A 56,168-nucleotide genomic window follows, 5' to 3' on the forward strand; every position below is an offset into this window, starting at 1 on the left:
ATGCTCGTGGCTGTTCTGTTGTGATCCTGCGTCGACAACAGGAATGATCAACAACAGCCACGAGCCCCACCAACCCACCCCCACCAGCCACTCACCCACAGCCACTGAGAGGCGTCACACCCCGATCAAGTTCGAAGAGCCAGTATGGGCTGCTTTCTCAAGAGCTTGCCAAGGAGCTGATCCCATCGATCGGTACGCGGAACATACTTGTGCACGAGTACTTGGAGATCGATATCGATCGGGTCGCTGCCGCTGTAAAGCTGGCGCTCGATGGATATGGGCGCCATGCGACGACCATTGCACGGTTTTTGTTACGTGAGGTGGGTGCCGAGGAAGCGCATGATGTCGGGGAGGACGCGTAGCCAGTAGGCGGAGTTGTGGGCGCCTTTGGAGATCGCGGGGAGCTCGGGGCGCGACAGGGTGATGAACTCGCGGGCGGCGTCGGCGAAGGCGTCCTCGGTGCCGCACCAGAGGCCGATGGGGGTGCCGGTGAGCTCGTCGGTGTGGTGGAGGGGTTCGAACTCGAGCCATTGTTCTTCGTCGCGGAAGGAGTTGCGTTTCTTGGCGTCGGACCAGTACTGGAACATGGCCGGGCTGGCCAGGGCGACGGCGCGGAGGTCCTTGCGCTGGCGGGCGTAGTTCAGCGCGGCGAAGCCGCCCATGGAGAAGCCGAGGGTGCCCTGCGGAGCGCTGAGGCCGCGGGTGGTGAGCCAGCCGGGGAGGTCTTCGAGGAGCATCCGCATGGGGTTGTCGCCGTCGCGGTCCATGAGGTAGGTCCGGCCGCAGTCGACGGCGACCGCGGCGAACGGGGGGACGCCGGAGCGGGTCGCGGCGGTGAGGAACTGGGGCAGGCCGAAGTCGAGGTAGCCGCGGGCGTCGCCGCCGCGGCCGTGCAGCACCAGGCAGACCGGGAGCTTCTGGTCGGGAAGGCCGGCCGGGCGCATGATCACGAGGTTGATCGCGCGGCCCCGGGCCGGTGAATACACCCGATCGACGGTAACCCGGCCGGGCGGGACGTTGGGTACGGTCGCCGCCTGCGAGCCCGCCCTGCCGGTAGCGAGCTCGCCCTGCGCCGCCTCAGTGGTCGCGCTGGCGCCGGCGACACCGGTGCCGACCAGGGCGAGTCCGAGGCCACCCAGCAGGAGCTGACGCCGGGTGACCGGCGGTCTTCCCATCTGGACCCCCCTCCCTCACCCAGCGTGTCGCGAACTCCATCGGCTGATCATGGTGATGGGTTACGCCGCCGCCGGCAATAGTTCACGGTCACAGTTGCCAGTAGGTCGAAACCGGGCAGGAGTGCCGGGCCATGGACAATGGTCGAATGAGCAGCGAGCAGGACGCCGGAACGACGGTCGAGCCCGACACCCCGCCCCTTCCGCCGCGGCGCGGGCTGCTGCTGGTCCTGGTGGCGCTCGTGGTGGTCACCGCCGACATCATCACCAAGATCATCGTGGTGGCCACGCTCGAGGGCGAGCGGCCGGTCCGGGTGCTCGGCGGCCTGGCCTACCTGCAGCTCGTGCGCAACCCGGGCGCGGCGTTCTCCATGGCCACCGGGATGACCTGGGTGCTCAGCCTGATCGCGCTGGCGGTCGCCGGCGCCATCGTGTGGATCCTGCCGCGGCTGCGTTCGGCCGGCTGGGCGGTCGGCCTCGGCCTGGTGCTGGCCGGCGCGCTGGGCAACCTCTCCGACCGGATCTTCCGCGCGCCCGGCCCGCTGCGCGGCCATGTGATCGACTTCGTGTCGGTGTTCGCGCCGAACGCCGAGAAGTTCCCGGTGTTCAACGTGGCCGACTCGGCGATCACCATCGGCGGCGCGCTGATCGTGCTGATGGCGCTGCTCGGCCGGGACTACGACGGGCGCTCGACGAGGGCCGCCACATGACCGGTCTCCGCACGTTGCCGGTGCCGGAGGGACTCGACGGCATGCGGGTCGACGCGGGACTCGCCAAGCTGCTCGGGCTGTCCCGGACCGCGGTGGCGGAGCTCGCCGAGTCCGGTGACGTCCGGCTGGACGGCCGGGTCGCCGGCAAGTCCGACCGGCTGGTGGCCGGCACGATGCTCGAGGTGAGCCTGCCCGCGCCGGCGGCGCCGGTCCAGGTCATGGCCGTGCCGGTCGAGGGTCTGATCGTGCTGCACCAGGACGACGACATCGTGGTGGTGGACAAGCCCGTTGGCGTCGCGGCACATCCGAGCCCGGGCTGGACCGGGCCCACGGTGATCGGCGGCCTGGCCGCGGCCGGCATCCGCATCTCCACCTCCGGCGCCGCCGAGCGCCAGGGCGTCGTGCACCGCCTGGACGTCGGCACCACCGGCGTCATGGTGGTGGCCAAGAGCGAGCACGCCTACACCGCGCTCAAGCGCGCCTTCAAGGAGCGCACCGTGGAGAAGCGCTACCACGCGCTGGTGCAAGGCCACCCCGACCCGTCCGCCGGCACCATCGACGCTCCGGTGGACCGCCATCCCAAGCACGACTACAAGTTCGCCGTGATCGCCGGCGGCAAGCCCGCGATCACGCACTACGAGACCCTCGAGGCGTTCCGCGCGGCGTCGCTGGTCGACATCACGCTGGAAACCGGGCGCACACACCAGATCCGGGTGCACTTCGCGGCGCTGCGGCACCCGTGCGTGGGTGACCTGACCTACGGGGCCGACCCGGTTCTGGCGCGGCGGCTGGGGCTAGCCCGGCAGTGGTTGCACGCGCGCACGCTGGCTTTTGAGCACCCGGCGGATGGGCGGTCGGTGGAGTTTGTGAGTGAGTACGCGGTCGATCTGCAGGAAGCACTGGAGCGGCTTCGGGGGGAGAGTTGACGCGCAACGTGACGTTGCTTCCCTAGAAGGGAAGCAACGTCACGTTGCGCACCTGTAGGGAGCTGTAGGGAGCTATCCACAAGCGACCCAGTTGTCCACAACTTCGCCCGCCCCGCTACCGAACCCCCGTCGGCGTCGGCACCGTAAACGCATGCCCCGCAGAAATAAGGTCAACTGGCAGGCAGTCGAAGCCGCCGCACAACCTCACTCAGTAATCGCCAGATGGCAGCTCAACCAGCTCGATGTCTCCGATCGGATGATCTGGGAACGCACCCGCCCTGGCGGCATATGGAAGCGTCTCCTCCCCGGCGTCATCAGCCTTCACAATGGTGATCCAAGCTGGCTGCAGCAAGTCGAGGCCGCTCTGCGGTACGCCCGCCGAGGCGCGATGGTTACCGGGCTCGCCGCTGCCCGCCTTTACGGCCTACGCCGGGTGCCCCCGACCGATCGTGTGCACCTGCTGGTACCCATTGACAAGCAACCGGCGACCTATGGCTTCGTGGTCGTAGAGCGCACCACACGCCCGCCTCGGCCCGAACTCAAGGGCGGGTTCCCGGTGGCACCGCTCACCCGCGCGGTGCTCGATGGCAGCAGACGCCTGCTTCGCCAGGACGATGTCGATGCGCTCATTGCCGAGGCTGTGCAGAAGGGCCTGACCACGCCACGCAAGCTGGCCGACGAGCTGGACACGGGATCCCGGCGGGGTGCCGGGCGCCCGCGCGTCACGATTGAGGCGATGTTCGCCGGCGCCCGATCGAAAGCCGAAGCCGATGCCTATCGTCTCGTAGACGCGAGCTGCCTCCCCCGGCCCGTGTGGAATCCGACGCTGATTGCGCCGGATGGAAGCAGGTTGCCGACCCCTGACGGCTGGTTCGATGATGTCGCACTGGCGTGGGAGATCGATTCGCTGGAGTTTCATCTGTCTCCGAAAGACTACGAACGCACGCTTCGGCGACACGCGATCATGACCGCGGCCGGCATCGTCGTGCTGCACACGTTGCCGTCACAACTCGTGCGTGAACCGGCGGCTGTGCTGAACGAACTCAGTGCCGCGTACAGGCAGGCTGCGCTTCGCCCGCGGCCCCCGATCGAACGCGCAACGTGACGTTGCTACCGCTCTAAGGAAGCAACGTCACGTTGCGCACTAGCTGTCCACCGTCCAGTTCAACGCCCGTGATTCCTCGTCGGGCCGGGGGCTCCACCGCACCGAGCCGATCACCGTCGCCTCCGGCACCACGTAGACCGTGTGGCCGCCGGCGGTCTCCCCGGGGGCGACGCCGATGCGGTGCGGCGGGCGGGAGGAGAGCGAGACCGGCGCCTTGGAGATCGTTTTGCCGTCCGGGGTGACGAGCACCAGGTAGAGGTCGGGCAGCGTCTGGAATGGGACGGAGCCGCGGTTGGTGAGCTCGGTGTGCACGACGACCGAGCGCTCGCCCTCCTGCAGGCGGTAGCCGGCGGCGGTGAACAGGTAGTCGGCCGGGTCGACCACCTCGACGAGCTGGATGGCCAGGCGCTCGCCCTCCAGGCCCTCGGTGAGCAGGGTGGCGCCGACGCCTCCGGTACGCGGGGCGGTGCGGGTGGTGGGTTGGGTGCGCTCCTGCGGGGGTGGGGCGGCGGTGGGCGGGCGGTCGCCGCGGGCCCAGGACGAGCTCTGCGGCGGGCCCCAGGTGCTCATCGGCGTGGCCGCCGCGGGCTGCGGGAACGGGTTGGACGGGGGTCCGGTTTGCAGCGGGAAAGGGTTGCTCGGCGGGGGCGGACCCGGCTGTGCCGGGTAGGGGTAGCCGGGCTGAGGGTAGGGCGGCGGGTAGCCCTGCACGTTGTAGGGGCCGGAGGGAGTGGCGTAGCCGCCGGCCGGAGTCACGGGTCGGGTCGCGAGTGCTGCGCGCAGACGGTTCTGGTCGCATTCCACGCCCACCAGCAGCGGCAGGCCGGTGGCGGAGAGCGCCACCAGCCGGGAGGCCACCTCACGGGGATCCATGCCCAGCCGCGCGGCGACGTCGTGCACGGCTGCTCTGCCCAGCTCGGCGACGACGCTCAGCAGGCGGGCGTCCACAGGATCGGGTGCGACCACGGCTCGAACGCTACCCGGTCGCACGGGCGGTCGCGGGCCCAGCCGCGCCGGGCCAGGCGCAATCATTCCGGCCGTTCGCCGAGGTGGATCATGGCAGGATCGGCCGGGTGAGGCCGGCGACGATCGTGCACCGCGGCCGGTGGACCCGGGCCGACCGCGCCCACGACAGCTGGCCGCGGCTGCCGTTCGAGGTGCCCGCCGGCTGCCGGGCACTGACCGTCGCCTTGGACTACGACGCCTCGGCCGGTGCGGTGATCGACCTGGGCTGCGAGGGGCCGGACGGCTGGCGCGGCTGGTCGGGCGCGGCGCGGCACCGGTACGTGATCACTCGGGACGCCGCCACACCGGGGTATGTGGCCGGCGAGCTGGAGGCCGGGCTGTGGCAGGTGGTGCTCGGGCTGCACCGGCTGCCGGAGGCCGGGGTCGACTACCGGGTCACGGTCTTCACCGGTGGTGCGGGGCTGCTCGGGTTGCCGCACCCGCGCCCGCCGGTACCGCAGCGGCCGCCCGCCCGCGCCCTGCCCGCGTCGGCGGGGATGCGCTGGGTGGCCACCGACCTGCACGCGCACACGGTGCACTCGGACGGGCAGCTCACCGTGGACGAGCTGGCGGCGCTCGCGGTGTCGCGCGGGCTGGACGCGCTGGCGGTCACCGACCACAACACGGTCAGCCACCACGCGGAGCTGGCCGCGGCCGCGCGCCGGTACGGGATCGCGCTGATCCCCGGCCAGGAGATCACCACCGAGCAGGGGCACGCCAACGCGTTCGGCGACATCGGCTGGGTGGACTTCCGGCAGCCGGCCGCGGCGTGGATGTCCACTGTGGACGATCGGGGTGGGCTGCTCTCGGTCAACCACCCGCTGGCCGCGGACTGCGGCTGGCGGCACCCGCTGCCGGCCCGGCCTCCGCTGGCCGAGGTGTGGCACTCGAGCTGGCTGGCCCGGCGCTGGAGTGGGCCGCTGGCCTGGTGGCAGGCCTGGGGCACCGAGGTCACCCCGGTCGGCGGCAGCGACTGGCACGGGCACGCGGAGAACCACGAGCTGGGCTCGCCGACGACCTGGGTGGCGGTGCCCGCCTCCGCGCACGGGCCGGATGAGCTGGTCGCGGCCGTGCTGGACGGGCTGCGCGCCGGGCGCACGGCGGTGTCGGTCGACCTGTCGGCGCCGGTGCTGCTGCCGGTGGACGGTGACGTGATCGCCCTTGGCGCGGCCGGGTTGCTGCTGGTCGGGCCGGATGGGCGGCGGCCCGTGCAGGCCGACCGGGAGGCGTTCGCCGCGACCGGTCAGGTGCTGATGGGGCACGACGGCGAGGTCGTGGCCCTGGCGGGAGTTCCGCGCGATCTTGTGTGAGGTTGTCATACCTCGCTTATCGTTAGAAGATTTCTGGCACCACTCGACGGCGAGAGAGGTGCCCACATGCGACAGAGGCTGATACTGGCGGGGGCGCTGTCCGCGTCGCTCGTCCTCTCCGGGTGCCTGGGGCAGCAGCAGAACGGTGGCCAGCAGGGCGCGGAGAATCGGAACGCCGACGCCAAGGACGTGACGTTGACGATCACGTCCAACTCGGTGGCGGGTGGGAAGAACGCGCTCGGGGCCGCCTGGATCGCTGACTGGGTCATCCCGCGGTTCACCGAGGCGCAGAAGGCCAAGGGGGTCAACGCCACGGTCAAGTTCGACGGCATCGGGTCGGACGACAAGGACTACAAGACCAAGATCGCGCTGGACTTCAACACCGGTGGCGGGGGTGACGTGGTCGAGCTCGACGGGATCTGGCTCGGCGAGTTCGCCCAGGCCGGTCAGGTCAAACCGCTCGACGAGGTGGTGGGCAGGGAGAAGGCCGACGCCTGGGACGGCTGGGGTCAGGTGCCCGACGCGGTCGAGGCCCTCGGGAAGTTCGAGAACAAGCGGTACGGGATCCCGGTCGGCACCGACGGCCGCGTGCTGTTCTTCAACAAGAAGCTGTTCGCCCAGGCCGGGTTGCCGGCCGACTGGCAGCCGAAGAGCTGGGACGACATCATCACGGCCGGGCAGAAGCTCAAGGCGCTGCCCGGGGTGATCCCGATCCAGCTCAACGGCGGCACGGCGATGACCGAGGCGACCACCATGCAGGGCGTGCTGCCGCTGCTGGTCGGCACCGGCAAGCAGATCTACCAGGACGGCAAATGGCTGGGTGCCAGCCAGAACCTGCGCGACGTTCTCGGTCTGTACCAGAGGATCTACGGCGGCGGCCTCGGCGACCCGTTGATGCAGCAGGAGGCCAAGGGCCGGGACCGGTCGTTCGCCCAGTTCGCCGAGAACAAGATCGGAATCCTGATGGAGAGCGACTACTTCTGGCGCTCGGTGGTGGAGCCGACCAAGGGCGTGGCCAAGATGGCCGACCGGAACACCGCGGTCGGCTGGGCGCTGGTGCCGGCGAAGACGTCCGGTGCCGGCGTCGGCGGGCAGGACTTCGTGAGCATGTCCGGCGGGGCGATCCGGGTGGTCAACCCGAACACCAAGTACCCGCAGCAGGCCTGGGAGCTGCTGCAGTTCATGAACTCGTTCGAGGCCACCAAGGCGCGGCTGGCCGGCAGCGCGCAGCTGACCCAGCGCGACGACGTGAACAAGGAGGTGCTCGCCGGCGACCCGATGCTGAACTTCATCGCCACCAAGGTGCTGCCGATCACCCGGTTCCGGCCGGGGCTGGCGGACTACCCGGCGGTGTCCTCGGCGCTGCAGCAGGCCACCGCGGACGTGATCAGCGGCAAGAGCCCGGACGACGTGGCGGCCGCGTATCAGGCGGCGCTGGTGAAGGTGGTCGGCCAGGACAAGGTGGCCGGTGGCTGATCCCGGCGTCGGCGCGACCACCCTGCTCGAGGCCCCGGTCGCGCGCCGGGCCTCGGGCAGCCGGGTGGACACCGCGGGCCTGGGAGTCGTGCGGGCGCTCGGGTTCGTGGCGCCCGCGCTGGTGCTGATCGGGGTTTTCCTGATCTTTCCGGCGTTGTGGACGCTCTACATCGGAATCACCAACTACCGGCTGACCGGGCCGGCGTCGGTCTCGCCGCAAGTGGTGGGGTTTTCGAACTTCGTCGAGGCGCTGAACGACGCGCTGTTCGGCAACGCGGTGTGGCTCAGCCTGCTGTTCGTGGTCGGCTCGGCGGTGATCGGGCAGAACCTGCTCGGCTTCGCGCTGGCCTGGACGCTGCGCTCGGTCCGGCCGGGGTTGCGCCGGCTGGTCGAGGGACTGGTGCTGCTGGCCTGGATCCTGCCCGGCGTGGTGGTGGCCTACCTGTGGATCGCGGTGCTCGACCGGTCCGGCGGCACGCTCAACGCCTTGCTGAGCACACCGGGGACCGCGTGGCTGCTGCAGTACCCGATGGCGTCGCTGATCGTGTTCAACACCTGGCGGGGCACCGCGTTCTCGATGATGCTGTACGGCTCGGCGCTGGCCGCGGTGCCGCCGTCGCAGCTGGAGACCGCGCGGCTGGCCGGCGCGGGGAGCGTCGGGATCGTGCGGGACGTGGTGTTCCCGCACATCCGCGGGCACGTGCTGACCAACACGCTGCTGATCAGCCTGTGGACGTTCAACGACTTCACCCCGTTCCTGCTCACCGCGGGCGGGCCGAACCATCGCTCGGAGACCCTGCCGGTGTTCATCTACCAGCAGGCGATCGGCGGCGAGGGCAACGGGCGCCTGGGCTACGCCTCCGCCATCTCGCTGCTGCTGCTCCTGGTGAACCTGGTGATGGCGTTGGTGTACCTGGGTTTGCTGCGCCGGCGGCAATCATGAACGGGCTCGTGTTGCGGCGGGTGGGTTACACGGTGTTCCTGGCCGTGGTGCTGGCGTTCTTCGCGATCCCCATGCTGTGGCTGGCCAGCGCGCCGTTCGACAGCCGGCCGGGGATCGGGTTGCGCTGGCCGGACTGGACGCTGCACAACGTCCGGGCCACGGTCGACCACCCGTACGCGCTGGGCTCGCTGGTGAACTCGCTGATCCTGTGCGTGGTCGCCACGGCGGTGACCACGGTGCTCGCCACGTTGGCCGCGTACGCGCTGTCCCGGGTGCGCATCCCGGGCCGGGACGCCCTGCTGTACCTGCTGTTGCTGCTGTCCAGTGTGGTCACCGGAACCGCGGCGATGGTGCCGGTCTTCGTGCTGATGACGCAGCTGGGGCTGATCAACTCGCACTACGGCACGGCGCTGGTGATGGCCGGCGGGATGCTGCCCGCGGCGATCTTCATCCTCAAGGACTTCGTGGACGCGGTGCCGCGCTCCTACGAGGAGTCCGCGCGGGTGTTCGGCGCCTCCGCCGGCCAGGTGCTGCGGCACGTGGTGCTTCCGGTGGCCCGGCCCGGCATCGCCACGATCTTGGTCTGGTCGTTCGTGCAGGCCTGGGGGAACTTCCTGCTGCCGTTCCTGCTGCTGCGCGACGTGGACAAGCAGCCGGGCGCGGTGCTGCTGCAGACCCTGCGCGACGAGGGCGGCACCGCGAACCTGACCGTGATCCCGGTGTTCTCGCTGCTGTACTCGATCCCGGTGGTCGTGCTGTACCTGTTCGTCAGCAAGCGGTACGGGTTCCGCTTCCACGGAGGGATCAAGGCGTGAGCTCAGGGGCCAACATTCCCGAGATGGAGGACACGGCATAGTGGCGGGTATCGAGCTTGGTGGTCTGTCCACCGTGTATCCGAACGGGGTGCGCGCGGTGGACGCCCTGGACGTGTCGATCTCTGATGGTGAGTTCTTCGCGCTGCTCGGGCCGTCGGGGTGTGGCAAGACCACGCTGTTGCGCACGATCGCCGGGCTGGAACCGGCTTCGTCGGGCACGGTCGAGATCGGCGGCCGGGACGTGACCCGGGTCGAGCCCGGCCGGCGCCGGGTGGCCATGGTGTTCCAGGACTACGCGCTGTTCCCGCACATGACCGTGGCGCAGAACATCGCCTACCCGTTGCGGGTCCGCCGCGAGCCGCGCTCCCGGCAGCGTTCGGTGGCCGAGGAGACCTCGGCGAGCCTCGGCCTCGCCGGGTTGCTGGAACGCCGTCCTGGCCAGCTCTCCGGCGGCCAGCAGCAACGGGTCGCCCTGGCCCGCGCCATCGCCATGGAGGCCGACGTCCTGCTGCTCGACGAACCACTGTCCAATCTGGACGCCCGGCTCCGGCTCGAGGCCCGCACGTTCCTCAAACGCCTGCAACGCGACCTGGGCCTGACCACGGTCTTCGTCACCCACGACCAGGCCGAGGCGCTGGCGCTGGCCGACCGGATCGCGGTGATGGACTCCGGCCGCATCCGTCAGCTCGGCAGCCCCAAGGAGGTGTTCCAACGGCCCAACAGCACGTTCGTCGCCAACTTCATCGGCTCCACGCCCATGAACCTGCTCGACGGCGTCGTCCGGGCCGGCGCCGTCGAGGTAGCCGGCGCACGCCTGGCCACTCCGGCCGCGGCCGGTCTGCCGGATGGCACTCCGGTCGTCGCCGGCATCCGCCCTGAATACCTGTCTCTGTCGCCGAACGGTGACGGTATCCCCGGCGCCGTGTCCATTGTGGAGAACCTCGGCATCAGCTCCCTGGTCACCCTCGAGTGCGCGGACGGCACCTTGGTCGGAGCCACTGTGCTGGAGCACGACGAACCCGAGATCGGCTCCAAGCTCATTGCCGCCCCGCACCCGGGCCGGTTTCTCCTTTACGGTGCGGACGGTCTCCTGTTGGGAGCGACTGGCGCGCTATCTCAGGCCTGATTTCCACTCGTTGCCGTCCGCCACCAGTAGATCCGGCACGATCGTGATGGGAAACGGCCGCGTAGCGTGGAACGCCTCGTCCCCGGTGACCTGGGCGACCTGCCGGTATTTGCTCCTATTGAGTTCGAATACGGTGAGGTTCGGGCGCTGGTAGTCCGGATCGACGATCCAGTAGGACCTGATGCCGAACTTCTCGTACTCCCGTTTCTTTGTGATCGTGTCCCGAAATCGGGTACTCCGCGACGTGACCTCGATTGCGAGCGGTGGTGGCTGCTCGATGAAGACCGTCCGTCGGACCCACTCGGAGTGAACGACCATGACGTCCGGGATGCGGTGGTGGTCCCGGGCGAAGTTGACACCATTGCCAGCCAATACCTCAAGGTGGTCGGGGCACCGCACGCCGAGCATGATGGCCAGCCGGGTGGCGGCCCGGTTGTGGCTGCTACGTGGTGCCGGCGTCACGTCGAGCACCCCGTGCACCAACTCGTAGCGGTTGCCGTCGTCCGGCTGGTCCAGAAGATCGTCGACCGTCAGAAGTCGATCCGGTGGCCAGACGTCGCTCAGCGCCATGACACCCATCGTGCCTCCTCATGCTTACCTCCGCCAGTGTCTCATCGCGACAGATCGATCGCGTGTTCGAGAGGCTAGCCAGGCCGGCCGACGGTCTTCGGGGCGACACGCCGTAGCGGAGTCGGTGCGAACGGTCAAATGCGCCATTCGCTCCGTCAGCCGAGCTGGACCTCGGCGCGGAGGATGCCGTAGACGACGTCGTCGCACCAGCGGCCGGCGCGGAAGGCGATGCCGCGCATGACGCCCTCGCGGGTGAAGCCGGCCTTCTCCAGCGCGCGCTGCTCGGCGATGTTCTCCGAGTCGGTGCCCGCCTGGATCCGGTTGGCCCGGGTGTGGGTGAACAGGTAGTGCACCAGCTGTCGCTGCGCCTCGGTGCCGTAGCCGAGCCCGCGCGCCTCGGGCAGCAGGCCGATGCCGATCTCCCAGCACTCGTAGGGGCTTCCGGCGTTGACCGGGCGCCACGAGACGAACCCCGCGCGCTCGCCGGCCGCCGTTTCCACCATGAGCGCGCACCGGTCCCCGCCGAGCAGCCCGTTCTTTTCGAACCGGCGGCGCCAGTAGCGCGTATCGCTGAACCCGTGCCAGTTGAAGACGCCGATCCGGTCCGGATCGGAGAACATTCCCTCCAGCACCTCGAGGTCGTCCTGGCGCACCGGCCGCAGCCGGACCGCCGCACTCACTCGAGCGTCGCCTCGAGTGTGATCGTGGTGCCGGTGAGGGCCTTGGAGACCGGACAGTTCTGCTTGGCGGCCTCGGCGGCGGCGGCGAACCCGTCGCTGTCCAGGCCCGGCACGGACCCGCGCACGGTGAGGTGGATACCGGTGATCCCCTCGCCGGGCTGGAACGTCACGTCCGCCTTGGTGTCCAGGGACGCCGGCGGCGTGCCGGCGCCGGCCAGGCCGTGCGAGAGGGCCATCGAGAAGCAGCTGGCGTGCGCGGCGGCGATCAGCTCCTCCGGGCTGGTGCGGCCCTCCGGCTTCTCGGCGCGCGAGGCCCAGGTGACCTCGTACCGGCCGAGGTTGGACGAGTCGAGCGACACGGTTCCGGCGCCCTCCAGGAGCGAGCCCTCCCAGTGCGCGTTCGCGGTTCGTGTGGTTGCCATGGGCAGATCACATCAGACCGGGCTGTCGTCCAGAACCGCGGGGTGAGCCGGATCGTCCACGCGCACCCCGGTGTCGGCCAGGTGCAGCGGCCGCACCTCCACGTCGTAGCGGGCGAACGCGGTCAGCGACCAGCCGTCCTCCTCCGCGGTGCGCCGGGTCAGCGCCGAGGCCGGCATCCACAGGTGCACCGTGTGCTCGAAGGCGAGCCCGCGGCCGAGCAGCAACTCGCCGTCCACCACGACCACCCCGGCCGCCGGCACCGTCACGTACTCGGCGCGGGTGGCCCGGTCGGCCGCGGCGTTCCACAGCGTGGGCAGCACCCGGCCGGAGCCGCCCGGCCGCAGCGGGTCGAGCACCTCGCGGGCGAGCCCGCCGGCGTCGAGCCAGTCGTCGTAGCGCGCGTCCGGGTTCCGCTTGCCGCGCTCGAACCGCAGCGACGCCGGGCGCAGGAAGTCGGCGGCGGACACCCGCAGCACCGGCCGGCCGCGGAGTTGGAGCGCGTCGCCGAGCGCGTCGGCGAGATCAGCGGGCCGGGTCGGGGGAGCGCCGTCGACGGCCACCCGGACCCGGCTGGGCCGGGCAGCCAGGGCGTCCGCGAGCTCGTCGACGAGCAGGTCGGTGGACACCGGTCGGAACCGCATGGTCTCCAGATTGTCAGACCCCCGGCGTAGAACTGGGGTTGTGTCCGACACGCCTTGCGGCATGGTGCCCACCCGCCTCGCGTCCGTCGTAGGGTGATGCCTCGTGGCGGCTGACTCCTTCGTACATCTCCATGTGCACACCGAGTACTCGATGCTCGATGGTGCCGCCAAGGTCGCGCCGCTGTTCGCCGAGGCGCAACGTCTGGGGATGCCCGCCGTTGCGATGACCGACCACGGCAACATGTTCGGCGGCGCGGAGTTCTACCAGAACGCCAAGAAGTTCGGCATCAAGCCGATCATCGGCATCGAGGCGTACCTGGCGCCGACCAGTCGCGGCCACAAGAAGCCGGTGTTCTGGGGCGAGGCCAAGCAGCGCGACACCGACGAGCTCGGCGAGGGCGGCGACGTCTCCGGCGGCGGCGCCTACACGCACATGACCATGCTCGCCGCGAACGCCGCCGGGCTGCGCAACCTGTTCGCGCTCTCGTCCCGGGCGAGCATGGAAGGCTTTTACCGCAAGCCGAGGGTGGACCGGGACCTGCTCGGCGAGTACGCCGCCGGAATCATCGCGACCACCGGCTGCCCGTCCGGTGAGGTGCAGACCCGGCTGCGGCTGGGACAGACCGCCGAGGCACTGCAGGCGGCCTCGGACTACCGGGACATCTTCGGCAAGGAGAACTTCTTCCTGGAGCTGATGCATCACGGGCTCTCGATCGAGACCTCGGTCCGTGAGGGACTGCTGGACATCGGCGCCAAGCTCGGGCTGCAACCGCTGGCCACCAACGACTCCCACTACGTCACCCGCGAGCAGGCCGGGGACCACGCGGCACTGCTGTGCGTGCAGTCCGGCAAGACCCTCTCCGACCCCAACCGGTTCAAGTTCGAGGGCGACGGGTACTACCTCAAGTCCGCCGCGGAGATGCGGGAGTACTGGGACAAGGAGGTTCCCGGCGCCGCCGACGCCACGCTGCTGGTGGCCGAGCGGGTCGAGTCCTACGACGAGGTGTACGCGCATGTCGACCGGATGCCGATGTTCGACGTGCCGCCGGGGGAGAACCAGGCGACCTGGCTGCACCAGGAGGTCATGACCGGGCTGCGCCGCCGGTTCCCGGACGCCGTGCCGGACGGGTACGTCGAGCGCGCCGAGTTCGAGCTGGGCGTGATCAACCAGAAGGGCTACCCGGCGTACTTTCTCGTCGTCGCCGACCTGGTGAACCATGCCAAGGACGTGGGCATCCGGGTCGGGCCGGGCCGCGGCTCGGCGGCCGGCTCGCTGGTGGCCTACGCGCTGGGCATCACCAACCTCGACCCGATCCCGCACGGCCTGCTGTTCGAGCGGTTCCTCAACCCGGAGCGGCCGTCCATGCCGGACGTCGACATCGATTTCGACGACCGCCGCCGCGGTGAGATGGTCCGTTACGCCACCGAGAAGTACGGCGTCGACAAGGTGGCCCAGGTCATCACGTTCGGCACGATCAAGACCAAGGCCGCGATCAAGGACGCCGCCCGGGTGCTGCACGGCCAGCCCGGCTTCGCCATCGCCGACCGGATCTCCAAGGCGCTGCCGCCGCCGATCATGGCCAAGGACATCCCGCTGTCCGGCATCGTCGAGCCCCAGCACGAGCGGTACGCCGAGGCGGCCGAGGTGCGCGCGCTGATCGAGACCGACACCGAGGTCAAGAACATCTTCGAGACCGCCCGCGGGCTGGAGGGGCTGATCCGCAACGCCGGCGTGCACGCCTGCGCGGTGATCATGTCCAGCGAGCCGCTGATGAACTCGATCCCGTTGTGGCAGCGCGACGACGGCTCGATCATCACCGGCTGGGACTACCCGTCCTGCGAGGACATCGGCCTGTTGAAGATGGATTTCCTCGGGCTGCGCAACCTCACCGTCATCGGGGACGCGATCGACAACATCCGGACCAACCGCAACGTCGACGTCGACCTCGACACGCTCGCGCTGGACGACCCCGGCACCTACGAGCTGCTCGGCCGCGGTGACACCCTCGGTGTGTTCCAGTTGGACGGTGGCGCGATGCGGGACCTGCTGCGCCGCATGCAGCCCACCGGGTTCGACGACATCGTGGCCGTGCTCGCGCTGTACCGGCCGGGCCCGATGGGCATGAACGCCCACAACGACTACGCCGACCGCAAGAACAACCGGCAGAAGATCACGCCGATCCACCCGGAGCTCGAGGAGCCGCTCAAGGAGATCCTGGCCGAGACGTACGGCCTGATCGTCTACCAGGAACAGATCATGCGCATCGCGCAGAAGGTCGCGGGCTACTCCATGGGTCGCGCCGACGTGCTGCGCAAGGCCATGGGCAAGAAGAAGAAGGAGGTCCTCGAGAAGGAGTACGAGGGCTTCCGGGAAGGCATGCGCGCCAACGGTTTCTCCGACGCGGCGGTCAAGGCGCTGTGGGACACCATCCTCCCGTTCGCCGGCTACGCGTTCAACAAGTCGCACGCCGCCGGCTACGGCCTGGTGTCGTACTGGACCGCCTACCTGAAGGCGAACTTCCCGTCGGAGTACATGGCGGCGCTGCTCACCTCGGTGGCGGACAACAAGGACAAGTCCGCGGTGTACCTGTCCGAGTGCCGCCGGTCCGGGATCAAGGTGCTGCCGCCGGACATCAACGAGTCCGGGCTGCGGTTCGCCGCCGTCGGCACGGACATCCGGTTCGGCCTCGGCGCGATCCGCAACGTCGGCGCGAACGTGGTCGAGGCGGTCATCGACACCCGGAAGAAGAAGGGCAACTACGCCTCGTTCACCGACTTCCTGGACAAGTCCGAACTGCTGTGCTGCAACAAGCGGGTGATCGAGTCGCTGGTGAAGGCCGGCGCGTTCGACTCGCTCGGGCACACCCGGCTGTCCCTGGTGCAGGTGCACGAGGAGGCGGTGGACGCGGTCGTCGGGCTCAAACGCCAGGAGGCCATGGGGCAGTTCGACCTGTTCGGCGACTTCGGTGACGGCGAGCCCGCCGCCGACGTGTCTCCCTTGGCACACCTCAAGTTCGGCACCGACGAGTGGCCGCGCAAGCAGCTGCTGGCGTTCGAGCGGGAGATGCTCGGCCTCTACGTCTCCGCGCACCCGCTGGACGGTGCCGAGCGGGTGCTGCGCAAGCACGCCCCGAAGCCGATCGCGGAGATCCTGGCCGACCCGCCGAAGGAAGGCGAGCTCGTCCTCTCCGGGATGATCTCCGCCCTGGAGCGCCGGGTGAACAAGCAGGGCGAGCCGTGGGCCATCTGCACCATCGAGGATCTGGACGCCTCGATCGAGGTACTGTTCTTCCCGAAGTCCTACTCGGTGCTGTCGATCGACCTCGTCGAGGACGCCGCCGTCGCCGTCAAGGGCCGCGTCAACTGGCGCGAGGACAAGATGTCGGTGTTCGGCTCAGGCCTGATCCCGCTGGACATCACCGACGTCGAGCACAACCCCGGCCTCGCCCCGCCGTTCGTGCTGCTGTGCAACCCCAGCAAGCTCAACGACGAGGTGGTCGGCGACCTCAAGCAGGCCCTGGCCGCCCACCGCGGCGACACCCCGGTGCACCTCCGCTTCGACCACAAGGAGAACGGCGTCACCCTCGCCCTCGACGACTACCCGATCAAGGTCTCGCCAGCTTTCCTCGGCGAGATCAAAGCCATCCCCGGCATCACCGTCGACGCCTGAGCGGGATCAGTTCTGCACGATGATCGTGCCGTCGGTGGCGACCGAGTCGGAGGTGCTGGTGTTGGCGGCGATGAGGCCGTACTCGACCGCGGTGGCCAGCAGGACGGTGAGGGCGGCGATCAGCAGTCGGCGGTGAAACTTCATTGTGGTTCTCCCCTTCAGGCGTTGCCCGGAGCGCGAGCTGAGTTCAGTTCTGGCTGATAATGGTGCCGTCGGTGGCGACCGATTCGGTGGAGCTGGTGTTGGCGGCGATGAGGCCGTACTCGACCGCGGTCGCGAGTAGCACGGTCAAGGCGGCGATCAACAGACGACGACGAATCTTCATCGTGTTCTCCCCTAGATTGGCCGGAGCGCTGTGCTCAGTTCTCGACGATGATGGTGCCTCCGGTGGCGACCGAGTCGGAGGTGCTGGTGCTGGTGGCGATGAGGCCGTACTCGATCATGCTGGCCAGCAGGACGGTGAGGGCGGCGATCAGAAGTCGATGACGAAGCTTCATGGGTGTCTCCCCTTCGAGTGCCGCGCTGAACGCGCTGACAGCGTCAGGTTAGACCGGTGTGCGGGGGTGCGGAATCCGCTGCCTGGCGCCAAAAACGGGCGCGCGGTCAGTAGTAGCCCCTGGAGCCGTCGAGGAGTTCGCGGATGGCGTCGGCGTGGCCGGCGTGGCGGGCGGTCTCCTCGATCATGTGGAGGAGGATCCAGCGCAGGCTTGCGGCGCCGGACTTGAAGTCGGTGTTCTTGCCGCGGTCGTCGAGTGAGTGCGCCGCGATGATCTCGTTCGACCGGGTGCACTGGCGGTCGTAGTCCTCGAGGAGCTGGGCGAGCGGAGTGCCGTCCACGATCATGTCCTCGTCCTCGGTCTCGGAGAACTGCGGACCGGTGGCCGGGAGGCCCAGCATGACGATCTCGAACCAGAGGTTCTCGACCCAGCGCATGTGCGACACCAGGCCGGCCATGGTCATCAGCGGCGAGGCCGGCAGCACCGCCCGGTGCGCGTCCTCTTCGGACAATCCGTCACATTTCCAGGTGATGACCGCGCGCTGCAGGTCAAGCCAGCCCACGAGTTGGGTCCGCTCGTCGGCGGTGAACGCGGGGCGGGTGCGTGAGGGTGCCATGACCGCGGGACGCTAGCCGATCAACCGCGGCCCCGCCCACCGGATTTGTGGCAAGGTGGGGGTGGCGGGTCACGACGAGTAGGGGGAAGTTCATGCAGAGTACCGGCGCGTCCGCACCCGTGCGCCTGGACGGGGAGTTCATCGAGGATCCCTATGCGCTGTACCGCCGGATGCGCGAGGAGTCGCCGGTCCGGGAGGTGGTCACGCCGCGCGGGCTGAAGGTGTGGCTGGTGACGCGCTACCAGGACGCCCGGGACGCGCTCGCGGATCCCACGCTGCACAAGAACATGCGGGACGGGCGCGAGCTGTTCACCAAGCACAGCACCACCGGCAGCGCGGACGAGCTGTTCGGCCAGGAGCTGAGCTCGCACATGCTGAACAGCGACCCGCCCGATCACACCCGGCTGCGCAAGCTGGTCGCCAAGGCGTTCACCATGCGCCGGGTCGAGCTGATGCGGCCGCGGATCGCGGAGATCACCGAGGAGCTGCTCGACGGCCTGGCCGGGCGGGACGAGGTGAACCTGGTCGACGACTTCGCGTTTCCGCTGCCGGTCACGGTGATCTGCGAGCTGCTCGGGGTGCCGCAGGCCGACCGCGACGACTTCCGCCGCTGGTCGAACGTGCTGCTGTCCGCGGGCAACTTCGAGGAGGTGCACGCCGCCGGCGAGGCCATGGCGACCTACCTGTACCAGCTGGTCACCGGCAAAGTAGAGCACCCCGCGGACGACATGCTGACCGCGCTGGTGCAGGCCCGCGACGACGAGGGCGGCGGCGAGGGGCTGGGCGAGTTCGAGCTGGTGTCCATGGCGTTCCTGCTGCTGGTCGCCGGGCACGAGACGACCGTGAACCTGATCGCCAACGGCGTGCTCTCGCTGCTGCGCAACCCCGACCAGCTCGCGGCGCTGCGGGCCGACCCGGCCCTGCTGCCCGGCGCGGTGGAGGAGTTCCTGCGGTACGAGAGCCCGGTCAACCACGCGACCCTGCGCTACACCACGGTCCCGGTCACACTGGGCGGCGTGGAGATCCCGGCCGAGGAGTTCGTCCTGGTGTCGCTGGGCTCGGCCAACCGGGACGGTAACCGGTTCGCCGACCCCGACCAGGTCGACATCACCCGCGAGGCCGGCGGCCACCTGGCCTTCGGCCACGGCATCCACTTCTGCCTCGGCGCCCCGCTCGCCCGGCTGGAAGGCCAGATCGCCATCGGCGGCCTGCTCGACCGGTTCCCCGACCTGGCGCTCGCGGTCGACCCGGCCGAGCTGCGCTGGCGCAACAGCACCCTGCTGCGTGGCCTGGAGTCCCTGCCGGTCCGGATTCGCTGACGCACCTCGCTAGCCTTCGGCGGGTGGACGCCGAGGAGTTGGTCGCGCTCGACCGGGCACATGTGTGGCATCCGTACGGGCCGATGCCGGGGACGGTGGACCCGCTCGTGGTGGAGTCGGCGGCCGGGGTGCGGCTGCGGCTGGCGGACGGGCGGGAGCTGGTCGACGGCATGTCGTCGTGGTGGGCGGCGATCCACGGGTACCGGAACCCGGTGCTGGACAAGGCGTTGCTTGACCAGGCCGGGCGGATGAGCCATGTGATGTTCGGCGGGTTGACGCACGAGCCGGCGGTGCGGTTGGCCACCCGGCTGGTGGAGATCACGCCGGAGCCGCTGCGGCACGTGTTCCTGTGCGACTCGGGGTCGGTGTCGGTCGAGGTCGCGATCAAGATGTGCCTGCAGTACTGGCGTTCGGTGGGCCGGCCCGGCAGGACCCGGTTGCTCACCTGGCGGGGCGGCTACCACGGCGACACGTTCAACCCGATGAGCGTGTGCGACCCGGACGGCGGGATGCACAGCCTGTGGCGCGGGGTGCTGCCCGAGCAGGTCTTCGCGCCGGCGCCGCCGGCCGGGTTCGCCGCGGGCGTGGACCACGACTACGTCGCCGGGCTCGCGGAGCTGATCGAAGCGCACGCGGACGAGCTGGCCGCGGTGATCGTCGAGCCGGTGGTGCAGGGCGCCGGCGGGATGCGCTTCCACGACCCGCGGTACCTGCACGTGCTGCGGGAGCTGACCCTGGCGCACGACGTGCTGCTGATCTTCGACGAGATCGCGACCGGGTTCGGCCGCAGCGGTGCGCTGTTCGCCGCCGACCACGCCGGGGTCAGCCCGGACGTGCTGTGCCTCGGCAAATCGCTGACCGGCGGCTACCTGAGCATGGCCGCGGCGCTGTGCACCGGCCGGGTGGCCGAGGGGATCTCCCGCGGCGAGGTGCCGGTGCTCGCGCACGGCCCGACGTTCATGGGCAACCCGCTGGCCGCCGCGGTGTCCACCGCCTCCATCGACCTGCTGCTCGGCCAGGACTGGCTCGGTACGGTGCGGCGGATCGAGGCGGAGCTCGCCGAGGGGCTGGCGCCGGCCGCGGGCCTGCCGGGGGTGCGGGACGTGCGGGTGCTCGGCGCGATCGGCGTCGTGCAGCTCGACCACCCGGTGGACGTGGCCGCGGCGACCCGTGCAGCGGTGGCCGCCGGGGTGTGGCTGCGCCCGTTCCGTGACCTTATTTACACAATGCCGCCGTATATCTGTGAATATGGTGATATCCGGGCGATTGCCGCCGGCGTCCTGGCCGCGGCCGCGGCCGGCTAAATGGCATTTGGTAATAGCGCGCTGGCGAGTTCGGACTCCGACGGCTCGACCAGGACGGAACCGTCCGGCAGCACCACGACCGGAATGTTCCTGCGGCCCTTGGCCAGCTCTATCGCCCTGTGTCGAGCGCTGTGGTCGTGTTCCACATCGATATCAGTAAAAGGCACGCCGTTGTCCCGCAGCCATGCCTTCGCCTGGCGGCAGTCGCAGCACCAGTCCGCGCCGAACACGATGACGCTTTCTCTCCCAGACACAGGGGGAATATAACCGATTACGGGGCGCGTGTGGTTGGTGCAAACGAGTGGGACTAGCCTCACCATCCGTGAGCGAGCTTGCGAGCGAACCATTGGGCACTGCGCCGCGGCCGAGCTTGCGAGGCAGCGGTGTTGCCAGCACCGAGCTTGCGAGGTGATGGCGTGAGTGTGCTCGTGCTCAGCGGCACCGGGACCGACGTGGGCAAGACCGTGGTCGCCGCCGCGGTCGCCGCGCTCGCGCTGGCCACCCGGCAGAAGGTGGCCGTGCTCAAACCGGCGCAGACCGGCGTCGGCCCCGATGATCCGGGCGACGTCGGCGAGATCGTCCGGCTGGCCGGCCCGCTCACCACCCGGGAGCTGGTCCGCTTCCCGCACCCGCTGGCCCCGGCGACGGCCGCGCGCCTGGCCGGCCGGCCACCGGTACGCCCGGCCGAGGTGGCCGGCGCCGCCGTCGAGCTCGACCGGACGCACGATCTGGTGATCATCGAAGGGGCCGGCGGCCTGCTGGTCCGGTTCGACGACGACGGCGGCACGATCGCCGACGTCGCCTGGGCCCTGGGCGCGCCGGTGCTGGTCGTCGCCGACCCCGGCCTGGGCACCCTCAACGCCACCGCGCTCACCACGGAAGCCTTGCGCCGCAGGGGAATCGCCTGCGCCGGCCTGGTCGTCGGCGCCTGGCCGCGGCTGCCCGACCTGGCCAGCAGGCACAACCTGGAGGATCTCCCGGCGGTGGCCAACGCGGTCCTGGCCGGGGCCCTGCCGGCCGGTGCCGGCGCGCTGGACCGGCCCCACTTCCTTGACGTGGCTCGCCGGTCGCTCTCGCCGACGCTCGGTGGAACGTTCAACGCCGGCGAGTTCGCCGCCGAGCAGCTGCGTGCCGCGGGGTAGATGCCGGGTCGAGGCCGGCTCACGGGTGAGCTACGCCTCGGTCGAGGTGGCTTTCGCGTGCGGCAGACTGGCTGGCGAGCTGTCGACCTTGAGGGAGGCCCGGTGACCATCGCTGTGCAGCGGACTGACGACGCAGTGCTCGCGGAGGCCCGTGAGCAGGTGCTCGAGCGGGGCGTCGGGCTGGCTGAGGCGCAGGTGCTGCGGGTGCTCCGGCTGTCCGACGAGCGGCTGCCGGAGCTGCTGGCGCTGGCGCACGAGGTGCGGATGCGGTGGTGCGGGCCGGAGGTCGAGGTCGAGGGCATCGTGAGCCTGAAGACCGGTGGGTGCCCGGAGGACTGCCACTTCTGCTCGCAGTCCGGCAGGTTCCCGACGCCGGTGCGGTCGGCGTGGCTGGACATTCCGGGGTTGGTGGAGGCGGCGCGGCAGACCGCGGCCACCGGGGCCACCGAGTTCTGCATCGTGGCGGCGGTGCGCGGGCCGGACGCGCGCCTGCTCGGCCAGGTGCGGGACGGCATCCGGGCCATCCGCGAGGCCGGCATCGAGATCCAGATCGCCTGCTCGTTGGGCATGCTCACGCAGTCCCAGGTGGACGAGCTGGTGGCCATGGGGGTGCACCGGTACAACCACAACCTGGAGACGGCCCGCTCGCACTTCCCCAACGTGGTGACCACACACTCGTGGGCGGAGCGCTGGGACACCCTGCGGATGGTGCGCGACGCCGGCATGGAGGTGTGCTGCGGCGGCATCCTCGGCATGGGCGAGACGGTCGAGCAGCGCGCGGAGTTCGCCGCCCAGCTCGCCGAGCTCGACCCGCACGAGGTGCCGATGAACTTCCTCATCCCGCAGCCCGGCACCCCCTACGAGGCCTACCCGGTGGTCGAGGGCAGGGACGCCCTGCGCACCATCGCCGCGTTCCGCCTGGCCATGCCGCGCACCATGCTCCGGTTCGCCGGCGGCCGCGAGCTGACCCTCGGCGACCTCGGCGCGGAGCAGGGCATGCTCGGCGGCATCAACGCCATCATCGTCGGCAACTACCTGACCAACCTCGGCCGCCCCGCCCAGCAGGACCTCGACATGCTCACCGACCTCAAGATGCCGATCAAAGCCCTCAGCGACACCCTCTGAACCCGCGAGTCCCCGGTCCCAGCACGCGAGTCCCCGGTCCCAGCACACGAGTTCCCAGTTCGAACCGCGAACTCGAGTGCCTGAATCGGGGACTCGCGGTCCTGAACCGGGGACTCGCGGGATCCCCTGGCAGACTCCGGGGGCGTGGGAGCGTTCTGTGTGCGCTGCGGGCGGGCTGAGGCGGAGGGTGATCACATCGGCTGCCGGGGGGCGCGGGCGATGTTGGAGCCGCCGCGGTTCTGTTCGGTGTGTGCGCGGCGGATGGTGGTGCAGGTGACCCCGTCGGGGTGGTCGGCGCGGTGTAGCCGGCACGGGGAGTACTCCTCCGCCGAACCCCTCGGCGGCACGGACTAGTCTCGGAGCGTGACCAACGAGGAGCCGCCGGCGTCGCCCGTGGCCACCGCCGAGGAGCAGCCGCAGTGGGCCTATGCGTGGCAGCCGCCGCGGCCCAAGGTCGTGATCAAGCCGGACCTGCTGCCGGCGGTGAGCATCCTGTCGACCGTGTCCCTGCTGGGCATGGTGGTCGGCTGGATCTGGTCGCGGCTCGCTCCGCCGCAGCGCCTGCAGGTGCTGGCCGATCGGCAGGTGCCGCTGCCGGTGGAGAGCTATCACCGGTTCGACGATCTGGCCCTGTTCGTGCTGCTGTGCCTGGGGGCGGGGCTGTTCACCGGGCTCGGCGTGTGGCTGCTGCGGGAGCGGCGCGGTCCGGTGATCATGGTGGCCGCGGTGCTCGGCTCGCTGGTCGCCGCCTGGCTCGCCATGCGGGTCGGGGTGTCCTGGGCGGAGGGCCGGTTCACCGTCGAGGGTGCCCCCAAGGTCGGTGACGTCGTGTCGAAGGCGCCGCAGCTGGAGTCCGGGTGGGCGATCGTCGCCTGGCCGCTCACCACCGCGCTCGCCTACGGGATCTTCTCGGCCTGGAACGGCATGGACGACCTGGGCCGCCGCCTAGACCGCCTCTCCGGAACTTAACTCCTGTCGTTGCGTTCCAGCGAGCGCTGCGGATGGCAGGTTGATTGTGGCTGGGTGCCGTCACGGTCCCCTGAGGTTGCGTTGGTCAGAGGCGGGACTCACTACTCCTCGGCGGCGGGGGTGACCTTCCGGACGTAGAGCAGGCGGTCGCCGCGCTCGATGGCGTCGGCCGCGGGGTGGTCCACCCGGAAGAGCTTCCCGCCGCGCACCACGCCGAGCACGATGTCGGACAGGTGCCGCGGCGACCCGCCGACCTCGCCGGGATCCACCTCCCGCTCCGCGATGGCGAGCCCGGCCTCCGGGGTGATCAGGTCCTCGACGATCTCCACGACGTTCGGCGTCTGGGTGGCGAGGCCCAGCAGCCGGCCCGCGGTCTCACTGGACACGATCACCTGGTTCGCGCCGGACTGCCGCACCAGGTGCACGTTCTCCGCCTCCCGCACCGAGGCCACGATCTGCGCGTCCGGCGCGAGCTCCCGGGCGGTCAGCGTGACCAGCACCGACGTGTCGTCCCGGTTCGTGGCCACGACAACCGCCCTGGCCGCCGGCACGCCGGCCACCCGCAGCACGTCCGAGCGGGTCGCCGAGCCGTGCACGGTCACCAGGCCCAGCGCCGACGCGGCGTCCAGCACGGACTGGTCGGTGTCCACGACGACGATGCGCTCGGGCTTCGTGCCGTCGGAGAGCACCGAGCTCACCGCGGAACGGCCCTTGGTGCCGTACCCGACGACCACCACGTGGTCCCGCACCTTCGACCTCCACCGTTGGATCTTGAACGCCTGCCGGGACCGCTCGGTGAGCACCGCGAGCGTCGTGCCGACCAGGATGATCAGGAACAGGATGCGCAGCGGCGTGATCACCAGGACGTTGACCAGCCGCGCCGACGTGCTGACCGGGGTGATGTCGCCGTACCCGGTCGTGGACAGCGACACCGTCGAGTAGTACACCGCGTCCAGGAACGACATGCCGTCGCCGTTGGCGTCGCGGTAGCCGTCCCGGCCGGCGTAGACGATCAGCACGGCGGCCAGCAGGGCCAGCAGCGCCCACACCACCCGGCGGGCGATCGAGGTCACCGGGCTGGTGCTGCTCTCCGGCATCCTGATCACACCGACCAGCGTGTGGTCCGGTCGCTCGGTGAGCCGGTCGGTGGGCAGCCTCGGCCTCATCACGGCGGCACAGTAGCAACCCCGGATCAAGCCGACGGAACCGAACGGAGAAGCTCGCGCAGCCCGGAAAGGTCGAGCAGGTCGGCCGGGCGGAGGGTGTGGTCGCGGCGCACGTAGTGGAAGCCGGCACGGACCCCGTCGACCGGCGTGCCGGACAGGCTCGCCCAGGCCAGCCGGTAGGCGGCGAGCTGCACGGTGAGCGCCGGCAGCAGGTCCGGGCCGGGCGGGGCCCCGGTCTTCCAGTCGATCACGGTCCAGCCGCCGTCCGGGTCGGCGAACACCGCGTCCATCCGGCCCCGCAACGAGATCCCGTCGACCTCGCAGGCGAACGGGACCTCGACCTCGTGCGGCACCCGGTTCGCCCACCGGCCGGCCAGGAACGCGGCCTTGAGCTCCTCGAGGTCGGTGTCCGGGAGCGCGCCGCCGTCCGCCGCGCCGGGCAGCTCGTCCACGTCGAGCAGCGCCCGCGAGCCGAATCGCTTCTCCAGCCACACATGGAACGCCGTGCCGCGGCGGGCGGTCGGGTTCGGCGGGTACGGCAGCGGCCGGCGCAACCGGCGGGCCAGCGCGTCCGGGTCGGCGGCGAGCTCCACCAGCTGGCTCACCGAGAGCTGGTCGGGGAGCGCCACCCGCTCCCGTTTGGACGCCGCCGCGGCGCGTTCGGCGATCAGCACGTCGGTGTCGCGCACCCAGCCGTCCGGGTCGTCCTCCAGCGCGAGCTGCTCGCCGCCCGGGGTTCGCTCCAGCGCAGCCAGCTCCGCGCGGACCAGCGCCGCGCCGTCGATCACGCCGGTTCGCCTGTCCCGCAACGGATCCACCGGCCAGTCCGCGGTCCGCTCCCGGGCCAGCAACGGGTTCTCCGCGTCCGGCGCGGGCGCCTCGGCCCGGTGCTCGACCAGCGATTCGTCTACTGTGGACAACGCCTCGGCGACCTCGGTGAAGAACGGGGACGGGCCGCGCGGCCGGGAACCCGTTCGCCCCCACCAGTGTGCGGACACCAGCAGGGTGCGCGCCGAGCGGGTGAGCGCGACGTAGCACAGCCGCCGCTCCTCGACCAGGTCGCGCTCGGCGAACTCCTCGGCGTGGATCGCGAGCGCCTGCTCGACCTCCTTGCGGTCCGCGGCCCCGTCGAGGTTGAGCCGCGGCAGGTCCTCGGCGTCGCCGCGCAGCTCCGCGGGCAACTCGGTGACCGCGCGCAGCCAGCACGAGGAGCGCCGGCGGCTCGGGAAGATCTCGTTCACCAGGTGCGGCACCGCGACGATGTCCCACTCCAACCCCTTGGCGGAGTGGACGGTCAGGATCTGCACCCGGTTCTCGGCCACGTCCACCTCGCCGGGCTCCAGGCCGTCCTCGGCGCTCTCCGCCGCGGCCAGGTAGTCCAGCAGCGCGGGCAGGCTCGCCGACGGGCTGGTCTCCGCGTAGTCGGCCACCACGTCGGCGAACGCGTCCAGGTGCGCGCGGCCCACTCCGGTGGGCCGGGCGCTGGCCTCGATGTCCAGCAGCAGGGTGCGCTCGACGTCGGCGACCAGCTCGGGCAGTGGCTGGGCGAGCCGGCGCCGCAGCGCCGTGAGCTCCGCGCCGAGCCGGCGGACGCGGCGGTAGCCCTCCGGCGAGTACGCCTCGGCCTCGCCGGGATCGTCGAGGGCGTCGACCAGGCCGGCCAGCTCGGTGCCTTCCCCGGTGATCGCGTCGATCGGGTTGGTGCTGCCCGGATCCGGCGCGTAGGCCGCGGCGAGCTCACCTGCCCGGCGGTACAGCGCGGCCAGGTCGGCCGGGCCGATCCGCCAGCGCGCGCCGGTGAGCAGCCGCGCGGCCGCGGTGCCGGCCAGCGGGTCGATCAGCACCCGGAGCGTGCTGACCAGGTCGCGCACCTCCGGCTCGTCCAGCAGGCCACCGAGCCCGACCACCTCGACCGGCAGCCCCCGCTCGCGCAGCGCCGCGGCGAGGTCGGCCATGTCCGCACGGCGGCGCACCAGCACCGCGGTCGTCGGCGGCTGACCCGTCTCGTCCACCGTGGACTTCCAGCGGTGCGCGACGGCGTCGGCCATCCAGGACACCTCATCGTCCACATCGGACAGCAGGGCGCAGCGGATGTCGCCGGGCGGCACGCCGTCCCGGGCCCGCAGCTCCTCGACCGCGAGCCCGGCCCGGCGCAGCGGCCCGGCGATCGCGTTCGCCATGGCCAGCACCTCGGGCGGGTTGCGGAAGCTCGTCAGCAGGCCGTACTTCGTGGCGGGTAGGAGCCGGTTGTTCCCGGCCTTTCGGGGGAAGTCGGTGGCGAACCGGGGCAGGTTCGCCGCGCTCGCGCCGCGCCAGCCGTAGATCGCCTGCGCCGGGTCGCCGACCGCGGTGACCGGCATCGGTTCGCCCATGCCGAACAGGGAACGCAGCAGCACGCGTTGCGAGTGGCCGGTGTCCTGGTACTCGTCGAGCAGCACCGCGCCGTACCGGTCCCGCTCACCGCGCATCACCTCCGGGTGCTCGCTGGCCAGCCGCGCGGCCAGGGACATCTGGTCGGCGAAGTCCATCGCGCCCTCGCGCCGCTTGCGCTCCCGGTAGTTCTCCACGAGCGGCAGCAGCGCGACCCGGAACCGTTGGGTGGCAAGGACTCCCCTGAGATCCTGGGAGAGCTCGGCGCGCTGCCGGGGAGCCCGCGGGGCGCTCTCGATGGCCGCGCAGACCTTCCCGGCGTGCTCGGCCAGCTTGTTTTCGTCCACCAGATGCTCGGCCAGTTCCCCGGCCAGGGCAAGGAGATAGCGGGTCACCGTGACCGGAACCCATTCCGTGTCAAGGTCCTGCGTCCAGGTCGACACCACCCGGTGAGCGAGCTGCCAGCACGCCGTCTCGGTCAGCAGCCGCGCCCCCGGCTCGGCCGGCAGCCGGAGCCCGTGCTCGGCCACCAGCCGGCCCGCGTACGCGTGGTAGGTGAGCACGGTCGGCTCCCCGGCGAACACCGCCCCCGCGCGCTCCCCGCTGGGGTCGAGCTTCTCCAGCAACCCCGACCCGGCCAACCGCTTGAGCCGCGACCGCACCCGGTCCGCCAGTTGCCGCGCGGCCTTCCGGGTGAAGGTCAACCCCAGCACCCGCTCCGGCGTCACGATCCCGTTGGCCACCAACCAGACCACCCGCGCCGCCATGGTCTCGGTCTTCCCCGCGCCGGCCCCCGCCACCACCAGCGCCGGCTCCACCGGCGCCGCGACCACCGCCGCCTGCTCCGGAGTCGGCACCGCCAACCCCAACGCGGCCGCCAACTCCTGCGGACTGATCGGCTCACTCATAGGGATCACCCGCCGGTGATCGGAGCTTCGTGTCCGCCTCGACAGCGATCGCTGCTATATGCAGGCCGTGCGAAGGAACATATCGGCGGCCCCGCTTCTCCCCCTCTGGAGCGAGCAAGCGAGCCTTGACCAGCTCGTTGAGATCCCGGCCAGCGACGTTTGGACTGATGTCCGGAACCAACTGCCGGTAGGTGCTATTGCGCAGATAGAACCCGGACATGCAGAACATCAGCGGTTCGACACAACGGGGCGGGAGGCCAGCTTTCTCAATTTGGCGTTCGGCTAGTACCCAATGCTGCTCAGCCAGTTTGGCCCGCAGTTCAACTTGTTGAGCCTGCCGGTGGTGCGCGGTGAGGCAGAACCGGATCCACGGCCTGGTGTCGCTACTCGGATTCCACTTGCCACCGCCCACCTTGGCGAGCACCCGGTAGTAGGCCGGCTGGTTGTGGCCGAGGTGCTCCTCGATGGAGGAGAACTCCGGCGCTATCAACGTGCCGTCGCAGGCCAGGATCAGAGTCTGCAGGCATCGCGCCATGCGGCCGTTGCCGTCCTTGAACGGATGGATCATGACCAGGTTGAGGTGCGCCATGGCCGCCCGCACCATGGCTGGCAGATCCGAGTCCGCGGTGTTGATCTCCTCAACCAACTCGTCAACGAGCCCGCGAACCTGGTCAGCGGTGGGTGCGATGTAGACGGTGGTCCGGTTCTCCTCGTCGTAGACATACACCTCGCCGGGCCGCCAGCGTCCCGGCCACCGGGTGAGGTCGTGGTGCTGCATCATGAAGTGCAGCGCCTTCAGGGTGTCCGCGGTGATGATCGGACGATCTTCCATCGCGATCTGCAGGACGTAGGTCATCGCATCTCGGTAGCCACGCACCGCGCGCCAGGACAGCTCGTCGGCGGCCATCGGCTCCTGGTCGTCGAGCGCGGCGAAGGCGTCGTCCACGCTCACCTCGTAGCCCTCGATCGAGTTCGACCCGCGCACCGCGCGAGCAAGGGCGACCTTGCGCAGCATCCCGCTCCATCGGCGCGGCGCGGCGACAAGCGGACGGAGCCGCTGGTGCTGGTCCTTGATGAGGTCCAACACCCGGTGATCGGCTTCATCCAGGTCTGCGGGAGAGAACAGCATAGTCGCATACTAACCGATGTGCGGTCGTATAGTTTCCACGTATCCACTTATGGGACCTGGCGACCGCTGGGGTGGAGGGGGCAGGTGGTGCGGGCGGGGCAGCGGGGGCAGTCGGGGTTCTCGCGGGCGGTGTAGGTGGGGCCGATTGTGGACTGGGCGGCTTGGTGGACGGTGGTGAGCCAGGTGGGGGTGGTGTCCGGGGTGAGCGGGTCCTGGGTGCGTTCGGCGGCGCCGGTGGTGCGGTGGCGTTTGGAGACGTAGAGCAGGCGGGCGCCGCCGGGTTCGGCGTCGAGGCCGAGCTGGCGGAACGCTCCGTAGGCGGCGGCGAGCTGGTAGACCGCGAGTTGGGGGTGCTCCTTGGCGTCGGACTCGCTGATCGGGACCTTGCCGGTTTTGAGGTCGACGACGACGGGGCGGCCTTCGGCGTCGGACTCCAGGCGGTCGACCCGGCCGCGGAGGCGAACGCGGCGGCCCTCGGGGGTGGGCGGGAGGTCGACGGTGACGTCGTGCTCGACGGCGACCTGGGTGAGGTCGGCGCGGGTGGTGCGGAGCCAGGTGAGGAACGTGTCGAGCATGGCGTGCACGCGCTGGCGTTCGCGGCGGGAGAACCAGGGGGCGCCGGCGTCGACCGCGTCCCAGGCCTTGTCCAGCGTGGCCCGCACCTCGGTGTCGGAGGCGCCCGAGGCGGCCGACTGGGCCAGGGCGTGCACCAGGGTGCCGGTGACCGCGGCCAGCTCCGCGGGGTCGGCGCCGCCGTGCCGCTCCACCATCCAGCGCAGCGGGCAGCGGATCAGCTGCTCCACTGTGGACGGTGAAACGGAGACGGCGTCGTCCTTGGCGCGCAACGGTTCCGTGCTGGACAGGTCGGGCAGGCCGTACCAGCCGTGCGGGTCGGCGCCGGGCACCCCGGCGGCCACCAGGCGGGCGAGCTGGCTAGCGGCGCGGCGGCGGCGATCCAGCGGCAGCGCAGTGTCGGAGACGGCCCGGCGCAACTCGCCCACCAGGTCGGCGAGGGCCAGGGCCCGCTCGGGGGCGGCGATCGGGACGGGCGCGTCGGCCTCGCCGGCGTCGGCCCCGGCGAGCTCGGCGAGGAACCGGGACGGCTGCTCCTCCTCGCCGCGGATGGCGCTGACCAGCAGCTGCTTGCGCGCCCGGCTGGCCGCGACCAGCAGCAGCCGGCGCTCCTCGGCCAGCAGCGGCGCGGTCAGCGAGACACCCTCCGTAGTGTCCACTCCGGACAGCAGGTCGACCAGCCGCTCGACGCCGAGCAGCGAGCCGCGCAGCCGCAGGTCCGGCCAGGTGCCCTCCTGCACGCCCGGCACGGCCACCACCGTCCACTCGCGACCGGTCGCGGCGTGCGCGGTGAGCACCGCGACGGCGTCCCCGCGGGGAGCCGAGGGCGCCAGGCTGTCCCCCACGATCCGTTGCGCGGCAAGGTGGTCGGCGAACGCGGCGACGCCGGCGCCGGGCAGCCGGTCGGCGTGGCGCTCGGCCGCGTGGAACAGGCCCACGATCGAGTCGAGGTCCCGGTCCGCTTGCGCGCCAAGGGTTCCGCCGCGCGCGGCCTGGGCGACCAGGCGCGGCTCGAGGTCGCTCTGCTGCCACACGTCCCAGAGCACCTGCTCGAGCGAGGCACCGGCGCCGATCGTCCGGCGCGCGGTGGCCAGCAGCCCGGCCAGCCGGCGCACCGGGGCCGCCTCGCCGTCGGCCAGCGCGTGCAGCCGGTCGTCCGTGGTGAGCACCTCGACCAGCAGCTCGTCGGACCCGCGCTCGCCCCCGGCGGCCAGCTCGAGCCGGCGCAGGCCACGGCGCAACCGCCGCAGCGCCAACGGATCCGCGCCGCCGAGCGGCGAGGTGAGCAGCATCGCCGCGCGCTCCGGGGTGAGCGCGGCGGGGGTGGCGGCGCAGCGCAGCAGCGTGAGGAACGGGCGGACGGCGGGCTGCTCGGCCAGCGGCAGCTCGTCCCCCGAGGTGGCCACCGGGACCCCGGCCGCGGCCAGCGCGCGGTGTAGCACCGGGATGGACCGGGTGGCGGACCGGACCAGCACGGCCATCTCCGACCACGGCACGCCGTCGATCAGCCGGGCCCGGCGGAGCTGGTCGGCGACCCAGTTCGCCTCCGCGGCCGCGGTGGCGTGCAGGCGGATCTCCACCCGGCCGGGGCCGCCGGTGGCCTCGGGCTCGGGGCGGCGGCGCCCGGGCAGGCGGGCGGCGAGCCGGCCGACGGCACCGGCGATGGCCGGCGCCATCCGGTGCCCGGCGGTCAGCACGACGGCGTCCGCGGCGTCGTCGGCCAGCAGCCGGTGATCCGCGCCGCGGAAGGAGAACACGGCCTGGTCCGGGTCGCCGGCGAGGACGAACTCCTTGGCCGCGTTGCCCAGCTTCTTGATCAGGCGGTACTGCAGGGGGTCGAGGTGCTGCGCGTCGTCGACCAGTAGGTAGCGCACCCGGGCCCGCTCGGCGGCGAGCAGCTCGGCGTCGGTCTCGAACGCCAGCAGCGCGCTCGCCACCAGCTCGGCGGCGTCCAGGGCGGGCGCGCTGGTCAGGGCGGTGGCGCTGTCCGCGGCCCCGTGCAGCAGGGTGACCTGCTCGTACTGCTCGGCGAACCTCCCGGCGGCCACCCACTCCGGTCGTTTGTTCTTGCGCCCCAACGAGATCAGGTCCTCCGGGCCGAGCCCGCGCTCGGCCGCGCGGAGCATCAGGTCGCGCAGCTCCTCGGCGAACCCGGGCATGGCCAGCGCCGGGCGTAGATGCGCCGGCCAGTGCTCGGCGCCGTCGGCCAGGTCGCCGGCGAGCAGCTCCCGGATCACGGCGTCCTGCTCAGGCCCGGACAGCAGCCGCGGCGGCGGGAGGTCGTGCAGCACGGATTGCAGGCGCAGCACGGAGAACGCATACGAGTGGACGGTGCGGACCATGGGCTCGCGGACCGTGCGCGGCACGTCCGGGTCGTCGTCCGGAGTGGTCAGCAGCGCCGTGATGGTGGCGCGGAGGTCGGCGGCGGCGCGCCGGCTCGCGGTCAGCACGAGCAACTGCTCCGGGTCGACCCCGCCGGACCGGATGCGGTCGGCGGCGACCTCGGCGAGCAGCGTGGTCTTGCCGGTGCCCGGGCCGCCGAGGACGCGCAGGAAGCCGTCGGTACCGGCCAGCACGCGGCGGCCGGCCTCGTCCCACACCGGCCGGGGCCGGGCGGACGCGTGCCGGCTCCGGACGAGCCGCGGCGCCTTCGTGATGGCCACCGAACTAGGGAAGCACCGCGGAAGGTCAACTTCGGGGACCGACACGGCTGGACAGTCGTTCAAAACGCCGATCCGGCGAGGACGGGGCCGCCGGGCGGTGTTCGCCAGCGACGGCGGGTCACTCAATGGCCGCGCAACTTGGTGATCTTCGTGGTCGGTGGTGGGGTGGAAAGCAACGTGACGTTGCTTTCCCTACCAGGCCTTGATCGTTGTGAATGACCCTCCTCTCGTGCTGACTGTCGGCAGGCGGTGAGAAGCTGCACGATGTGGATGAGGAGTTGCACGAGCGGATCCGGAAGATCGTGCTGGCGATCCCGCCCGGTTCGGTGGCGTCCTACGGGGACGTCGCGGAGCTGGCCCGGGCCCCTTCGCCGCGCCTGGTGGGCCGGGTGCTGTCCGAGGACGGCGCCGACCTCCCGTGGCACCGCGTGTTACGGGTGGACGGCACGCCCGCCCATCATCTGGCCCATCGCCAGCTCGAGCTGTTACGCGCCGAGGGCGTGCTGGCCGACGGCGAGAAGGTCAACATGCGCAGGTACCGCTGGGACGCCGTCGAGGTGCACGAGGACCCGGGCCTGTTCGGCTGACCGCCATGTTGGCGCGTGACGTCGCCGTGTTGGCACCTCACGATGTTCACGGCCCGTAGGAAGCCAACACAGCGACGCGAGCGGCAAACATGCGGCCGTTCAGGAGCTCCAGAACGTTGGTCATGCTGTGTTCTTTCGGCTCGCTCCGCTCGCGTGAGCGGGCCTTGACGTGGTGTCTTCCTTCCTGCGCTGCTCGGTCGCTCGTTCCTCGCTCCCTGCGCTGCTCGTCAGTCCAGACACCACCGGCCCGCTCATGTCAGCCTTTCGTCTGCGGAAGTGCGGTGGGCCAGGTGCTCGGCCGGGATCTGGCCGAGCCGTCCGGCCTGGTAGTCCTCCATGGCCTGGACGATCTCCTGGCGGGTGTTCATCACGAACGGTCCGTACCGGGCGATCGGCTCGTGCAGCGGCTGGCCGCCGAGGACGAGGATCTCCCAGCCGGTCGGCGAGTTGGCCGGCTGCCGGCCGGCGGCGCGCACGGTCAGCGCGGTGCCCGGGCCGAAGACGGCCAGCTGGCCTTCGTCCAGCGGGCGGTCCTCCTCGCCGGCCGTGCCCCGTCCGGACAGGACGTACACCATGGCGTTGAAGTCCTCCGGCCACGGCATGGCCAGCTGCGCGCCGGGGCTGACCGTGGCGTGCAGGTAGGTGATCGGCGTGTAGGTCACGCCCGGGCCGTCGTGCCCGGCCAGCGACCCGGCGATCACCCGCACCAGCGCGCCGCCGTCCACACTGGACAGCAGCGTGGCGTCGTGCGCGTCGATGTCCTGGTACCGCGGGGTGACCATCTTCAGCTCGCGCGGAAGGTTGACCCACAGCTGCACACCGTGGAACAGCCCGCCCTTGATGACCAGCTCCTGCGGCGGCATCTCGTTGTGCAGGATGCCGGCGCCCGCGGTCATCCACTGGGTCGAGCCGTTGGTGATCAGCCCGCCGCCGCCGATCGAGTCGGTGTGCTCGAAGGCGCCGTCGATGATGTAGGTCACGGTCTCGAAGCCGCGGTGCGGGTGCCACGGCGCGCCCTTGGCCTCGCCCGGCCCGTACTCCACCGCGCCCATGTGGTCCAGCAGCAGGAACGGGTCGGCCAGCGACAGGTCCACGCCCGGGAACGGCCGCCGCACCTGGAACCCTTCTCCCTCAAGGAACCGGCGCCCCTGGATGATCCGGTGCACCCCGCGCCACGCCGTCGGCTCGGCCAGCTCCGGCAGGCGCGGCAGCGTCAACGTGTCAGCGGTGACGGCAGGCATGTCAGCCTCCTCGCTCCTCGGCGCCGGGACGGCAGCCGCTCACCCACTCAATGTAGTTGCGAGCTCAATTATTCCGCCGACCGACTCACGCGGCGTTCGGGTAGCAGCAGGTTTCGAGGTAGCGGCGGGTGATGAGGTCGGCGACGCGGGGGTGGGGGCCGATCGGGTCGGCGACGACGGGGGCGCCGCAGGTCTGGGCGGAGCGGTGGAACAGGCCGGGGGCGAGAAGCCAGGAGGCGACGGCGACGCGGCCGGGCGCGGCGGCGACGACGTCGGGGAGCCTCGGAGTGCCGGTGGCGATGTAGCCGACCTGGACATCGGCGCCGGTGCGGGTGGCGAGGAGCAGGGCGGCGCGGCGGACGTCGGCGCGGGCGCGCGGGTCGGACGAGCCGGCGGCGGCCAGGACCAGCGTGTCGCCGGGGCGCCAGCCGGCGGCGACCAGGCGGTCGTGCGCGGCGGCGACCAGCGCGGGCGCGGGGCCGAGCGGCGGGGTGATCAGCGCCCGGTGGTCGACCTGGGCGGGGACGTCGACGCGGACGTGGTAACCGGCCGCCAGGAACGCCGGGACGACCACCGCCGGGCCGCGGACCGCGCCCAGCACGGTGGCCACGTCGGGGCCGTGGACGTCGGCGAACGCGACCTCGACCCGCACCCCGGGCAGGCGCCGGCGGACCGCGCAGGCAATTTGGTGGAACACCCGCGCGCCGGCCGGATCCCGGGTGCCGTGGGCGACCAGAACGAGCGTCATGGCAGGTCGATGGCCAGCCGGTAGCCGCGCTTGACCACGGTCTGCACCAGCCCCGGCTCGCCGAGCGCGGCCCGCAGCCGGCCGACGGCGGTCTCGACGGCGTGCTCGTCCACGGTGGCGGTGCGCCCGGAGTGCCGGCGCAGCACGCCTACCAGCGCGCGGCGGGACAGCACGTGGCCGGGAGTGGCGGCGAGCGCGCGCAACACGGCCATCGGCGCGGGCGGCACCGGGCGCAGTTCGCCGCTGACCACAACGGACTGGCCGCGCAGCTCCAGCTCGGTCGCGCCGACCGGGATGCGGATGGCCCGGGCCGGCAGCGCCACGGTCAGCTCCCGCACGAGCGCGCCGATCCGCGCCCGCTCCGGCTGGACCGAGGGAATTCCCTTACGGGTCAGCGGTCCCGCGGTGATCGGGCCGACGCAGGCGACCAGCACCTGGCCGCGCAGCAGGCTCAGCAGCTCGTCCAGCCGGCCGCCGCGCTCGGCCGCGCGCAGCACGCTCGCGGCCGCCGGGGCGCTGGTGAACGTGAGCGCGTCGACCTGGCCGGCCAGCACGGAGTCCAGCAGGCGCTCCAGCGGCGCCGGGTCGGCCGGACCGGTCCACCGGTACACCGAGATCTCCACGACGTCCGCGCCCTTGCCGCGTAACGTGTCCACGAACTCCGGTAGCGGCTCACCGTGCAGCTGCACCGCGATCCGCTTACCGTCCACTCCGGACTCGAGCAGGTACTCCAGCAGCTCCGCGCTGGCCTCGGACTCCGGCGACCAGTGCTCGACCAGCCCGGCCGCCCGGACCGCGCCCTTGGCCTTGGGCCCGCGGGCCAGCACCTGCGCACCGCTGAGCGTGCGGCGCAGGTCGTCGCCCAGCCCCCAGCCCTCAGCCGCCTCCACCCACCCGCGGAAGCCGTGTCCGGTGGTGGCCACCGCGACGTCGACCGGGCCGTCCAGCAGGCTTCCGGTGGCGCGCAGCAGCTCGGTGTCGTCCTCGAGCGGGATGATCCGGATCGCCGGTCCGTAGTAGACGGTGGCGCCCTTGCGCTCCAGCAGCCCGCCGAGCTCGTCGGCCCGCCGAGCGGCGGTCACCCCGACGGTGTAGCCCGCCAGCGGCAGGACGTCCACTCTGCTTACCTCCAACGCGGCGGTCACGTTCGCGGCCCCAGCAGGACGGTTCCATTCTCCAACCGCACCGGATACGTAGCGACCGACACCGCCGGGTCGTCCACACAGATCCCGGTGCGCAGATCGAACGCCTGCTTGTACACCGGGGACACGGCGACCGGCACGCCCCCGCGGTCGCCCACGATGCCGCGGGAGAGCACCGCGGCGCCGCTGAACGGATCCAGATTGGACAGTGCGAACACCTCGTCCTGGTTGGTACGGAACACGGCCACCTGCGTGCCGTCCGGCAGCAGCGCCGCCACCCCGCGGTTGGGTTGCAGCACCGACACCGGGCACACCGCGACCCAGGTCTGCTCGTGCACGATCGTCACCGCACCACCTCCGGCAGGCCGAGCTGGACGGGAACGCGTTGCCCGCGCTCCTCGCGGAACGAGATCGTCGGGTCCGGGGTACCCGGGGCGTTGACGAACGAGGTGAACCGGGCGAGCTTGTCCTCGTCCTCCAGCACTCCCCGCCATTCGTCCGAATAGGACTCGACATGTCGCGCCATGGCCTGCTCCAGGTCGGTGCAGATGCCGAGGCTGTCGTCCACGATCACCTCGCGCAGGTGGTCCAGGCCGCCATCCATGGCCTCGATCCACCCCGCGGTGCGCTGCAGCCGGTCCGCCGTGCGCACGTAGAACATCAGGAACCGGTCGATCAGCCGGACCAGCGTGTCAGTGTCCACATCGGACACGAGGAGGTCGGCATGCCGCGGCCGGAACCCGCCGTTGCCGCCGACATAGAGGTTCCAGCCGTGCTCGGTGGCGATCACGCCGAAGTCCTTGCTCCGGGCCTCGGCGCACTCCCGGGCGCACCCGGACACCGCGGCCTTGATCTTGTGCGGCGCGCGCAGCCCGCGGTATCTCAGCTCCAGGTCGATCGCCAGGCCGACCGAGTCCTGGACGCCGTACCGGCACCAGGTGGTGCCCACGCACGACTTCACCGTGCGCAACGCCTTTCCGTAGGCGTGCCCGGACTCGAAGCCGGCGTCGACCAGCCGGCGCCAGATCTGCGGCAGCTGCTCCACCGTGGCGCCGAACAGGTCGATCCGCTGCCCGCCGGTGATCTTCGTGTACAGCCCGAAGTCGCGGGCCACCTCGGCGATCACCATCAGCTTCTCCGGCGTGATCTCGCCGCCCGGGATCCGCGGGATCACCGAGTAGGTGCCGTTGCGCTGGAGGTTCGCCAGGAAGTGGTCGTTGGTGTCCTGCAACGAGGCCTGCTCGCCGTCCAGCACGTGCCCGGTGCCGAGCGAGGCGAGGATCGAGGCGACCGCCGGCTTGCACAGGTCGCAGCCGCTCCCGTTGCCGTGCCGGGAGATCAGCTCGGTGAACGTGCGGATCCCGGTCGAGGACACGATCTCGAACAGCTCCGCCCGGCTCTGTCCGAAGTGCTCGCACAGCGCCTTCGACTGCGCCACGCCGGCCGCGGACAGCAGCTGTTTGAGCATGGGCACGCACGAGCCGCAGCCGGTGCCCGCCTTGGTGCAGGACTTGAGCGCCGGCACGTCGGCGCAGCCCTCGGTGATCGCCGCGTCGATCGTCGCCTTGGTCACCGCGTGGCAGGAGCAGACCTGCGCGTCGCCCGGCAACGCACCGACCCCGATCCCGGCACCGTCCCCGGCCGGGGCGATCAGCGCGGCCGGGTCGGCCGGCAGCTCGCGGCCGACCATCGGGCGCAGCGTCGTGTACGCGGTCGCGTCGCCGACCAGCACGCCGCCGAGCAGCGTGCGGGCGTCGTCGGACACCACGAGCTTGCGGTAGGCGCCGGACACCGCGTCGTTGAACACGACCTCCAGCGCGCCCTCGCTCTTGGCGTGCGCGTCGCCGAAGCTGGCCACGTCCACGCCCAGAAGCTTGAGCTTGGTCGACATGTCCGCACCCGGAAACGTCGCCGCACCACCGAGCAGCCGGTCCGCGACCACCTCGGCCATCGCGTAGCCGGGCGCCACCAGCCCGTACACCCGGCCCTCCAGGCAGGCGCACTCACCGACCGCGTAGATGTCCGGATCGCTTGTCCGGCAACCGGAATCCACGACCACACCGCCCCGCGCCCCCACCTCGAGGTCCGCGGCCCGGGCCAGGTCGTCGCGCGGACGCACCCCCGCGGAGAACACCACCAGGTCCAGGTCGAGCTCGGTCCCGTTGGCCAGCTTGGCGATGAGCCGCCCGCGGTCCTGCTCGATCGACTGGGTGGACGTGCCGGGATGCACGGTCACGTCCAGGTTCTCGATCAGCCGGCGGAGCAGCGCACCGCCGCCCTCGTCCACCTGCAACGGCATCAGCCACGGCGCCAGCTCCACCACGTGCGGGGAGAAACCCATGTCCCGCAACGCCTTCGCGGCCTCCAAGCCGAGCAGCCCGCCACCGACCACCATGGCCGCGCGCCGGCCGCGGCGGGTCTTCGCGGCGGCCGTGGCCCGGATCGCGTCCAGGTCCTCTATCGTGCGGTACACGTGGCAGCCGGGTAGGTCGCGGCCCGGCACCGGCGGCACGAACGGGTAGGACCCGGTGGCCAGCACGAGCTTGTCGTAGTCGTGCACCAGCCCGCTCTTCGTGGTCACCGTCCGCGCCAGCCGGTCCACCGCCACCACCGGGTCGCCCAGCCGCAGCGCCACCATCGGATCGCCGGTGAAGTCCGCACCGTCCAGCTCGAGCCGGCCCGGATCCCATGTGTCCACATAGGACGTCAGGGCGACCCGGTCATAGGCCGGCCGGGGTTCCTCGGCGAGCACCGTGACCCGCCAGGCGCCGTCGCCGTCCCGGTCCCGCACCGCCTGCACCAGACGGTGACCGACCATGCCGTTGCCGACGACGACCAGTGAACGCGCCATACCGAACTGCCTCCTCGCCACTCCCCCGCCCATGCTCGAACGCCGCCGTGTCACCGGCGGGTCAAGGTCGTTTCGCGACCGTTACGGAAACCTCCCTGCCCAGGTCAGAAACGCGTGCGCACGAATTTCTCCGGCAGATTCGCGGTCAAACCGGGACTCCTGCCGGCCCCCGGCCGCATACTCGGCCGGGGGTGGTGCCGATGTCCGATCCGTATCCGCTGGTGACATCCGGGCTGCTCCTCGTCGCCGCGCTGACGCTCTACCTGCCGGTCCTACCGGGCCCCATCGAGATCGGCCTGACCGAGATCGGTTACCTCCGCGGGGGCACGAAGGGCGCCGTGGTCACCGCGCTGGCCGCGCTGAACGACGCCGGGCTGATCAAGGCGCGCGGCCGGGCCGGCATCCGCCGAACCGGGGGAACGCTTGCCGCGGGTGCGGGTCCGTTCGTCCGGGCGGTGTACGGCACGCTGCACAACCCCGCCCGGCCCCGGGCCCTGGCCGAGCGCCCGGCGGTGCGCCGGGCCCGGGAGTCGATGGTGCGGCGGCTGACCGAAGCCGGCCTGGTCACCGGGGCGGGCCGCCGGTGGTTCGGGCGGGCGCTGCTGCTCGCCGTCCTCGTCCTCGCGGTGCTCCGCCCCGGTACCGCCGCGATCACCGCCGGGCTGATTGCGGCCGGCTTGTGGCTCCCCGCGCGGCGCACGATCGCCGGCCACGGCGTCTCCTGGACCGCCCGCCGCGAGCACGACGAGCTGCTCCGCGGCTGGCGGCACATCGAGGCGACCGAGCCGAGCTGGCGGACGGGCGGAGGAGATCACTGGGGCTCCACCGGTTCGGCCGGGGCCGGTGACCACGCGACACCGCACTGACCCGGCTACACCCGGGCGTAGGCCAGGCTCGGCATCCGCTCGATGGCGAACGAGCGGCGCAGGTAGAAGAACCAGGTCATGACCGCGAACACGGCGTAGGCGCCGAGGAAGACGTAGAGCGCCGAGACCGACCAGTCCGCGTTGGCCGCTGCCACCGCCACCTTGTCCGCCGCGGTCTTCGCCGCGTTGACCTTCGCCGTGACGTCCAGGCTGGCCTGCCGGAACACGACCTGGATCAGGAACCCGCCGAACGCGCCGATGGCACCGGCGATGCCGATGACCGCGGCCGCCTCGCGCTTGAACTTCAGCAGGGTCGGCGCCGGGTCGAGGCCCTGCTCCGAAACGGCCTTCTTGCCCAGCGCACTGAAGATCAGCGGGATCATCCGGTACGTGGAACCGTTGGCGGCACCGGACAACAGGAAGATCACCATGTAGGAACCGAAGAACACCGCGAAACTGTGCTGCTTGACGCCGACGATGGCGAGCGCGGTGAACAGACCCATGCCGAGGAAGCAGTACAGGGTGACGACGGAGCCGCCGATCCGGTCGGACAGCCACCCGCCGAACGGCCGGGCCACCGACCCGATCAGCGCGCCCATGAAGCCGAGCCCGGCGAGATACGTGGCGATGAACGGGTTGGCCGCCAGGAACTCCGGGAACGTGTTCTTGATGACCAGGGGCAGCGCGAAGGAGTAGCCGATGAACGAGCCGAACGTTCCGATGTAGAGGATCGACATGATCCAGGTCTGCCCGTGCCGCAACGAGCTGACGTAGGAGCGCGCGTCGGACCTGGCGTCGGTGATGCTGTCCATGAACAGCCACGCGCAGATCGCCGCGGCCACCACGAACGGAATCCAGACCAGGCCGGCGTAGGCGAGGTGCACGTCGTGCTTGGGCAGCTTGGCCGCGGCCGCCGGCACCCCGATGATCACCACCAGCGGCACCACGAGTTGCACGATGGCCACACCCAGATTGCCGCCCGCGGCGTTGAGGCCCAGGGCGAACCCCTTGTGCTTCTCCGGGTAGAAGAACGAGATGTTGGCCATCGAGGAGGAGAAGTTGCCGCCGCCGAAGCCGGCCGCCGCCGCGCAGAGCAGCAGCATCCAGAACTGCGTGCCGTGCGACTGGTGCGCGAGCCACCCGCTGGGCACCAGGAACGCCAGCAGCAGCGCCGGGATGAGCAGCAGGCCGGCGCTGAACCCGGTCCACAGCCGCCCGCCGAACTTCGGCACGGCGAACGTGTACGGGATGCGCAGCGTGGAGCCGACCAGGTTCGGCACCGCGGTGAGCCAGAACGACTCGGACAGGGTCATCGGCAGTCCGGCGTTGGCCAGGTTGATCACCACGACCGACCAGAGCACCCAGATGGCGAACCCGAGGTGCTCGGCGAAGATCGAGAAGATCAGGTTCTTCCGGGCGATCCGGCGGCCGGTGCTCTGCCAGAACTCCTCGTTGTCCGGGTCCCAGTGGTCGATCCACCGGCCACCCCGGCGGGTCTCCCCGGTGGGCGCTGCCTCGGTTGCGACGCTCATCGTCTCCACTCCTCGCGATCTCGATCGTTCGACCCCTGCAAGCAGGTCTCACGCGGGTTCGGCCGCGGAGAGCCACTCGGCGATTCCACAGACGCTGTCCCGGCAGCTGCCACATCCGGTCGTGGCCCGGGTCGACGTGGCCAGCTCGGCGACCCCGCGCGCCCCGCCCCGCCACGCCTTGACCAGCTGCCCCTTGGTGACCGTGTTGCACCGGCAGACCACCGAGGCCGCCGGCAGGTCCGCCGGGCTGTGCGCGGCCGCCGCGCCCGCCGGCAGCGACCGGCCGAGCACCAGCGCCATCCGGTCCGACGGCGCGGGCACGCCCCGGTCGTAGAGCTGGGTGATGGTGGCCGCCGCGTCCGGCGCGCCGAGCACGATCGCCCCGGCCACCCGGTCGTCGCGGACCACCAGCTTGACGTACCGGCCGCGCGCGGGATCCTGCAGGCACACCACTTCCGCACCCGGACTGTCCACTTCGGTGTGCACCTCACCGAGCGCGGCCAGGTCCACGTCGCGGGCCTTGAGCCGGGTGACCACCGGGGTGCCGCGGTACCGCGCCGCCGGGTTCGTCCCGGTGATCAGGTCGGCGAGCACCGCGGCCTGCTCCCACGCCGGCTGCACCAGCCCGGAGACCGTGCCCGGGTGCCGCGCGCAGTCGCCGATCGCGTGCACCCGGGGATCGTTGGTGCGCAGGCAGTCGTCGACCAGGAGGCCGCGATCGACGGTCAACCCGGCCGTTTCCGCCAGCGCCGTCTCCGGCTTCACCCCGGCCGAGACCACGACCAGGTCCGCCGGCACCACGCTGCCGTCGTCCAGCTTCAGCCCGTCGCCGGGCTGATAGCGGGCGGCCAGCACGTTCAGCCGGACCTCGATCCCCAGCGCCCCCAACGTTTTCGCCAGCACCGCCCCGCCGGCCGGGTCGAGCTGGCGCTCCATCAGATGCCCCACCGGGTGCACCACGGTGACCAGGCAGCCGCGGCCGGCCAGCCCGCGGGCGGCCTCCAGGCCGAGCAGCCCGCCGCCGAGCACCGCGACCGGCATCCCGGGCCGGGCCCAGGACAGGATCCGCTCGCAGTCGTCCAGCGTCCGGAATGCGACCACACCCGGCGCGAGCTCCCGGTCCTCGCCGAGCAGCCCGTCGGTCGGCGGCACCCAGGACCGGCTGCCGGTGGCCAGCACCAGCACGTCATAGTCCACAGTGGACCCACCGGCGCCGGTCACCCGCCGCGCCACACGGTCCACCGCCACGACCGGAACACCCAGCCGGAGGTCGACGAGGTGGCGTTCGGCCCACGACTCGTCCTGCAGCTGCACGCTTTCCGGCGTCATCGAACCGCCGACGACCGCGGAGAGCAGCACCCGGTTGTACGCCGGCCGCCGCTCCTCACCGAACACCGTGACGGAGACCCTGTCCCCGTGCGGATCCCGGCGCCGCAACTCCTCGGCCAGCCGCGCGCCGGCCATCCCGTACCCGGCAATGACAACCCGTCGCGTGCTCATCGCGGCACCTCCGCTTTGGCCAGTCGCACCGCGCACACCTTGAACTCCGGCATGCGGCTGGTCGGGTCCAGCGCGGGGATCGTGATCAGGTTGGCGCGCTGGGCGTCCGGGAAGTGAAAGGGCAGGAACACCAGGTCCGGCCGGAGCGTGGGGACGCAGCGCACCCGGGCCCGCACCGCGCCGCGGCGGGAGGTGACGGCCGCCAGGTCGCCGTCGGTGAGCCCGGCGCGCTCCGCGGTGTCCGGGTGGACCTCCACGAACGCCTCCGGCACGACCGCGGCCAGCTCCGCCACCAGCCGGGTCTGCGCACCGGACTGGTAGTGCTGGAGCACCCGGCCCGTGGTGGCCTGCAACGGAAACTCGGTGTCCGGCGGCTCGGCCGGTCCACTGTGGTCGACGGCGACGAACCGGGCCTTGCCGTCCGGATGTGCGAACCGGTCGAGGAACAACCGCGGCGTGCCCGGGTGGTCATCGCCGGGGACCGGCCAGTGCAGTGCCTCGCCGGCCCGCAGCCGCGCGTAGCTGACCCCGGAGTAGTCGGCGGGACCGCCGGCCGAGGCCCGGCGCAGCTCCTCGAAGACCGCCTCCGCCTCGGTGGGGAACCGTTCGGCGGGCTGGCCGAGCCGCACCGCCAGACCGTGCAGCACCTCGAGGTCCGTGCGCACCCCGTCCGGCGCGGGTAACGCCTTGCGCCGCAACAGGATCCGGCCCTCGAGATTGGTCATCGTGCCGTCCTCCTCGGCCCACTGGGTGACCGGCAGGACGACGTCCGCGCGGGCCGCGGTCTCGGACAGCACCAGATCGGCGACGACCAGGAGGTCCAGAGTGGACAGCCGGTCGGCGACCCGGCCGGAGTCCGGCGCGGAGACGACCACGTTGCTGCCGAAGACAAGCAGGCCACGCGGACCGGTTTCGGTGCCCAGCGCGTCGAGCAGCTCGTAGGCCGAGCGGCCCGGTCCGGGCAGTGCGGCCGGGTCGACGCCCCACACCGCGGCGACGTGCCTGCGCGCGGCCGGGTCGTCGATCCTGCGGTACCCGGGCAGCTGGTCGGCTTTCTGCCCGTGCTCCCGGCCGCCCTGCCCGTTTCCTTGCCCGGTAATACATCCGTACCCTGAGCCGGTCCGGCCGGGCAGGCCGAGAGAAAGTGCGACGTTGATCCACGCGCCCACCGTGTCGGTGCCGCGGGCATGCTGCTCGGTGCCGCGCGCGGTCAGCACGTAGGCGCGCTCGGCGTTGGCCAGCCGCTCGGCCACCAGGCGCTGGTCGGCCGCAGCGACGCCGGTGACCCGCTCGACGCGCTCCGGCCACCACGCAGCGGCGATCCGCCAGGCCTCGTCGAACCCGGTGGTGCGCTCGGCGAGGTAGTCCTTGCGCAGGTGCCCCTCGGCCACCACCGCGTGCAGGATTCCCAGCGCCAGAGCCAGATCCGTGCCCGGCGCGGGCTGCAGATGGAGAGCGGCCTGCTCGGCGGTCGGGGTGCGGCGCGGGTCGACCACGATCAGCCCGCCGGCCGCCCGGGCCGCCGCCAGGTGCTGCATGAACGGCGGCATGGTCTCCGCCGGGTTCGCCCCCACCAGCAGCACCGCGTCCGCGTCGGCCAGATCCGTTACCGGGAACGGCATTCCGCGGTCGACGCCGAACGCCCGCAGTCCCGCGGCGGCGGCCGAGGACATGCAGAACCGGCCGTTGTAGTCGATCTGCGCGGTGCCGATGGCGACCCGGGCGAACTTGCCGAGCAGGTAGGCCTTCTCGTTGGTGAGCCCGCCACCGCCGAAGACCGCGACGGCATCGGGGCCATGCTCGGCGGTCAGGCCGGCGATCCGGGACGCGACCAGGTCAAGTGCCGCGTCCCAGCTCGCCGGCCGCAGCTCGCCACCGGTGCGGACCAGCGGGGTGGTGAGCCGGCCGGGCGAGGTCAGCAGCGCGCCCGCGGTCCACCCCTTCTGGCACAGCCCCCCGCCGTTGGTGGGGAACTGCCGCGGCGTGACCGCGGCCCCGTCCAGACGCATTCCGCACTGCAGCGCGCAGTACGGGCAATGCGTCTCGGTCGTCACGAGGCCGAACCGTAGAAAGGGCTTGTTACCCGGGTGTGCCCATGTGTTTCAGGCAGGCGAACTTGGCTGCGCACGGCGGGCGGCCCGGCGGTGAGAACACCGTCGTTTCTCCCGTTGTTACTATTGAGTAGTTATTTACCGGCCAGTAACATGAGCTGGGTCACAGGCCGTCGAACCCTGCACCCCGGAGGCCGGACCCATGCAACGACGCATCGCACTACTACTCTCCGCGCTCATCTGCACACTCTTCGCGGCTCCCGCCCTTCCGGCTGCCGCGGCCGCACCCAATCCGGTGATCATCGTCAACGGCACGTTCGGCCCCGCGTTCTTCTACGAGCCCTTGGCCGCGCGCCTGCGCCACGACGGCTACCAGGTGTCCATCTTCGAGCTCACCAACCTCGGCACCGGCGACATCGCGGGCACCGCCCGCGACTTCGCCGCGTTCGTCGACGGCGTCCGCGCCCGGACCGGCGCCGCCCGCGTCGACCTCGTCGCCCACTCCCAGGGCGGCCTCGTCGCCCGCCAGTACATCCGCTTCAACGGTGGATCGTCCACGGTGGACAAGCTGGTCAATCTCGCCGCCCCGAACCAGGGCACCGCCATCGCCAACATCGCCGCCTTCTTCGGCCTCGGCAACTGCCTGGGCATCGTGGCCTGCCAGCAGATGGCCGTCGGATCCCCGTTCCTGGCCACCCTCAACGCCGGCGACGACACCCCCGGCGCCGTCCGCTACACCAACCTCTACACCCTCGAAGACGAGCTGGTCCGCCCGGTCGCCAACGCCGCACTCCACGACGGTGCGGTCAACGTCCTCATCCAGTCGCAGTGCCCGCTCCGCATCGTCGACCACATCGGCCTCGCCCTCGACGGCACCACCTACGACGGCGTCCACGACGCCCTGCGCGGCGCCCCGATCAGCCTGAACTGCTTCGCTATCTAGATCACGGCGGTGATCTGGTGCGCGGCGCGTTCCAGGCCGCGCAGGGAGTCCTGCGTCGAGTGCGGGTGCAGGGCGTGCACGGCGAGGCGGAACAGCAGGGCGTGCAGCAGGGCCTGGGACCACTCGGCGAGATGGGACCAGCGGCGCAGCAGCCCTTCGTCGGCGCCACCCCAGGCCAGGGCGTCGACGGCGACGACGGCGGCGGCCCATTCGGGTGGTCGGTGGTAGGCGGTGAGGCCGACGATGCCCGGGGCGGCGTCGCCGGCGAACAGCACGTTGCCGAACAGGTCGCCGTGCACCACCTGCGGGACCAGGCGGGTCGGGCGGCGGGAGCCGGCGAGCACGTCGAACAGCCGGCCGCCCAGCGTCAGGTCCAGCGGGGCCTTCTCCTCGTCCCAGGCGGCCCGGTCGGCCAGCGCGAACACGTCGGCCCGGGCGGTGAGGAAGCGCGGGCGGCCGAGGTCGGCGGTCGCCTTGTGCAGCCGCAGGGACGCCGCGATGATCTCGTCGTAGCGCGGCTCGGGCTGCCCCTCGACGAACCGCACCGCGACCCAGCCGCCGACCACCCACCGTCCGTCGCTGGACCGGACCGGGCGGCCGATCCGCATGTCGGCCACGTTCAGCTCGCCCAGGGTCTGCGCGACCCAGGCCGCCTCGGCGGGATTGCCGGCCGGACGCAGCACAACGTCGTCGCAGCGCCACATCGGCCCGCGGTCAACAGGTTCCGGTATCGAATCCTTCACCCCGAACGCGGCGCGGACGTGCTCGGGCGGAGACGGTGGGGACGTACTCACGATCCGGCACGCTACCGCCCGTGACCATGATCACCAGGGACCGCCACGGTGCGTCGTGGAATTAGTACGTAGGCAGGCTCGGGTCGACGTCCCTGGCCCAGCCGAGGACTCCGCCACCCACGTGCACCGCGTCGGCGAAACCGGCCTTGTGAAGGGCGGCCAGCGCCTCCGCCGAGCGGGCGCCGGACTTGCAGTGCAGCACGATCTGCTTGTCCTGCGGCAATTCCGCGAGGGCTTCGCCGGAGAGGATGCGGTCCTTGGGGATCAGCACCGAGCCGGGGATGCGCACGATCTCGAACTCGTGCGGCTCGCGCACATCGACCAGCGTGAACCGGTCGCCACGATTGAACTTCTCCTTCAGCTCCAGCGCGGTGATCGTGTGCCCCGCTGCGGCCGCCGACGCGTCCTCGGACACCACACCGCAGAACGCCTCGTAGTCGATCAGGCCCTCGATCGGCTTGGTCTCCGGGTCCTTGCGGATGCGGATGGTGCGGTACGACATCTCCAGGGCGTCGTACACCATCAACCGGCCCAGCAGCGGCTGTCCGATGCCGGTGATCAGCTTGATCGCCTCGGTCACCATGATCGACCCGATGGACGCGCACAGCACGCCCAGCACGCCGCCCTCGGCACACGACGGCACCATCCCGGGCGGTGGCGGCTCCGGATACAGGTCGCGGTAGTTCAGCCCCTGCCCGTTCGGCGCGTCCTCCCAGAACACGCTGACCTGGCCCTCGAACCGGAAGATCGACCCCCACACGTACGGCTTGCCCAGCAGCACCGCCGCGTCGTTCACCAGGTACCGGGTGGCGAAGTTGTCCGTCCCGTCCACGATCAGGTCATACCCGGCGAAGATCTCCAACGCGTTCTCGGTCGACAGGTGCGTCTGATGCACGTTCACCGTGACGAACGGGTTGATCTCCGCGATCGAGTCCCGCGCCGACTCCGCCTTCGGCCGCCCGATGTCCGACTGCCCATGGATGATCTGCCGCTGCAGGTTCGACTCGTCCACGACATCGAACTCGACGATGCCGAGCGTCCCGACCCCCGCCGCAGCCAGGTACAGCAGCGCCGGGCTCCCCAACCCACCCGCGCCGACCACCAGCACCTTCGCGTTCTTCAGCCGCTTCTGCCCGTCCACCCCGACATCCGGGATGATCAAATGACGGCTGTACCGCGCCACCTCCTCCCGGCTCAACTCCGCAGCCGGCTCAACAAGCGGCGGCAAACTGCCAGCCATCGACTCCTCCTAGACAGGCGCTCCGGACACCCCCCAGTCTCCTCGCCTCAACGCCCCAACCCCCGCCACCCTTCCCCTACTCCCACATCCCGAGACGACCCGCGAGTTCCACGTTCACGACCGCGAGTCGTACGCTCCAGCAACTGAGTTCGACGCTCCAGCAAGCGAGTTGTACGTTCGGGCAACCGAGTTCGACGCTGGGGACCGCTCCGCTACCCGGCGGGTTTGGCTTGGGGGTTGGGCCAGGCGTTGGGTTTGCAGGTTTTGCCATCGGCGACGACCGGGTCCTTGTTGGCGACGGCCTTGTTGAGCTCGGCGACGAAGTTGTTGGAGACACCGAAAGTCTGCTGCATCATGACCGGCGCCAGGGCGCCTTCGGTGGCGCAGCCGACGTGGGTGTTGTTGAAGGCGTGGCCGACCTCGTGGTTGATGGCGTACTGACGGTAGGTGATCATGTCGCCGTTGAACGCGATGGCGCCGCGCACCCAGCGGGCGACGTTGATCAATACGCGCTGCTCGGCCCGGCGGTAGCACGACGTCTCATAGCGGATGGCGTAGCCGCACTTGTCCGGCCGGTGCACGGTGTCCGGCGCGGCGAGGCTGACCCGCATGCTGGGCGTGCCGGAGTCGACGCGCTGCACGGACACCTTCCCGTCGCCGGCCCAGCCGCGCGGGTCGGCCAGGGTCTGGTCGACCAGCTTGGCGAACGCCTCGTCGCCGCCGTAGGTCGCCGGGTCGAGGCCGTTCTCCACCTCGATGGTGTAGGTGAACAGCTTCCCGCCGTTGCCGACCCGAGGCCCGGTGCCCGGCACGACGTGCCAGGTGCCGGCCGCGGTCTGGGTGAACGGCCCGCCGTTGGGCAGCTCCGCGGTGGGGATGCGCACGTCGACCGGCGTCACCGGCTGCTCGGTGGCCTCCGGCGGACCGGCCGGGGCACTGGACCCGCCGGGCGCCAGCACACCGTCCGGCTCCCCCGAACCGGCCGCCCGCGCCGGGCCGTCCTTGCCGACCGTGTCGAACAGCACCAGCGCGGTCAGCACCAGCAGCACCGGCAACGCGTAGATCCGCCAGCCGTAGGTCCGGAGCACCCGCCGGAGTCCCCGGCGCCGCGCCCGCCGGCCGGTCCGGGGCTGCCAGGACGCCTGCAACGGCTGACCGGGCCGCTCGGGGCCCTGCCTGGTGACCCGTTGCGTCGATGCGGAGCGGGTCTGCCTGGGGAGCGGCCGCTCGCCCTGCGTCATCCTGCCCACGCACCCCAGGGTCTCACACCCCCAAAAGGGGGGTGCGGGGGCTGAGCCCCCTCGGGGGTCTGGGGGCTGGCCCCCAGAAGGCACAGCGGAATGTGAGCTACCCGCGAGTCACCACGTGTCACCGGCTTCCCACATGCCGAGGACGGCCCGGGCGACGGTCACCGGGCGCTCCATCTGCGCGACGTGCCCGGTGCGCGGCAGCACCAGCAGCCGGGCATGCGGCAGCAACGAGGCCAGCCGTGGCGCCTTACGCACGGTGACCAGCTTGTCCTCGGTCCCCCAGACGACCAGCGTGGGCATGGTCAACTTGGGCGCGACCGCCCACATCGACTTGGTCTTCGGCACCAGCCAGGCCCGGAACAGCCCCACCGCGCTCAGGCTCAGCGCCGTCGCCGCCCACCGCATCGCCGCCCGCTCGGCCGCCTCCGACTCCGCCTCGGCCAGCCGCGCATCGGGAATCCTTGACGGGTCGGCAAAGCACAGCCGGACGAGCTGCATCGCCCGCTCCCGCGGCGGCATCGCGGCCAGCGCCCGGCGCACCCGCGGCCCCAGCACCGGCAGCATCAGCAGCGGCAGCCGCGGGTCGGACAGCCGGTTGAGCCGCGGCCGCAGGTCCGGCACCGCCGGCGAGATCAACGTCAGCGTGCGCACCCGCTCCGGATACCGGGCCGCGTACAGCATCGAGATCGCGCCGCCCATGGAGTTGCCGAACAGATGCACCGGCCCCAGGTCCAGCCCGCGCAGGAACCGCTCGAGCACGTCGAGCTGTGCCTCCAGCGAGTAGGTGAACCCGGCGATCGGCTCGGACCGGCCGAACCCGGGCAGGTCCACGGCGATCCCGCCGGCATGCCCGGACAGCTGCCCGGCCAGGTCCGTCCAGTTCGTGGCCGACCCGCCCAGCCCGTGCACGTACACCGCGGTCGGAGACGGACCGGGCGTGCGCCGCACGTGCAGCGTCACCCCACCGGCCGTGACCTGCTCACCCGGCCACGCCGGCGCCACCGGATCCAGCTCGGGCAACGCGGCATCGGACAGCGGAACCCGGGTCAGAGACGACAAACCCACACCGGTACTCACCATTCCAGCCTCCACCGATTACTGTTACCGACGAGTAAAGCATCGGCACAATCACCCGTCCGGGTTGGTGATCCCGGTCCGGCGGTCGCTCGAACTGGGCGGAGGGGCCTTCAATGGCGGAGACGATCGAACACAATGGCCAGGCCGGCAGGGGTGCCCGGCTGCCTCGCACCGCCCGGCGGGCACAGCTGCTCGCCGCCGCCCAGGACATCTTCGCCGCCAACGGCTACCACGCCGCGGCCATGGACGAGATCGCCGAGCGCGCCGGAGTGAGCAAACCCGTGCTGTACCAACACTTCCCGGGCAAGCTCGAGCTGTACATGGCGCTGCTGGAAGCGCACGTGGACGAGCTGACCCGGCGGGTCACCGACGCCATGGAATCCACCACGGACAACAAGGTCCGGGTGCGGAACGCGGTCGCCGCGTACTTCGACTTCGTCGACGAGGAGAGCCAGGCGTTCCGGCTGGTGTTCGAGTCCGACCTGCGCGGCGAGCCGGTCGTGCACGACGCCGTCGAGCGCGCCACCGAGGCCAGCGTGCGCGCGATCACCGCGACGATCACCGCGGACGCCGGGCTGGACGAGGACCGTGCGCGGCTGCTCGCCGTCGGCCTGGTCGGGGTCAGCCAGGTCGCCGCCCGGGCGTGGCTCGCCGACCAGCGGCCGGTGCCCAAGGACGAGGCCGTCGCGCTGATCTCCACGCTGGCCTGGAAGGGAATCGGCGGCGGCTTCCCGCTGCAGCATCCGGTATGAAGCTTGCGGAATGCCGGGCGAGGGAGTTGGCCCACCGCGACGAGGGTAGGCCGAGGGACGAGGTCTGCCCGAGGAGTGGTCTGGTGGCCCACCAGCCGAGGCGACCCACGACCAGGGCCAACTCTCCCGAGCTGGAGAACACAGCATGACTGAGACCCGCCCGGACGCCCGACGAGACCGGTGGCGCTCACACCGCGAGGCCCGCCGGGAGGAGTTCGTCCAGGCGGCGCTGCGGGCGCTGGCCCGGCACGGCCCGGACTTCGGCATGGACGACGTCGCGGCCGAGGCCGGCGTGACGAAACCCGTGCTGTACCGGCATTTCACCGACAAGGCCGACCTGTACCTGGCGCTCGGCCGGCACGGCACCGAGCTGCTGTTCGACCGGCTCGTCCCGGCGCTGAACAACGAGGAGGCCCCGGTCCCGCGGATTCGCAAGAGCCTGGACGCCTACTTCTCGGTGATCGAGGAGCACCCCAACCTGTACCGGCTGCTCATCCGCCGTCAGTTCGGCCGCGATGTCGTAGCGGAGGACAAGGAGCTGATCGGCGCCGCGCTCTCCCGCCTGCTCGGCGACTACCTGCGCGCCATGGACCTCGACTCCGGCGCGGCCGAGCCGTGGGGGCACGGCATCGTCGGCCTGGTGCAGAACGTCAGCGAGTGGTGGCTGGAGCGGCGCACCATGAGCCGCGACGCGGTGGTCGAGTACCTCACCCAGATCATCTGGGCGGCCATCGACGGGATCGTGCGCCAGCACGGCATCGCCATCGACCCGCACAAGCCGATCGAGGTGAACAAGGTGGTCAAGCTGTCCCGGCGGCGCTAGTCCGCCTCTCCGGAATTAACTGCTGTCGTTACGTTCCAGCGAGCCCGATGATGATGATCAGGACAAGCGCAGCGGCCTCAGGCCCGCTGGAACGGGGCGGAGTCGGCGTTGCCGTCAATGCGTCATCGCGGGCCGTGACTCACCCTTCGCGGTCCGTGACGGTTACCCGTACGGCCGTACTCATGAGTAACTGCCACGATCCGTGTCGCTCCACGGCCACGCAACGGGTATGTCCCCGCCGCGTGGCGCCTCCCACCAGGGGATTCCCGACGCCTCAGGTGGTGGCGAAGCCGACCCGCCGGCTGTCCGCCTTGCCGATCTCCACGTAGGCCACCCGGGCCGAGGGCACCACGAACCGCGCGCCCTTCGTGTCCACCATGACCAGCGTGCCCTGCGGGTTCTTCAGCGCGTCGTTCACCAGCGCCTCGACCTCATCGGGGGCAAGATCGCTGGTGAGCACGATCTCCCGCGGGGTGTCCGCGATCCCGATCTTGACCTCCACGCCGACCTCCGCAGCTCAACCCATTCGACGAGACCGAACCCTAGCCCAGGCCGAGCGCGGTCATCCGCTTGCCGTGCGCCTGTTGCAACCGGCGGAACAGCGCGGCGATTCCCGCCAGGTCCCCGGTACCGGTCACGATCAGCTCGGCCAGCCCGTCCCGCTCGGCCACCACGTACTGCGCCTGGGTCAGCGCCTCCCCCAGGAGCCGCCGTCCCCACAGCGTCAACCGGTCGCGCACCGCCCGGTCCCGCTCGATGGCCGCCTGCACCTCCCGCTCGGCGAACGCCGAGTGCCCGGTGTCGGCAAGCACCTCCAGCACCAGGCCCTTCGTCTCCTCGTCCAGCCACCCCGCCATCGCCCGGTACAGGTCGGCCGCCAGCCCGTCCCCGACGTACGCCTTGACCAGCGACTCCAGCCACGAGCGCGGCGCCGTCGAGGCGTGCCAGGTGTCGAAGTGGCCGATGAACGGGCGCATCGCCTCCTCGACGTCCATCCCATGGCCGGCCAGGAACCGCTCGATCTTGGCGTAGTGCCCCATCTCCGCGGCCGCCATCGCGGACAGCGCCGCCCGTCCGGCCACCGTCGGGGCGCTCCGGGCGTCCTCCGACATCCGGTCGAACGCCGACAGCTCCCCGTACGCCAGCACCCCGAGCAGGTCGACGACCCCCGGCGAGATCGCCCGAGCCTCGACGCTCTGACCCGCCTGCGTGTCGTCGCTCATGCGGTCTTCTCCAGCTCGGGAATGTTGGCCGAGGTCGTGGGTCGCCTCGCTCATTGGGTCACCGGACCGCTCCTCGGGCAGGCCTCGTTCCTCGGCCTACCGTCGTCGCGGTGGGCCAACTCCCTCGCCCAGCATTCCGCAAGCTCCATGCCGGCAGCGTATCCGGCAGCCGTCGCAGGTAGACTCGGCACGACGCTCCGTGGCTATCGATGTCACGGTTCGCGTCGGAGAGGGTGCGTGCACGCTTCCCGGCCCTCCCGCGCCACCCCTGAACGAGGCGGTACGGCGCGGTCGAGCGGCCCGTTCCGGGCAGTGCGCGCTGGACACGAGAGAGGCGATCCACCTGACAGTCAAGGAAATCCACCACACCGAACCCGACATCGACCCGGTCACGCTGGAGCACAGCGAAGCCGGCGTTCCCGAGTTCGACACCTCCCACCCGTTGCAGGCCGGCGCTCCGGTCCGGCCGGACTCCCCCACGTTCGAAGAGCTCGGCGCCCGGCCGGAGATCGTCCGCGCGCTGCGGGCCGCGGGCATCGAGCGCGCGTTCGCCATCCAGGAGCTCACCCTGCCGCTGGCCCTGGCCGGCGAGGACATCATCGGCCAGGCCCGCACCGGCACCGGCAAGACGCTCGGTTTCGGTGTGCCGATCCTGCAGCGGATGACCACCCCCGGCGACGGCACCCCGCAGGCGCTGGTCGTGGTGCCCACCCGCGAGCTCTGCCTGCAGGTCACCCACGACCTCAAGGACGCCAGCAAGCACCTCGGCGCTCGGGTGCTGGCGATCTACGGCGGCGTTCCGTACGACAAGCAGATCGCGGCACTGCGGGCCGGCGTGGACATCGTGGTCGGCACCCCCGGCCGGCTGCTGGACCTGGCCGAGCAGCGCAACCTGGTGCTGGGCAAGGTGTCCGGCCTGGTGCTCGACGAGGCCGACAAGATGCTCGACCTCGGCTTCCTGCCGGACATCGAGCGGATCCTGCGCATGGTGCCGGAAGAGCGGCAGACCATGCTGTTCTCCGCCACCATGCCCGGCCCGATCATCACGCTGGCCCGGACGTTCCTGCACAAGCCGACGCACATCCGGGCCGAGGAGAACGACGCGGGCGCCGTCCACGAGCGCACCACCCAGTTCATCTACCGGGCGCACTCGCTCGACAAGATCGAGATCGTGGCCCGCGCGCTGCAGGCCGAGGGCCGCGGCCTCACCATGATCTTCGCCCGCACCAAGCGGACCGCACAGAAGGTCGCCGAGGACCTGGCCGAGCGCGGCTTCGCGGTCGCCGCCGTGCACGGTGACCTGGGCCAGGGCGCCCGCGAGCAGGCCCTGCGCGCGTTCCGCTCCGGCAAGGTGGACGTGCTGGTCTCCACCGACGTCGCGGCCCGCGGCCTGGACGTCGACGACGTCACGCACGTGATCAACTATCAGTGCCCGGAGGACGAGGACGCGTACATCCACCGGATCGGCCGCACCGGCCGGGCCGGCAAGGAGGGCGTCGCGATCACGCTGGTCGACTGGGACGAGGAAGCGCGCTGGAAGCTGGTCAGCGACGCGCTCAGCCTGGACGTGCCGGTGCCGGTCGAGACCTACTCGACCTCCGAGCACCTGTTCACCGACCTGGGCATCCCCACCGGCAGTGGCGGCAGGTTGCCTCTGTCCAAGCGCACCCGCGCGGGCCTCGCCGCCGAGCCGGAGGAGAACTTCGACCGCAAGCGCCGCGATCGGGGCCGCCGCGGTGGCCGCCGGGGCCGGGCCCAGTCCGCGGACGCCCCCGCCGATCGCGCCCGCCCGGAGACCGACAAGGCCGAGGACGGCACCGGCCCCACCCGCCGCCGGCGCCGGCGCCGCGCCGGCGTGGAGACCGACAAGCCGGCCGAAGCCACCGCCGAGCGCCCGGACACCCCGGCCGACACCCCCGCGCGCCGCCGGCGCCGCCGGCGCGGCGGTGTCGAGATGACCGACCCGCCCGGCGAGAGCCAGGAGTAACCGGCGAGTGCGATGAAGGCGTCCTTCCGCTCACCGGGCGGGAGAAAGGACGCCTTCAGCGCACCTCGTCATCCGGAGCGAACACGGGGTTCGGCAGACTGGGCGGGTGAACGGTCGCATGATCGGGGCGGAGGACGTGCTCGACGGCGAGGTGCCGCCCGCGTCCGTCGAGCCGGAGCCACTGGATCCGGGTGAGCGCACCATGTTCCGCACCGGGGTCGATGTCGCGATCGCGGTGCTGATCACGGTCGTCGCGGTGGTGGCGGGGTTCGTCGTGTGGCAGACCGGCTCGGTGCGATCCACCTCGTCGCAGACCAACCCGAACCCGGTGGCCGCGCCGGAGAACCCGACGGTGTTCCCGCCGTCGCTGGCCGAGGCCTGGCGGACCCGCAGCTCCGGCACGCAGCAGCCGGTCGCGGTGGGCCCGGTGGTGGTGACCGGCGAGGGCGGCGAGGTCGCCGGCCGCAACCCGATCACCGGCGACGTGCTCTGGCGCTACACCCGGAACCTGCCGCTGTGCACGATCGCCCCGGCCTGGTCGCTGGCCGTGGCGGTGTTCCGGACCGAGGGAAACTGGTTGCCCGCCAAGGATTCCCGGTCGAGCGGCGGGTGCAGCGAGGTCACCGCGCTCGACCCGGCCACGGGCCTGCGGGGCCGGCAGCGCCCACCCGAGGAGCCGGTGCAGAAGCCCAACGGCGGCGAGCGCAACTCCGACGCGGAGCTCGGCACCCGGCTGCTCGCCGACGGCACCTACGTGACCACCACCGGCCACCGGCTGCTCACCACCTGGCGCGACGACTTGGTCCAGACCATGGAGTACGGCGAGCTGCCGTCCCTGGTCAACCCCGGCAAGCAGCCGCGCACCGGCTGCGGGTACGGCTCGGTGGCCGTGGCCCCGGTCAAGATCGGCGTGATCGAGCGCTGCCCCACCGACCTCGGCGACCGGCTGACCGTGTACCGCTCGGTCGGCAACGACAACAAGGCCGACGAGCCGCCGGTGGTGTTCAGCGTGGTGGTCGGCGCGCGCGCCCGGGTCGTGGCGCTGTCCGACAACCGCACGGCGGTCGCGCTGCCGGACCCGAGCCGGCTGCTGGTGTTCGACGAGACCGGCAAGCAGCTGAACGAGTACCCGCTGGACGTGCCGGACACGGACTTCAACGGGGACCCGGACGGGCTGGTGGTGCCGGTCACCAAGGGCCCCGGAATCG

At 71.3% G+C, this 56,168-nt stretch carries 52 protein-coding genes (1 of these 52 running past the window's edge); 23 read left to right on the plus strand and 29 right to left on the minus strand.

Annotated elements, in window-relative coordinates; genetic code table 11:
* The first annotated feature begins 149 nt into the window (after positions 1-149).
* Positions 150-362: a HepT-like ribonuclease domain-containing protein gene (locus tag VGR06_RS43910; RefSeq protein WP_414637283.1), complete on the plus strand. Its 213-nt coding sequence runs from the start codon at positions 150-152 to the stop codon at positions 360-362.
* Here VGR06_RS43910 and VGR06_RS16395 read toward each other — a convergent pair.
* The gene (locus VGR06_RS16395) at positions 312-1,175 is read right to left on the minus strand and encodes an alpha/beta hydrolase (RefSeq protein WP_327559941.1); all 864 of its coding nucleotides are present in this window, start codon (positions 1,173-1,175) and stop codon (positions 312-314) included. The genes VGR06_RS43910 and VGR06_RS16395 overlap by 51 nt on opposite strands.
* A 146-nt stretch (positions 1,176-1,321) precedes the next feature.
* Between VGR06_RS16395 and lspA the strand changes: the two genes are divergently transcribed.
* The 3 genes from lspA (at position 1,322) to VGR06_RS16410 (ending at position 3,913) form a co-directional block, all read left to right on the plus strand.
* Positions 1,322-1,882 carry a signal peptidase II gene (lspA, locus tag VGR06_RS16400; RefSeq protein ID WP_327559942.1) on the plus strand — a complete coding sequence of 187 codons (561 nt, stop codon included), beginning with the start codon at positions 1,322-1,324 and terminating at the stop codon, positions 1,880-1,882.
* Positions 1,879-2,808, plus strand: a complete 930-nt coding sequence (locus VGR06_RS16405; RefSeq protein WP_327559943.1) for an RluA family pseudouridine synthase — start codon at positions 1,879-1,881, stop codon at positions 2,806-2,808. The genes lspA and VGR06_RS16405 overlap by 4 nt, the downstream gene beginning before the upstream one ends.
* A gap of 151 nt (positions 2,809-2,959) precedes the next feature.
* Entirely contained in the window at positions 2,960-3,913 is a 954-nt protein-coding gene (locus VGR06_RS16410) for a hypothetical protein (RefSeq protein WP_327559944.1), read from the plus strand.
* A 39-nt stretch (positions 3,914-3,952) separates the two neighbouring features.
* Here the strand turns inward: VGR06_RS16410 and VGR06_RS16415 are convergent, their stop codons facing one another.
* On the minus strand, positions 3,953-4,879 hold the full coding sequence (locus VGR06_RS16415; protein ID WP_327559945.1) for an AsnC family protein: 927 nt from the start codon (positions 4,877-4,879) through the stop codon (positions 3,953-3,955).
* 107 nt (positions 4,880-4,986) lie between these two features.
* On the opposite strand from VGR06_RS16415, the gene VGR06_RS16420 reads away from it, so the two are divergent.
* The 5 genes from VGR06_RS16420 (at position 4,987) to VGR06_RS16440 (ending at position 10,588) form a co-directional block, all read left to right on the plus strand.
* Complete coding sequence (locus VGR06_RS16420; RefSeq protein ID WP_327559946.1) at positions 4,987-6,228, plus strand: CehA/McbA family metallohydrolase; 1,242 nt, start codon at positions 4,987-4,989, stop codon at positions 6,226-6,228.
* 66 nt (positions 6,229-6,294) lie between these two features.
* On the plus strand, positions 6,295-7,704 hold the full coding sequence (locus VGR06_RS16425) for an extracellular solute-binding protein (protein ID WP_327559947.1): 1,410 nt from the start codon (positions 6,295-6,297) through the stop codon (positions 7,702-7,704).
* Entirely contained in the window at positions 7,697-8,647 is a 951-nt protein-coding gene (locus VGR06_RS16430; protein WP_327559948.1) for a sugar ABC transporter permease, read from the plus strand. Before VGR06_RS16425 ends, VGR06_RS16430 begins: the two co-directional genes overlap by 8 nt.
* A complete protein-coding gene (locus VGR06_RS16435) occupies positions 8,644-9,462 on the plus strand; it encodes a carbohydrate ABC transporter permease (protein WP_327559949.1) in 819 nt (272 codons plus the stop codon). Before VGR06_RS16430 ends, VGR06_RS16435 begins: the two co-directional genes overlap by 4 nt.
* 40 nt (positions 9,463-9,502) lie before the next feature.
* Entirely contained in the window at positions 9,503-10,588 is a 1,086-nt protein-coding gene (locus VGR06_RS16440; RefSeq protein WP_327559950.1) for an ABC transporter ATP-binding protein, read from the plus strand.
* Here the strand turns inward: VGR06_RS16440 and VGR06_RS16445 are convergent.
* From VGR06_RS16445 to VGR06_RS16460, 4 genes are all read right to left on the minus strand, one after another.
* Positions 10,574-11,167: a Uma2 family endonuclease gene (locus VGR06_RS16445; RefSeq protein ID WP_327559951.1), complete on the minus strand. Its 594-nt coding sequence runs from the start codon at positions 11,165-11,167 to the stop codon at positions 10,574-10,576. The two genes, VGR06_RS16440 and VGR06_RS16445, sit on opposite strands and share 15 nt — an antisense overlap.
* A 146-nt stretch (positions 11,168-11,313) precedes the next feature.
* Positions 11,314-11,838 carry a GNAT family protein gene (locus VGR06_RS16450; RefSeq protein ID WP_327559952.1) on the minus strand — a complete coding sequence of 175 codons (525 nt, stop codon included), beginning with the start codon at positions 11,836-11,838 and terminating at the stop codon, positions 11,314-11,316.
* The gene (locus VGR06_RS16455) at positions 11,835-12,260 is read right to left on the minus strand and encodes an OsmC family protein (protein WP_327559953.1); all 426 of its coding nucleotides are present in this window, start codon (positions 12,258-12,260) and stop codon (positions 11,835-11,837) included. The genes VGR06_RS16450 and VGR06_RS16455 overlap by 4 nt, the downstream gene beginning before the upstream one ends.
* Before the next feature lie 12 nt (positions 12,261-12,272).
* A complete protein-coding gene (locus VGR06_RS16460; RefSeq protein WP_327559954.1) occupies positions 12,273-12,902 on the minus strand; it encodes a uridine kinase in 630 nt (209 codons plus the stop codon).
* Between the two features lie 103 nt (positions 12,903-13,005).
* Between VGR06_RS16460 and dnaE the strand changes: the two genes are divergently transcribed.
* On the plus strand, positions 13,006-16,572 hold the full coding sequence (gene dnaE / locus VGR06_RS16465; RefSeq protein WP_327559955.1) for a DNA polymerase III subunit alpha: 3,567 nt from the start codon (positions 13,006-13,008) through the stop codon (positions 16,570-16,572).
* A gap of 6 nt (positions 16,573-16,578) precedes the next feature.
* On the opposite strand, the gene VGR06_RS16470 is transcribed toward dnaE, so the two are convergent.
* The 4 genes from VGR06_RS16470 to VGR06_RS16485 all read right to left on the minus strand — a co-directional run bounded on the left by VGR06_RS16470 (position 16,579) and on the right by VGR06_RS16485 (position 17,685).
* On the minus strand, positions 16,579-16,716 hold the full coding sequence (locus VGR06_RS16470; protein ID WP_327559956.1) for a hypothetical protein: 138 nt from the start codon (positions 16,714-16,716) through the stop codon (positions 16,579-16,581).
* 43 nt (positions 16,717-16,759) lie between these two features.
* Entirely contained in the window at positions 16,760-16,897 is a 138-nt protein-coding gene (locus VGR06_RS16475) for a hypothetical protein (protein WP_327559957.1), read from the minus strand.
* Between the two features lie 34 nt (positions 16,898-16,931).
* Positions 16,932-17,069 carry a hypothetical protein gene (locus tag VGR06_RS16480; protein WP_327559958.1) on the minus strand — a complete coding sequence of 46 codons (138 nt, stop codon included), beginning with the start codon at positions 17,067-17,069 and terminating at the stop codon, positions 16,932-16,934.
* Positions 17,070-17,175: 106 nt separating this feature from the next.
* Positions 17,176-17,685 (minus strand): DinB family protein, encoded by a 510-nt coding sequence (locus tag VGR06_RS16485; RefSeq protein ID WP_327559959.1) that lies wholly within the window; start codon positions 17,683-17,685, stop codon positions 17,176-17,178.
* A gap of 92 nt (positions 17,686-17,777) precedes the next feature.
* Here VGR06_RS16485 and VGR06_RS16490 point away from each other — a divergent pair, with 92 nt between their 5' ends.
* Both VGR06_RS16490 and VGR06_RS16495 read left to right on the plus strand, forming a co-directional pair.
* Complete coding sequence (locus tag VGR06_RS16490) at positions 17,778-19,004, plus strand: cytochrome P450 (RefSeq protein ID WP_327559960.1); 1,227 nt, start codon at positions 17,778-17,780, stop codon at positions 19,002-19,004.
* Between the two features lie 23 nt (positions 19,005-19,027).
* The gene (locus VGR06_RS16495) at positions 19,028-20,308 is read left to right on the plus strand and encodes an adenosylmethionine--8-amino-7-oxononanoate transaminase (RefSeq protein WP_327559961.1); all 1,281 of its coding nucleotides are present in this window, start codon (positions 19,028-19,030) and stop codon (positions 20,306-20,308) included.
* Here VGR06_RS16495 and VGR06_RS16500 read toward each other — a convergent pair.
* On the minus strand, positions 20,305-20,538 hold the full coding sequence (locus tag VGR06_RS16500) for a glutaredoxin family protein (protein WP_327559962.1): 234 nt from the start codon (positions 20,536-20,538) through the stop codon (positions 20,305-20,307). The genes VGR06_RS16495 and VGR06_RS16500 overlap by 4 nt on opposite strands.
* Before the next feature lie 186 nt (positions 20,539-20,724).
* Here VGR06_RS16500 and bioD point away from each other — a divergent pair, with 186 nt between their 5' ends.
* From bioD to VGR06_RS16520, 4 genes are all read left to right on the plus strand, one after another.
* Positions 20,725-21,450: a dethiobiotin synthase gene (gene bioD, locus VGR06_RS16505; protein ID WP_327559963.1), complete on the plus strand. Its 726-nt coding sequence runs from the start codon at positions 20,725-20,727 to the stop codon at positions 21,448-21,450.
* A 102-nt stretch (positions 21,451-21,552) separates the two neighbouring features.
* Positions 21,553-22,575, plus strand: coding sequence for a biotin synthase BioB (gene bioB, locus VGR06_RS16510; RefSeq protein WP_327559964.1), 1,023 nt, complete (start codon positions 21,553-21,555; stop codon positions 22,573-22,575).
* Positions 22,576-22,719: 144 nt separating this feature from the next.
* A complete protein-coding gene (locus tag VGR06_RS43915; protein ID WP_414637278.1) occupies positions 22,720-22,929 on the plus strand; it encodes a hypothetical protein in 210 nt (69 codons plus the stop codon).
* Positions 22,930-22,968: 39 nt separating this feature from the next.
* Complete coding sequence (locus tag VGR06_RS16520; protein ID WP_414637284.1) at positions 22,969-23,544, plus strand: DUF2567 domain-containing protein; 576 nt, start codon at positions 22,969-22,971, stop codon at positions 23,542-23,544.
* 101 nt (positions 23,545-23,645) lie between these two features.
* Here VGR06_RS16520 and VGR06_RS16525 read toward each other — a convergent pair whose 3' ends face one another.
* The 4 genes from VGR06_RS16525 to VGR06_RS16540 are packed head-to-tail and all read right to left on the minus strand — an operon-like array spanning position 23,646 to position 32,353.
* Positions 23,646-24,710, minus strand: a complete 1,065-nt coding sequence (locus VGR06_RS16525; RefSeq protein WP_327560038.1) for a potassium channel family protein — start codon at positions 24,708-24,710, stop codon at positions 23,646-23,648.
* 26 nt (positions 24,711-24,736) lie between these two features.
* Positions 24,737-27,988 (minus strand): ATP-dependent DNA helicase, encoded by a 3,252-nt coding sequence (locus VGR06_RS16530; RefSeq protein WP_327559966.1) that lies wholly within the window; start codon positions 27,986-27,988, stop codon positions 24,737-24,739.
* Positions 27,981-29,117, minus strand: coding sequence for a Fic family protein (locus VGR06_RS16535; RefSeq protein WP_327559967.1), 1,137 nt, complete (start codon positions 29,115-29,117; stop codon positions 27,981-27,983). Before VGR06_RS16535 ends, VGR06_RS16530 begins: the two co-directional genes overlap by 8 nt.
* A 47-nt stretch (positions 29,118-29,164) precedes the next feature.
* Entirely contained in the window at positions 29,165-32,353 is a 3,189-nt protein-coding gene (locus VGR06_RS16540) for an ATP-dependent DNA helicase (RefSeq protein ID WP_327559968.1), read from the minus strand.
* A 266-nt stretch (positions 32,354-32,619) separates the two neighbouring features.
* On the opposite strand from VGR06_RS16540, the gene VGR06_RS16545 reads away from it, so the two are divergent.
* Complete coding sequence (locus tag VGR06_RS16545; protein WP_327559969.1) at positions 32,620-32,940, plus strand: MGMT family protein; 321 nt, start codon at positions 32,620-32,622, stop codon at positions 32,938-32,940.
* Positions 32,941-33,191: 251 nt separating this feature from the next.
* Here the strand turns inward: VGR06_RS16545 and VGR06_RS16550 are convergent, their stop codons facing one another.
* The 5 genes from VGR06_RS16550 to nirB form a co-directional block, all read right to left on the minus strand.
* Positions 33,192-34,181 carry a pirin family protein gene (locus VGR06_RS16550; protein ID WP_327559970.1) on the minus strand — a complete coding sequence of 330 codons (990 nt, stop codon included), beginning with the start codon at positions 34,179-34,181 and terminating at the stop codon, positions 33,192-33,194.
* A gap of 85 nt (positions 34,182-34,266) precedes the next feature.
* Positions 34,267-34,929, minus strand: coding sequence for a sirohydrochlorin chelatase (locus VGR06_RS16555; RefSeq protein WP_327559971.1), 663 nt, complete (start codon positions 34,927-34,929; stop codon positions 34,267-34,269).
* Positions 34,926-36,074: a uroporphyrinogen-III synthase gene (locus VGR06_RS16560; protein ID WP_327559972.1), complete on the minus strand. Its 1,149-nt coding sequence runs from the start codon at positions 36,072-36,074 to the stop codon at positions 34,926-34,928. The genes VGR06_RS16555 and VGR06_RS16560 overlap by 4 nt, the downstream gene beginning before the upstream one ends.
* Positions 36,071-36,418: a nitrite reductase small subunit NirD gene (gene nirD / locus VGR06_RS16565; RefSeq protein ID WP_414637280.1), complete on the minus strand. Its 348-nt coding sequence runs from the start codon at positions 36,416-36,418 to the stop codon at positions 36,071-36,073. Before nirD ends, VGR06_RS16560 begins: the two co-directional genes overlap by 4 nt.
* Complete coding sequence (nirB, locus tag VGR06_RS16570) at positions 36,415-38,922, minus strand: nitrite reductase large subunit NirB (protein ID WP_327559973.1); 2,508 nt, start codon at positions 38,920-38,922, stop codon at positions 36,415-36,417. The genes nirD and nirB overlap by 4 nt, the downstream gene beginning before the upstream one ends.
* Before the next feature lie 200 nt (positions 38,923-39,122).
* Here nirB and VGR06_RS16575 point away from each other — a divergent pair, with 200 nt between their 5' ends.
* Complete coding sequence (locus tag VGR06_RS16575) at positions 39,123-39,788, plus strand: TIGR04222 domain-containing membrane protein (RefSeq protein WP_327559974.1); 666 nt, start codon at positions 39,123-39,125, stop codon at positions 39,786-39,788.
* 5 nt (positions 39,789-39,793) lie between these two features.
* Here VGR06_RS16575 and VGR06_RS16580 read toward each other — a convergent pair whose 3' ends face one another.
* Genes VGR06_RS16580 through VGR06_RS16590 form a run of 3 tightly spaced genes read right to left on the minus strand, consistent with a single transcriptional unit; the run spans position 39,794 to position 44,829 of the window.
* On the minus strand, positions 39,794-41,320 hold the full coding sequence (locus VGR06_RS16580) for an MFS transporter (RefSeq protein ID WP_327559975.1): 1,527 nt from the start codon (positions 41,318-41,320) through the stop codon (positions 39,794-39,796).
* Between the two features lie 48 nt (positions 41,321-41,368).
* Positions 41,369-42,820 carry an FAD-dependent oxidoreductase gene (locus VGR06_RS16585; RefSeq protein ID WP_327559976.1) on the minus strand — a complete coding sequence of 484 codons (1,452 nt, stop codon included), beginning with the start codon at positions 42,818-42,820 and terminating at the stop codon, positions 41,369-41,371.
* Positions 42,817-44,829 carry a molybdopterin oxidoreductase family protein gene (locus VGR06_RS16590; protein WP_327560040.1) on the minus strand — a complete coding sequence of 671 codons (2,013 nt, stop codon included), beginning with the start codon at positions 44,827-44,829 and terminating at the stop codon, positions 42,817-42,819. The genes VGR06_RS16585 and VGR06_RS16590 overlap by 4 nt, the downstream gene beginning before the upstream one ends.
* 244 nt (positions 44,830-45,073) lie before the next feature.
* On the opposite strand from VGR06_RS16590, the gene VGR06_RS16595 reads away from it, so the two are divergent.
* Entirely contained in the window at positions 45,074-45,814 is a 741-nt protein-coding gene (locus VGR06_RS16595) for an esterase/lipase family protein (RefSeq protein ID WP_327559977.1), read from the plus strand.
* Here VGR06_RS16595 and VGR06_RS16600 read toward each other — a convergent pair.
* The 4 genes from VGR06_RS16600 to VGR06_RS16615 form a co-directional block, all read right to left on the minus strand.
* On the minus strand, positions 45,811-46,608 hold the full coding sequence (locus VGR06_RS16600; protein ID WP_327559978.1) for a TIGR02569 family protein: 798 nt from the start codon (positions 46,606-46,608) through the stop codon (positions 45,811-45,813). The genes VGR06_RS16595 and VGR06_RS16600 overlap by 4 nt on opposite strands.
* A 61-nt stretch (positions 46,609-46,669) precedes the next feature.
* Positions 46,670-47,848: an adenylyltransferase/sulfurtransferase MoeZ gene (gene moeZ / locus VGR06_RS16605; protein WP_327559979.1), complete on the minus strand. Its 1,179-nt coding sequence runs from the start codon at positions 47,846-47,848 to the stop codon at positions 46,670-46,672.
* A 212-nt stretch (positions 47,849-48,060) separates the two neighbouring features.
* Entirely contained in the window at positions 48,061-49,089 is a 1,029-nt protein-coding gene (locus tag VGR06_RS16610) for a DUF3152 domain-containing protein (RefSeq protein WP_327560041.1), read from the minus strand.
* Between the two features lie 117 nt (positions 49,090-49,206).
* Positions 49,207-50,178, minus strand: coding sequence for an alpha/beta fold hydrolase (locus VGR06_RS16615; RefSeq protein WP_414637282.1), 972 nt, complete (start codon positions 50,176-50,178; stop codon positions 49,207-49,209).
* Between the two features lie 110 nt (positions 50,179-50,288).
* On the opposite strand from VGR06_RS16615, the gene VGR06_RS16620 reads away from it, so the two are divergent.
* Together VGR06_RS16620 and VGR06_RS16625 are read left to right on the plus strand one after the other, a co-directional pair.
* Entirely contained in the window at positions 50,289-50,927 is a 639-nt protein-coding gene (locus VGR06_RS16620; protein ID WP_327559981.1) for a TetR/AcrR family transcriptional regulator, read from the plus strand.
* A gap of 145 nt (positions 50,928-51,072) precedes the next feature.
* Positions 51,073-51,750, plus strand: a complete 678-nt coding sequence (locus tag VGR06_RS16625; protein WP_327559982.1) for a TetR/AcrR family transcriptional regulator — start codon at positions 51,073-51,075, stop codon at positions 51,748-51,750.
* Positions 51,751-52,024: 274 nt separating this feature from the next.
* Here the strand turns inward: VGR06_RS16625 and VGR06_RS16630 are convergent, their stop codons facing one another.
* Positions 52,025-52,252 carry a DUF3107 domain-containing protein gene (locus VGR06_RS16630; RefSeq protein WP_327559983.1) on the minus strand — a complete coding sequence of 76 codons (228 nt, stop codon included), beginning with the start codon at positions 52,250-52,252 and terminating at the stop codon, positions 52,025-52,027.
* Positions 52,253-52,292: 40 nt separating this feature from the next.
* On the minus strand, positions 52,293-52,973 hold the full coding sequence (locus tag VGR06_RS16635) for a ferritin-like fold-containing protein (RefSeq protein ID WP_327559984.1): 681 nt from the start codon (positions 52,971-52,973) through the stop codon (positions 52,293-52,295).
* Between the two features lie 337 nt (positions 52,974-53,310).
* Here VGR06_RS16635 and VGR06_RS16640 point away from each other — a divergent pair, with 337 nt between their 5' ends.
* A complete protein-coding gene (locus tag VGR06_RS16640) occupies positions 53,311-54,960 on the plus strand; it encodes a DEAD/DEAH box helicase (RefSeq protein WP_327560042.1) in 1,650 nt (549 codons plus the stop codon).
* A gap of 106 nt (positions 54,961-55,066) precedes the next feature.
* On the plus strand, positions 55,067-56,168 hold the 5' portion of the coding sequence (locus VGR06_RS16645; protein ID WP_327559985.1) for a hypothetical protein. The gene runs 275 nt beyond the window's last position; the window shows 1,102 of its 1,377 coding nt (coding positions 1-1,102); it begins with the start codon at positions 55,067-55,069; its stop codon lies off the right edge, out of view.

It is taken from the genome of Actinophytocola sp. (assembly GCF_036002505.1).
In the GTDB taxonomy this organism is placed as follows: domain Bacteria; phylum Actinomycetota; class Actinomycetes; order Mycobacteriales; family Pseudonocardiaceae; genus DASYTH01.

What these genes read in the sequence shown, in the direction of transcription:
- lspA (WP_327559942.1), top strand. Translation starts at nt 1,322, where the DNA reads ATGAGCAGCGAGCAGGACGCCGGAACGACGGTCGAGCCCGACACCCCG.
- VGR06_RS16410 (WP_327559944.1), top strand. Translation starts at nt 2,960, where the DNA reads ATGCCCCGCAGAAATAAGGTCAACTGGCAGGCAGTCGAAGCCGCCGCA.
- VGR06_RS16395 (WP_327559941.1), bottom strand. Translation starts at nt 1,175, where the DNA reads ATGGGAAGACCGCCGGTCACCCGGCGTCAGCTCCTGCTGGGTGGCCTC.
- VGR06_RS16580 (WP_327559975.1), bottom strand. Translation starts at nt 41,320, where the DNA reads ATGAGCGTCGCAACCGAGGCAGCGCCCACCGGGGAGACCCGCCGGGGT.
- VGR06_RS16455 (WP_327559953.1), bottom strand. Translation starts at nt 12,260, where the DNA reads ATGGCAACCACACGAACCGCGAACGCGCACTGGGAGGGCTCGCTCCTG.
- VGR06_RS16530 (WP_327559966.1), bottom strand. Translation starts at nt 27,988, where the DNA reads ATGAGTGAGCCGATCAGTCCGCAGGAGTTGGCGGCCGCGTTGGGGTTG.
- VGR06_RS16635 (WP_327559984.1), bottom strand. Translation starts at nt 52,973, where the DNA reads ATGAGCGACGACACGCAGGCGGGTCAGAGCGTCGAGGCTCGGGCGATC.
- VGR06_RS16480 (WP_327559958.1), bottom strand. Translation starts at nt 17,069, where the DNA reads ATGAAGCTTCGTCATCGACTTCTGATCGCCGCCCTCACCGTCCTGCTG.
- nirB (WP_327559973.1), bottom strand. Translation starts at nt 38,922, where the DNA reads ATGGCGCGTTCACTGGTCGTCGTCGGCAACGGCATGGTCGGTCACCGT.
- VGR06_RS16445 (WP_327559951.1), bottom strand. Translation starts at nt 11,167, where the DNA reads ATGGGTGTCATGGCGCTGAGCGACGTCTGGCCACCGGATCGACTTCTG.
- VGR06_RS16425 (WP_327559947.1), top strand. Translation starts at nt 6,295, where the DNA reads ATGCGACAGAGGCTGATACTGGCGGGGGCGCTGTCCGCGTCGCTCGTC.
- VGR06_RS16460 (WP_327559954.1), bottom strand. Translation starts at nt 12,902, where the DNA reads ATGCGGTTCCGACCGGTGTCCACCGACCTGCTCGTCGACGAGCTCGCG.
- VGR06_RS16595 (WP_327559977.1), top strand. Translation starts at nt 45,074, where the DNA reads ATGCAACGACGCATCGCACTACTACTCTCCGCGCTCATCTGCACACTC.
- VGR06_RS16550 (WP_327559970.1), bottom strand. Translation starts at nt 34,181, where the DNA reads ATGCCTGCCGTCACCGCTGACACGTTGACGCTGCCGCGCCTGCCGGAG.
- VGR06_RS16435 (WP_327559949.1), top strand. Translation starts at nt 8,644, where the DNA reads ATGAACGGGCTCGTGTTGCGGCGGGTGGGTTACACGGTGTTCCTGGCC.
- VGR06_RS16470 (WP_327559956.1), bottom strand. Translation starts at nt 16,716, where the DNA reads ATGAAGTTTCACCGCCGACTGCTGATCGCCGCCCTCACCGTCCTGCTG.
- VGR06_RS16620 (WP_327559981.1), top strand. Translation starts at nt 50,289, where the DNA reads ATGGCGGAGACGATCGAACACAATGGCCAGGCCGGCAGGGGTGCCCGG.
- VGR06_RS16475 (WP_327559957.1), bottom strand. Translation starts at nt 16,897, where the DNA reads ATGAAGATTCGTCGTCGTCTGTTGATCGCCGCCTTGACCGTGCTACTC.
- VGR06_RS16555 (WP_327559971.1), bottom strand. Translation starts at nt 34,929, where the DNA reads ATGACGCTCGTTCTGGTCGCCCACGGCACCCGGGATCCGGCCGGCGCG.
- VGR06_RS16485 (WP_327559959.1), bottom strand. Translation starts at nt 17,685, where the DNA reads ATGGCACCCTCACGCACCCGCCCCGCGTTCACCGCCGACGAGCGGACC.
- VGR06_RS16610 (WP_327560041.1), bottom strand. Translation starts at nt 49,089, where the DNA reads ATGACGCAGGGCGAGCGGCCGCTCCCCAGGCAGACCCGCTCCGCATCG.
- VGR06_RS16615 (WP_414637282.1), bottom strand. Translation starts at nt 50,178, where the DNA reads ATGGTGAGTACCGGTGTGGGTTTGTCGTCTCTGACCCGGGTTCCGCTG.
- VGR06_RS16490 (WP_327559960.1), top strand. Translation starts at nt 17,778, where the DNA reads ATGCAGAGTACCGGCGCGTCCGCACCCGTGCGCCTGGACGGGGAGTTC.
- moeZ (WP_327559979.1), bottom strand. Translation starts at nt 47,848, where the DNA reads ATGGCTGGCAGTTTGCCGCCGCTTGTTGAGCCGGCTGCGGAGTTGAGC.
- VGR06_RS16585 (WP_327559976.1), bottom strand. Translation starts at nt 42,820, where the DNA reads ATGAGCACGCGACGGGTTGTCATTGCCGGGTACGGGATGGCCGGCGCG.
- VGR06_RS16590 (WP_327560040.1), bottom strand. Translation starts at nt 44,829, where the DNA reads ATGCGTCTGGACGGGGCCGCGGTCACGCCGCGGCAGTTCCCCACCAAC.
- VGR06_RS16525 (WP_327560038.1), bottom strand. Translation starts at nt 24,710, where the DNA reads ATGAGGCCGAGGCTGCCCACCGACCGGCTCACCGAGCGACCGGACCAC.
- VGR06_RS16625 (WP_327559982.1), top strand. Translation starts at nt 51,073, where the DNA reads ATGACTGAGACCCGCCCGGACGCCCGACGAGACCGGTGGCGCTCACAC.
- VGR06_RS16575 (WP_327559974.1), top strand. Translation starts at nt 39,123, where the DNA reads ATGTCCGATCCGTATCCGCTGGTGACATCCGGGCTGCTCCTCGTCGCC.
- VGR06_RS16405 (WP_327559943.1), top strand. Translation starts at nt 1,879, where the DNA reads ATGACCGGTCTCCGCACGTTGCCGGTGCCGGAGGGACTCGACGGCATG.
- VGR06_RS16535 (WP_327559967.1), bottom strand. Translation starts at nt 29,117, where the DNA reads ATGCTGTTCTCTCCCGCAGACCTGGATGAAGCCGATCACCGGGTGTTG.